We start from the raw sequence: 57,671 nt of genomic DNA on the forward strand, positions 1-57,671 counted from the left end.
ACGAATATCGGTTCTGTCACCTGGTCTCAGCTCGTTTTCGTCAAGGTATATGTGAACAAGCTTTGTTTCTTTCTTTTGCTCTACAAACACGTCTTTAAGGTCGAACCAATCCAGCATGTGTTCGGGCAAAAGACATTCTGCAAGGAGTCTATACTTTTCCATATTTATCCGTTCTTTGACTTTATAAACGGACAATATAGTGTTTTTATTGTACTACGATATCCACACACTTTTTCCAGTGGTCCTAAAACAGTTATTTGCATAAGGAAATGCAGATTGTTAAAAACACAACAATATTATTTGAGCCGAAACTTGTGAATTGCAGGTTAGCAATTAGCATAATACACAAAAAAAGAGGAACTTACTTGCGTAAATTCCTCTCTTCAGTTTATTCAACTTTGTGACTCCGGCAGGATTCAAACCTGCAACCTTCTGATCCGTAGTCAGATGCTCTATTCAGTTGAGCTACGGAGCCAAAAGCTTTTAAAGCGTTGCTTCTTGAAAGCGGATGCAAAGGTAAGAAATATTTTTGAATCTACAAAATTTAATTTGTATTTTTTTAAAACTTTCTTGCTTTACAACCTGTCGGGATGACTGGACTCGAACCAGCGACCTCACGCCCCCCAGACGCGTGCGCTAACCAACTGCGCTACATCCCGTTGTTCTTGTAAGCGGGTGCAAAGGTAGGGGTTTATATTGAAACCACCAAATTTATCAGCAACTTTTTTTCTTTTTCGTGCGTTTTTTATTGTTTTGCGGTGCGTTCTTGCCCAATAAGGAAACCAAACGGTTTGTTAACTAATGCGTAACTTTATTGTTTTTACTTACATTAATCTTGTTATTCAGGATTTTTGGTTAAATTTGCATAGTAATATAAGTAAACAGCAAACATGCAATATATACTCAACGCTCCTTCGCGGCTTGATGCCACCGTGAAGCTGCCAGCATCAAAGAGCATCAGTAACCGTGCCTTGATTATCCATGCCCTATCGAAAGGCAACATGCTGCCGGAGAACCTGTCTGTCTGCGACGACACGGAGGTGATTGTTAACGCCATGATGTACAGGCCCGACACCATAGACATCAAGGCTGCAGGAACCGCCATGCGTTTCATGACGGCTTATCTGGCTGTTACGCCGGGCGAGCACACCATCACGGGTACGGAGCGCATGAAGCAGCGTCCGATAAAGATATTGGTGGATGCGCTGCGTTATCTCGGTGCCGACATTGAGTATCTCGGCGAGGATGGCTTTCCGCCGCTGCGCATAAAGGGCAAGCCGCTCAACGGCGGATACATCGAAATACCTGCCAACGTCAGCTCGCAATACATTTCGGCGCTGCTGATGATTGGTCCGGTTCTGAAAAACGGGCTGGAGATAAAGATGACGGGCGGAATCGCCTCGCGTCCTTACATCGACCTTACGTTGTGGATGATGAGGGAGTTCGGAGCTGACGCCGACTGGAGCGACTCAGAGACGCTGAAGGTGAACCCGCACCCTTACGAGCAGCACAAATATATCATCGAGAGCGACTGGAGTGCTTCGTCATACTGGTATGAGATGATGACCTTGGCGGAGGACCCGGAGTCGACGGTAATGTTCGACGGTCTGTTTGACGCATCGAAGCAGGGCGACTCCATCGTGAAGTATATCTTCTCGCTTATGGGCGTGAAAACCCGCTTCCTATCCAACGGCACGGAGGCTGCTCCAACGGTAAGACTGAAGAAATGGCCCTGCCGTCTGCCACGACTCGACTATGACCTCCTTTCGGCACCCGACCTTGCACAGACCATCGTCGTGACCTGCGCCCTTATGGACATACCCTTCCGCCTCACTGGACTGGCAAGCCTCAGAATAAAGGAGACTGACCGCATAGAGGCGTTGAAGTGCGAGCTGAAGAAGCTGGGCTACGTGCTGCGCGACGAGAACGGCGACACGCTCATCTGGGACGGCACGCGCTGCGAGGCAAGCATGGAGCCCATCAACACCTATCAGGACCACCGCATGGCTATGGCGTTCGCGCCGGCTGCCATCAAGTTCCCCGGTCTGCGCATCAACGATCCGCAGGTGGTAACCAAGTCGTACCCGCAGTTCTGGGACGACCTCGAGATGGCAGGATGGAAGATAGAGAAGATAAAGGACTGACAAATACACATTATATAATATATAAAGAAAACCGCACAAGTGACAATACTGATACTGTCTATAGTAGCTCTCGGCATCCTTGCAGCGATAGGAACGATCATCGCCAACCGCGGCAAGGATGACGACACGCCCATACACGTAGAGCAGACCTGTGCCACCTGCGACGGCACCGCATCGACGAAGTGCGAGCAGGAGTGCATGATGGAGGCTTCCACGAAACCTATTGAATACTTCGATGACGAAGAACTGGACGCCTTCAAGGGCACACCTTCGGACGCATACACGGACGAGGAGGTGGAAGAGTTTGCCAACGTGCTCTACACCATGCGGCAGGACGAGGTGGCGGCTTGGTGTCGAAGCCTCAACTTGCGCGGCATCGAACTGCCCGACCAGCTGAAGGACGAAGTGTTCATCATGCTCAAGTAGGACATTCTCCTGCATACTGTATGCCCAGTATTTTCCCTAAACACACACTTATACACACAATATTTTGCATCTCCTAAAGACCCGACATATCATCCCAATGCTCCTCGCGGCTGTCCTTCTGGCTGCGACAGGATGTTCTACGCAGAAAAATACGGCGAAGACAAGATGGTGGCATTCATTCAAGGCTCGCTATAACACATATTATAATGGTACGCTTGCCTACATCGACGGTTCGCTCGAGAAAGAGAACGGCAACAAGGACAACTTCACGGAGATGCTGCCGCTCTACACCGTCGGCAACAAGCAGAGCCGCGAGATAGGCAAAGGCAACTTCGAGAAGGCCATAGAGAAATGTCAGAAGACCATCAAGCTGCACAGCATAAAGAAGCGTCCCGTCTGGGACAAGAAGCGACGCAAGACGGAAAAGGACATCGAGTGGCTGTCACGCCGCGAGTATAACCCGTTCCTGTGGAAGGCTTGGATGCTTATGGGAAGGTCGCAGTTCTATAAGGGCGCCTTTGACGAGGCTGCCTCCACATTCGCTTACATGGGTCGTCTGTATCAGACGCAGCCCGCCATATACGCCAAGTCGAGGGCTTGGCTCGCCAAATGCTACCTGGAGGAGGGCTGGCTCTACGACGCCGAAGACGTGGTGAGAAACATGGAGCGCGACTCCATCCACTGGTCTGCACGTAAGGAATGGGACTACACCTATGCCGACTACTACATCCACACGGGCGACTACGCCAAAGCCATACCCTATCTCAGAAAGGTGATAAAGCATGAGATGCGACGCAAGCAGCGTGCCCGCGAGTGGTATCTGATGGGACAGATGCAGGCGGCGCTCGGCAACAAGGCGGAGGCGATGCGCGCCTACAAGCGCGTGATAAGGCAGAATCCGCCTTACGAGGTGGAGTTCAACGCACGCATTGCCATGACGGAGGTGATGTCAGGCGGACAATGGAAGAAAATGGTGAGCCGACTGAAGAGAATGGCGGCTTCGGACAAGAACAAGGAATATCTGGATCAGGTGTATTATGCCATCGGCAATATTTATCTGGCTCAAAACGACACGGCTAAAGCCATCAGCGCATACGAGCGCGGTGCCGCCAAAGCCACAAGGTCGGGCATCGAGAAGGGCGTGCTCCTGCTCAAGTTGGGCGACATCTATTGGGAGATGGAGCGCTATAACGATGCCCAGAGATGCTATGGCGAGGCCATCGGACTGCTGGACAAGGAACGTAAGGACTACGAGGAACTGTCTCATCGCTCGAAGGTGCTCGACCAGCTGGTGCCATATACCGACGCCGTACACCTGCAGGACTCGCTGCAGACACTTGCCAAGATGGACGAGAAGGACCGCAACGCTGCCATCGACCGAACCATTGCCGAACTGAAGCGCAAGGAGAAGGAGGAACGTGACCGACTGGCTGAGCAGAATGCGCAGGAGACAATGCAGCAGAACGGTGCCGGCAACAACATGCAGCAGCAGAACAACCGACAGCAGAACAATACCAATCAACAAAACAACGGTCTGTGGTATTTCTATAACGCCACGGCTGTAAGCCAGGGTAAGGCTGCCTTCCAGAAAATGTGGGGCAAGCGCGAGAACGTGGACAACTGGCAGCGCGTCAACAAGACGGTGGTGAACTTCGGCGGCAATCAGGAGGAAACGGAGCTTAGCGAGGCTCAGCTCGACTCCATCGCACGTCAGGAAGCCATAGAGGACTCGCTGGCTCAGATAGCGGACAGCGCCCAGAACGACCCGCACAAGCGCGAGTATTATCTGGCGCAGATTCCGTTTACGGAGGATCAGATTGAGGCGAGCAACAAGATAATTGAGGACGGTCTGTTCAATGCAGGCGTAATCTTCAAGGACAAGCTCAACAACCTGCCGCTCTCAGAGAAGCAGCTCAAACGACTGACAAGCCAATATCCCGACTTCGAGAAGATGGCGGACGCATATTATCACATGTATCTGCTCTATATGAGGAAGGGCGAAACGGATGTGGCGGAAAGATATGTGGAACGCCTGAAGAAGGAATATCCCGAAAGCGAATGGACCACTCTCCTATCCGACCCTTACTTCGTGGAGAACGCCAAGCTCGGCGTACACATGGAAGACTCGCTGTATGCCTCGACGTACGATGCCTTCAAGGCGGCTCGTTACGCGGAGGTGAGTGGCAATGTGCGCATATCCGACAGCCGCTTCCCGCTCGGCGCCAACCGCGACAAGTTTGTCTTTATAGGCGGATTGTCGAAGCTTAACGAGGGCGACGCTGATGGTTGTCTTGAGGATATGAACACGGTGGTGAAGAAATGGCCACAAAGCGGAGTAGCTGAAATGGCGGGCATGATAGTGAAGGGCGTCAGCGAAGGAAAGCGTCTCAAGGGCGGAAAGTTCGACCTTGACAATGTTTGGGAAAGACGTTCGGAGGTGCTGACCGACAACGACTCTACCGCTGTACGCGAATTGTCGGACGAACGATTTGCCGCCTTCACATTCATGATAGCCTACAAGCCGGACTCTACGGACGAAAACCGACTGCTCTTCGAGCTTGCAAGGTATAACTTCACCAGCTTCCTCGTGCGCAATTTCGACATCGCCGTGGAGGATGCTGACGGCATTCATCGCATGAAGGTGAGCGGATTCCGCAACTATGACGAGGCTTTGCAGTACGTAAGACAGCTCTTCACCAACAAGACCATCACGTCATTGATAGGCAGAAACCGCACTATTATAATAAGCGAGCAGAACTTGCCGTTGCTCGGACGACAGTTCAGCTACGACGATTATGCACGCTTCTACGACAAACACTTCGCTCCGATAAAGATTAGCAACGAGCAACTGCTCAATGTTCCGGAGACCGTGACAACACCGAAGCCTAAGGACGACAAGAGGGAAATGCCGGAAGACGGCTCGTACGACCTCGACAATCCGAACGCTGGCAACGGTTCTACCGATACTTTCCTGGACTTGCAGGACAATCCGACGGAAGGAAAGCAGGAGGGCGAGACGCTCATAGAGGCTCCCGCAACGGGCAATACCGTGAAGGAGGAATCAGGAACGACCGTAACTATGGAGCCGACGACGACTGTTAAGGACGAACCGGGCGGCACCACAATAATAGAGGAGCCGACCGTCAAGGAGGAGCCGACAAAGCCAAACGTGGAGCAGAATCTGATTATAGAGGAGCCTATTACTGAACAGAAACCTGCTGTTAAGGAGCAGAAACCGACTGTTAACGAACAGAAACCTGCCGTTCAGGAGCAGAAACCTGCCGTTAAAGAGCAGCCGGTGCAGAAGGAGAAGCCTTCGTCAAAGTCGCTGGAGGACGAGTTCTACTTCGGTGACGACCAACAGCCTGCCACAAACAGCGGCTCAGGCTCGAATAAGAAGCAGAACAACAGCACGGATTTCGACGACGAATACTACGAGTTGGACGGATTCTAAGCAATGAGTCGGAAGGATTATTAGTAACATAATACATCATCATATAAAGGAAATTGACAATGAGCACAGGACACTTATTATGGGTGGATGACGAGATTGAACTCCTTAAAGCCCATATCATATTTCTTGAGAAGAAAGGCTACGATGTCACTACGGTAAGCAACGGCACGGACGCCATAGAGGAATGCCGACAGCAGACCTTCGACCTCATCTTGCTGGACGAGATGATGCCGGGCCTGACCGGACTGGAAACGCTGCAAGTGATAAAGGACATACAGCCCGCCACACCCGTTGTCATGGTGACAAAGAGTGAGGAGGAGAACATCATGGACCAAGCCATAGGTTCGAAGATAGCCGACTATCTCATCAAGCCTGTCAATCCAAGCCAGATATTGCTGACCCTGAAGAAGAACATTCACCAGCGTCAGATAGTCACGGAAGTGACGCAGACAGGATATCAGCAGAACTTCCAGAACATCACAATGCAGATTGGCGACAGCCGAACCGTGGATGAATGGAAGGACGTTTACCGTCGTCTTGTGCATTGGGAGCTTGAGCTTTCTGACACAGACTCGGGCATGACGGAGATGCTGCAGATGCAGAAGGAAGAGGCAAACAACGCTTTCGCCAAGTTCATCAAGAACAACTATCTCAGTTGGGTGGCTCCCGGACAGACTGACCGTCCGCTCATGAGCCCGGATATATTCAAGAGCAAGGTGTTTCCTGCCATCAACGGCGGCGACAAGGTATTCGTCATCGTAATAGATAACTTCCGCTACGACCAGTGGAAACTATTGGCGCAGGAAATCGGCGACATGTTTGACATTGAGGAAGACATGTATATGAGCATCCTGCCTACAGCCACACAGTACGCACGTAACGCCATCTTCTCCGGTCTTATGCCGAAGCAGATAGAGAAGATGTTCCCCGAACTGTGGATTGACGAGGACGAGGACGAGAGCAAGAACATCAACGAGGAGCCGCTGCTGAAGAAGCAGATAGAGAGGTTCCGTCGCCACGATACGTTCTCTTACCACAAGATTAACGATTCGGTCGGTGCCGACAAGCTGCTCGAACGTCTCAGCGATCTGATGAAGAACGACCTTAATGTGGTGGTGGTCAACTTCATTGACATGCTTTCGCACGCCCGAACAGAATCGAAGATGGTGCGCGAACTTGCCAACAACGAGTCGGCTTACCGCAGCATTACGCTCTCATGGTTCCGCCATTCGGTGATGGCTGACCTTCTGAAAGCGCTCTCACAGCGCGACTGTAAGATTATTCTCACCACCGACCACGGCAGTATCCGCGCCTCGAAGCCGGTGAAGATAGTGGGTGACCGCAACACCAACACCAACCTGAGGTATAAGCTCGGCAAGAATCTGAACTGCCAATCGAAGGAGGTATTCGTTATAAAGAATCCGCAAGAAGCTCAGTTGCCTGCGCCGAACATCTCCACTTCGTACGTCTTCGCTACGGGCAACACGTTCTTCGCTTACCCCAACAACTACAATTACTACGTATCTTACTATCGCGACACGTTCCAGCACGGTGGCATTTCGATGGAAGAGATGCTCATTCCGCTGATAACGCTGAGCCCGAGGAAGAAGTAAAACGACAATAAAAATAAAACCGTAAACGGATAATACATATATTTATGGAAATCAGAATCAATTCCCTGGCAGACATAAACGAGGCTGCCAAGCAGTTCATTGCCAATATGGGCAACGGCAAGGTGTTTGCTTTCTATGGCAAGATGGGAGCCGGAAAGACCACCTTCATCAAGGCTATATGTGAGGAAATGGGCGTGGAGGACGTAATAACGTCGCCCACTTTCGCCATCGTAAACGAATATACAAGCCAGAAGACAGGCGATACCATCTACCACTTCGACTTCTATCGCATCAAGAAACTGGAAGAAGTGTACGATATGGGCTATGAAGACTACTTCTATGGTGGCAGTATCTGCTTCCTTGAGTGGCCCGAACTCATAGAAGACCTGCTTCCTGAGGATGCCGTAAAGGTAAGCATAGAGGAAACGGAGGACGGCGGAAGAATCGTAAAGTTCTAACTGTCGTTACAAAAAAATCCGCAACGCTAACAGAATGGCGTTGCGGATTTTTTTTGTTATTCCCTTATAAGGCCATAAAAGACCATTGATAAGGTCATAAGAGATTATCTATAAGGTTATGAAAGCTTATTCGATGACAAGCTCCACGGGGCAATGGTCGCTGCCGAACACCTCGTTATGTATGGATGCTGCGGTCACACGGCTCATCAGTCGTTCCGATACGATGAAGTAATCGATGCGCCATCCGGCGTTCTTCTCGCGTGCCTTGAATCGGTAAGACCACCACGAATAGGTAGGATCGTCGGGGTGAAGCGTTCTGAACGTATCGACAAAGCCCTCTGAAAGAAACCTTGTCATCTTCGCACGCTCCTCGTCCGTGAATCCGGCGTTCTTGCGATTGGTCTTCGGATTCTTCAGGTCAATCTCCTCGTGCGCCACATTAAGGTCGCCACAGAGAATGACTGGCTTGCGGGCGTCAAGCGTCTTGATGTACGCAAGGAAGTCGTCCTCCCATGTCATGCGGTAGTCCAGACGGCGCAGACCGTCCTGCGAGTTGGGCGTATAGCACGTTACGAGGAAGAAATCGTCCATCTCCAACGTGATGACACGGCCCTCATGGTTGTGTTCGTCCTTCTCTTCTCCTATGCCATAGCTGACCGACAACGGCTTGAGACGCGTATAGATGGCAGTACCTGAATAGCCTTTCTTGTCGGCATAGTTCCAGTATGAGCTGTAGCCTTCAAACTGAAGGTCTAACTGTCCCGCCTGCATCTTCGTCTCCTGAAGGCAGAAGAAGTCGGCATCAAGCGTACGGAAAGACTCCTCAAAGCCCTTCTGCACACAGGCGCGCAGTCCGTTGACATTCCATGAGATAAACTTCATAATTACTTAGAAAGACAGGTGAATAAGAGATTGCGGAAGAACATTTTTGACACCTGATTGTTGAAGTCAACCGGAGCCTTGTCGAACGTAATCGAGTTGAGGTACATGTTGAACTCGAAGGTGCGTGTCGTGTAGTTGTAGTTGCCTCCGAAGTTGTTGGTAAGGAACACAAAGTAGACATCGTGCTTGCCACCGTCATACTCGAGAGTCTGCTTGAAGTAGATCGGATTGACGAAGAACGAGATGGCTGAACTGGTCACGAATGACGTTGTGGGCACATAATAGTAGCACTTGAGGTCAAGCTTTGTGTCCAGCTTACCGATTGCCTCCTTAAGGCTGCGAAGCTTCTGAACCTCCTGGTTGTTTGATCCTGCGTAAGGAGTGTTAAGGTTGATGCATGAGTCGAGCACGCTTACGGGGAAGTCAGACACGGTCAGCGTAGAGTCAGTACGCACGGTCCAGCGTGTCTGAACAGAGTCGTACTTCACGTACTGCTGCTTCTGAGCGTCGGCATAATAGACGCGCATCTTACCAGAATACATATTAGCCATAGTCGACTGATACTGCTTCTGGGTCTGATAGTCGATGGAATAGTCCGTCGAGTCAGTGTTGCACGATGTGAAGGAGATGGCGATGGCCATCATTCCGAATACAGACAATAGAATAGTCTTGAGATTTTTCATTGTTCTTTGTTTATTTTTTAGTTGTTAATCTATACATTAAATGCACGATTAACGTATATCTTGCCTGAGGGAGTCAAGTTTTTTTAGAATTTATGCGAGTTGGAATTGACCAGCTCCATAAACTCCTGTCTTGTCTTGGCCTGCTCGAAAGCGCCACAGAAGTCGGACGTAACGGTTATGGAGTTCTGCTTCTCCACGCCGCGCATCTGCATGCACATGTGCTTTGCCTCTATCACAACCATGACGCCGAGCGGATGGAGTGTCTCCTCGATGCACTCGCGAATCTGCTGCGTAAGGCGCTCCTGCACCTGCAGACGGTGTGAGAAAATGTCAACAACACGGGCTATCTTGCTTAGTCCGGTGATGTATCCGTTGGGGATGTAAGCCACGTGTGCCTTGCCATAGAAAGGCAGCATGTGATGCTCGCAAAGCGAGAAGAGGTCGATGTCCTTCACCACCACCATCTGATTGTAGTCTTCCTTGAAGAGCGCGTCCGTCAATACCTTTTTAGGGTCCTGCGTATATCCGCGTGTGAGCACCTGCATGGCCTTTGCCACGCGCATCGGTGTCTTCACAAGTCCTTCGCGTTCCACGTCTTCTCCAAGCAGCGTGAGAATGCTCTTATAGTGTGATGCAAGGTCGTCCAGACCTTCTCTGTATTCCGGATTATCCATATTTATATTTTTGAGTTTTGAGTTTTATATCAAGTTATTACGCGACTTAATACGCTACGTTTATTTTTCCGCTGACGATGCACGCCTGTCTATATCCGAGTTTCTTCACCTGCGTGAGCACACGGTTGGCCTCTTGGTATGAGCGGTAGTTGCCTACACGGCAAATCCATCGAGGTGAATAGAAATGCACGTACACCGGCTGGTCCGGCATGGCACGCTTTACGGCATTGCCAGCCTGCTGTGCTTTCTGCTTGTCAGCCCTTGAATTGCCGCCGGCAAACACCTGCACACGGTAACCATTCACCTTGTACGAGCGTCTCATCACCTTCTTGCTTGTGTCTACGTAAGGCTCCTCGGTCTTCGTTTCGGGCTGCGTCTGCTCATGCTTCTCCTTAGGAGGCTGTGCTTCATGATGCTCCTTGGCATCGTGATGCTTGGAGGAGTCGGCATCATGATGCTTGGCAGAGTCAGGCTCATGCTTAAGAGTTTCGTTCTTATGAGGTGTCTGTGCCTCATGACGAGTCTTTGAAGAGTCGGCATGCTCTGTCGGTTTCTTCGTCACGTGCTGCTGCTCCTGCTTCGCCGCGCTGACGTCAGCCTTATTCACAAGGTCTTCTATCTCTTTGCTCTGTGTCACGGTTACGCTTCCCTTCGCCTGCTTCTTTTCCTGCAGATGCTGGGTGAACGATTGCGCTCCGGCTGTAGTCGTGATGCAGAGTGCTAATGTCAGAGTGTAGAAGATGCGTCTGATGTTGGTTTTCATATCGTGCTTAATAAACGGAAAATCAGTGGGACGACGGAATCCTTGTCCGCTGTCCCACTGTTTTTGTTAAATTCAATGAAGTGATGATATGTTCATCCCTCTTCGCTGATTACTTCTTCCAAGCGTCGATGATGCCCTTGAAGTCAGCGCACTTCAGAGAAGCGCCACCGATCAAGCCACCGTCGATGTTGGGCTTAGAGAAGAGCTCAGGAGCGTTGCTTGCCTTGCAGCTGCCACCGTAGAGGATAGATGTCTCCTCAGCAGCCTCCTTGCCGTACTTCTCAGCAACGATAGAGCGGATGTATGCGAGCATTTCCTCAGCCTGATCAGATGTGGCAGTCTTGCCAGTACCGATAGCCCAGATCGGCTCGTAAGCGATGATGATGTTCTTCCAAGCCTCAGCGTCAAGGTGGAATACAGAGCCAACGAGCTCAGCCTTCACTACCTCGTTCTGCTTCTCAGCCTCACGCTCCTCGAGAGTCTCGCCGCAGCAGAAGATAACCTTCAGACCGTTAGCAAGAGCGAGGTCTACCTTCTCCTTCAGGATCTCAGCTGTCTCGCCGTAGTACTGGCGACGCTCTGAGTGACCGAGGATAACATACTGTGCACCTGTGCTCTTTACCATAGAGGCAGAAACCTCGCCTGTGTAAGCACCCTTCTCCTTATTGGCGCAGTTCTCAGCACCAAGACCTACTACTGAAGCGTCGAGCACCTGAGCTACAGAAGCGAGGTGAACGAACGGTGTGCAGATTACAACGTCACAGTTGGGCTTCTCAGCTGCGAGAGCCTCGTTGATTTCCTTTGCAAGTGCTACACCCTCCTGCAGGTTAAGATTCATCTTCCAGTTACCTGCTACAATTTTCTTTCTCATTTTCCTATTGTTTTTAAAGAATTGATATAATTTGTTTGACTTTTCCTTGTTTCTTACCCACTTGCTCCATGCCCACATTCTGTCGGCTATGGTCAGCAAAAGCAGCGGCAGCACGAAGGTCATGAGCACCTTCAGTATGCGCGACGCTGTGTTGTCCTTCGGCATCTGCCCTATCTCAAGCTTGCCGAGCGGCGCGGTCAGCTCGTCGGTGGTGGGCAGCTGGTTGTGGCTCCACTTTCCTATTATCACTCCGTCCTTGAGGAGGAGCAGTCCCGGATTGCTTCTTATGACAGTCTTGAGCGTCCGTTCGTCGGTGGTGCAGAAGGGATATTCGGCTCCCGTCATGTCTATCCAACGCTGGATGTCCTTCTCCGTACTTGCCGTGAGGCAATAGAAGGGCACCTTATAGTCCGTGGCATACTCGTATATCTGGTCTATGTTGCCGAAGTTAGAGTCGTCGGCATAGCCGAGATGCGGCGATATAAGCAGGAAGGTGTAGCCCTTATGACTGAGCACCGCCTCCGTGATGTCCTCTCCCGTGCTGTTGAGCGTTATGGAGAAGTCGTGGATGGGCGGCTCATATCCTGCCTTTGTCTGCACGGTCTTCGAGTCGACGAACTCCCATGTAGAGTCAGGATAATTCTCAAGTGTGAAATCCTTCGTCTGTCCGTCCTTCTTCATGATGAAGGTGGTGACAAACTCAGGTTGTTCTGCTCCCTCCGGTATCTCCATACCTTTCTTTATGTCCGTGCCCACACGATAGGGACGGAAGTCGAATGTGGGGAGGGCATAGAGGCAATATAGGCTTGTGAGCACGATGTAGATGACCGTATAGTTCAGCACTATCCACTGGTTGCTCTTCGATATGAGCCTCTTCATGTCCTTGCGCCACCTTGCCACAACTATGGCACAGACGAGCAGCACGATGTTCTTCGCCAATGTCTCGCCATTGGTAAGCTTTATGGCATCGCCGAAGCATCCGCAGTCTTTCACCGGGTCGGCGGCGTAAATCCATACCGTCAGCGCTGTCATAAACACCATCATCGCCAGTATCAGGCGCGGCACTATGCGTCGTCGTACTGAGAAGAGCAGGAAGATGCCGAGCGAAAACTCGAGGGCGGCAAGCCCGACGGCACCACCAAGCGTAACAAAGTCCGGCACATAGTCAGACAGCGACATCGCAATCAGATAGTCGTCCAGCTTGTATTGCGTGCCAAGCGGGTCGACTGCCTTCACGTATCCTGACAGTATGAACGTCAGCGCGAGCAAGAGCCGGCATATATTCACGATTATGATACGCAGCTTCTTCATGTCCTTACGTTTTTCGTTTTACTGACCGTCCACGGTCTTTATGGCTCCGAAGCAGGCATAATTGATGATGTCCATGTAGTTGGAGTCGATGCCTTCGGAGACGAGCGTGCCTTCCTGAAGATCTTCCATCTCCTTTACACGCTGTATCTTGGTGAGTATGAAGTCGGTATAGCTGCTCACACGCATGTCTCGCCACGCCTCGTTATAGTCGTGGTTCTTGCGGAGCATCAGTTCAAGGCATTCCTTGGCGTGGCGGTCATACATCTCCATAGCCTGTGCAGGATTGATGTCCACGGTGTCCACGAAGCCATGCTCGAGCTGAATCAGCCCGATTATACCATAATTAATAAGTGCGATAAATTCTGGGCGTATGCCCTCTCCGACGAGCGATGTGCCCGTCGTTTCAAGTGAGCGGATGCGCTTTGCCTTGATAAAAAGTTGGTCTGTGAGGGACGACGGACGCAATATGCGCCACGAAGCTCCATAATCATGAAGTTTCTTCTCGAAGAGCGTACGACACTCCTGCATCACGGCTCTGAATTGTTCCTCTGTTTTAGTTGTATCCATAATTCGGCGCAAAAATACGAAATTCTCTCGATATGAGCAAGAAAAGGCTGATTTTTACTGCTGTTTCTGCCTCATTCGTATCATTCTTACCACTCCGCACATCGCCTCATAACGTGCCTGTAGCGAATCTCGCTTGGCTCCGAGCAATGCGCGTTTCAGTCTATCCGTCTCGTTTTCCGCCATGCTGATGGCCTCCTGCAGCTTTATGTCAGTCTCAGCCACGTCCTTCTGCGCCATCTTCAGCGAAGCGTCCTGCCATATCTTCAACGCCTTCTTACGTGCCTCCACCGCCATAGGGAAGCGTTCGCGCAGCGACGTTATGGAGTCGAGCGTCGCAGCATACTTGCCCTCAGCATACAACTTTTCTATGTTATCGAGCGTAGGCTGAGCCTTCTCGTCTTCAGTCGGAGCGCAAGCCACAAGCGCCGTTCCGACCATGAATGTAAGCAATATTCTTTTCATTACGTCGACAAAAGTACAACAATATCACGCAAACGACAAGAAAATTCCATTTTTTAACTATCATTTATAGCCCAAGAAATTCATAGTAATCATCGCGTGTGACAACCTTGAATGTAGCGTCGGGATAGCTGCGAGCGAATGATGACGGGACGTTAGCTGTCTTGCGTGGATTCCATTTGAACTCATAAGCAGCAAGCTGTCCGTCAGTTTCCTCAATAAAGTCGATTTCCTGTTTGGTGGAAGTACGCCAAAAGTAGGGACGGGTGTAGGCGCCTGCGTATGACAGCTTCTTAAGACGCTCGGATATTATGTAGTTCTCGAACAGCGCTCCAATGTCCTGACGCACTTCCGGCAACATGAAATTACCAATAACAGCATTGCGAATGCCGCAATCCCAGAAGTACACTTTCTTAGCGAACTTCAGCTCGTTACGCAGATTACGACTGTAAGACGGGAGACGGAACACCACAAATGCTTGCTCGAGCAATTGTACGTATGAGTCGACAGTCTTCGAATCGAGTCCGCAAATCTGTGCCAATTCGTTGTACGACACTTCCGAACCAATCTGAAAAGCAAGAGCTTGAAGGAGTTTCACAATCTTCTCGCTCTTCTTTATCTTGTCAAACATAAAAATGTCTTTGTAAAGATAGCTGTCTGTAAGCTCCTGAAGCACTTCGCGCTCTTCGCCCACACTGTTCACGACAGCAGGATAACTGCCGTAGACAAGGCGATGCTCAAGCATACGCTTTTCTTCCAAAAGCCCATGATGATCGGAAAGCTCGGCAAACGAGAGCGGGAACATCTGCATCTCATACTTCCTGCCAGTAAGTGGTTCGTTGATGATATTGGCAAGACCAAAGGAAGAACTGCCTGTGGCATAAACCTGGATGTCAGGATTGTTGTCGATAATAAGCTTCAGCACAATGCCTATATCGGGTATGCGTTGCGCTTCATCCACGAACACTATCTTCTTTGTGCCGATAATAGCTCGCAGACGTGTTGATGTGGCATCACTGAAAAGCATGCGAACATCAGCGTCATCACCGTTAAGGCATAGCGCATCGCTGTCTTTAAGCATATTTCGCAGGAGGGTTGTCTTACCCACTTGACGTGCACCGAATACGATGATTGCCCTACCCTTATTTATCCGCTCACGTATTCGCGACTCTAATATTCTTGTTATCATAACTTTACACATTTCTGATTATGATGCAAAGATACGAATTTACATTCGCTATTCCAAGAATATTTAAATATTTTCGGAATCAAATCCATAAATATTTAAATATTCTCGGAATACAATCCACAAATATCATAATATTCATGGAATAGCAGCCCAACGTGTCCTTCATGTCCACCATGCAAATATCGTACAAAGAGTAAAAACATGTTACAAAATAAAAATTGATTATAGAGTTCTGATTTGCTGTTTTTACGGTGTTTTGCTATGCAAACAGCACCCACGCCATACGATAGAGCCACTTTTACACTCCGAAAGTGCCACTATTAGACAGTAAAAGTGGCACTATTGCATGATAATAGTGGCACTATTGTAGTGTAAAAGTGGCGCTATTGCAGCAAAAAACGGCTCTTTTGCGAGTCTGATTTCATAACGTCTCGTCCAAAAACCGCATAACATACTGTGTATAAACATATTAGCTCAAACCGCTCAAAACTCAAGAATTTCGCACCAAAGATTTTGTTGTGCGCTCAACTGGGAGTATTGAGCGTTAGAAATGCAAATATTGTGTCGGACGGCAAGGCGTCCGAATTAGGAATTTTGAGTTTTGAATTAGGAATTATTCTCGGCTTCGCCTGCGATTTTGAATTATTCAGTTGTGAATTACAGCAGACAAGGCAAACATAGGAGGCTATGGCGTCTCGCCGTAGCCACGCAGCCTACCATAGCAGGGACACGCGGAACCCGCAACTCAATACTCAATCTGCTTGCATTTGTGGGTGCGTGGCTACGGCGAGACGCCATAGCCTCCTAAGTTTGTCACAATTGCATAAAGGAATATTCACACAACGCTCATATAGCTGATACCGATCAACAGGTGTATGCCTTATGCATTTTACCGTAGTTTAAACAACGATTTTATGCATTTTACCGAATTATAGAATGGATAAGTTGCTTATTATCAATTATTTGTATCAAACACAACAAAAAGGGTGTGCATTCCTTGTTATTCCTATAAGGAAAACAGAATGCACACCCTTTGATGTTGTATTCACTTAAGCCTATACCTATATAAATATATACTTCATCACGAAGAGGAAGGCGAGGATGTATAGGGTAAGGTTCAGCTTCTTCCAGTTTCCGCAGATTATGTTGATGGCAACGTAGGCGATGACGCCGCAGAGGATGCCGTCGGAGATGCTGTATGTGAGGGGCATCATCACGATGGTGATGAACGCCGGGATTGACTCGGCGTAGTTGTCAAGGTCGATGTCCTTAATCGGCGAAAGCATGAACAGTCCTACAATTACGAGCACGGGCGATGTGGCTGCCGAGGGGATGGAAAGGAATACGGGGGCGAAGAACAATGCTATGGCGAAGCAGCAGGCGGTGACGAGAGCCGTTACACCGGTGCGTCCTCCCTGTGCCACTCCCGAAGCGCTCTCCACGTACGTGGTGGTGGTGCTGGCGCCGAGGCACGAACCTGCAACCGTGGCGATGGCATCAGCCATGAACGCCTTGTTGAGTCCGGGGATTGATCCGTCCTTACGCATCATGCCTGCCTTGGTGCAGACGCCCACGAGCGTACCCATCGTGTCGAACATGTCGATGAAGAGGAACGTGAACACCACGATAACCATGTCGATGGTCATGATGTTGTGGAACTCGAACTGGCAGAATATCGGGGCGATGGAAGGCGGTGTGTCCACAAAGCCGCTGAACGATGTCAGTCCCATCGGCACTCCTATCAGGGCTGTGCCGATGATGCCGATAAGCAACGATCCGGGCACGTTCTTGATGACAAGTACGGAGGTGAGGATAATGCCGATAACGCCGAGCAGAGCCGATCCGCTTGTGAGATGTCCGATGCTAACAAAGGTGGCGTCGTTAGAGATGATGATGCCGGCGTTCTTAAGGCCGATGAAGGCTATGAAGAGTCCGATGCCGGCTCCGATGGCTCGCTTCAGCGTAGCGGGGATGGCGTCCACGATGAGCGTACGTATCTTCGTCACGGTCATGAGGATGAAGAGGATGCCTTCGATGAGGATGGCGGTCAGCGCAAACTGCCACGAATAGCCCATCGTAAGGCAGACAGTGAATACGAAGAAGGCGTTCAGACCCATGCCGGGGGCAAGTCCGAAAGGCTTCTTGGCATAAAAAGCCATGACGAGCGTGCCGACGATGGCAGCCAATGCCGTGGATGTGAAGACGGCGTTGGTGTCCATGCCCTGCGAAGCAAGGTTGGAGAAGATGTTAGGGTTGACGGCGAGGATGTACGCCATCGTAAGGAACGTGGTTATGCCTGCCATTATCTCCGTCTTGAGATTGTTCTTGGCAGGATCGAATCCTAAGAGTTTTAAGAACATAACTTATAATATTGTGTTAAAGGGGTTTGATGTTATTATTATGTCCGCAGATTAGAAATCCCACTTGACACCGAGGCACGGACGACACTTAAAGCCACCCGTCGAACCGAAGTTGTTGGAAAGCTCCACCTCACCACCAAGGCTGAGGTTGTCGCATCCGAAGTGCTGACCCACGTTATACCAGAGCTGCGGCTCCGTGATGAATACGGTCTTCTTTGTGTCGCATGTGCCGTCCTCACGGAAGTCCACGGCGTGTGTCTCCCACCAGAAGTCGGCGAAACCGTCAAACTTCAAGCCCTTCACACCGAAGAGGTCGTTCATAGCCCACACGGCGGTCAGCTGCATTGGCACGTCAGAGTCCTTCTCCTGAATGTTCTTATAGAGTGCCTTGAGGTTGAGCGTGTTCTTGAAGTCCTTGCTGTGGATGAAATAGTCCACACCCACGAGCCAAGCGTTGTTGATAGGGTACGACTTTGTTATACCGCCGTTATACTCCACCTGAAGCGAAAGGTTCTTGATGGCTGAGTTCTGCCAGAAGTTGAGGCAGCGTGCAATCTCGAAGTACGATCCGCCGGGAGCGAGATTCGGACCCTCTACGTGCTGGTCATAGTTGAAGTCATGGTCGACAAAGAAGTACGTGTTACCCCACTTGTCCTGCTTGAACATCTCAAGCGTAAGGGTTACGAACTCGCGGTCGCTGCCGAAATCGTAGAGCACCTGAGCGTTTACCTGCGCCTTTGCCTTCGGCGTGGCGAAAAAGAGAGCCGCCAAAAGTATGGCAATGGCTGTAAGTTTGTTAGCTTTCATTATTTTAAAAAGAGTTGTTTGTGAATGATTTTGCAAAATTATATAAAATTTTCATAACAATAACTATATAGCTATCACTTTCGTACTCTGTCAGGTCCGTTTTTATATTCTATTGTGATTTATCAACTATTCCCCCACAATTCATCACAATTATTACAAAATACAACTTTTTATCAAAAAAAACAACAATATGTTTATCAAAAACAAGCAGAATGCTTATCTTTGCAACGAATAACAACCAAAAACCTTTTGCGTATGAAGAAACATTTACGCGTATTATTATTAGCCGCAATGGCTACCGTTTCGGTAGGCGCATTCGCCACAGACGGTAACCCACTATCACACCAAGTAACCATCGGAACGGCAGCTGCTGATTCCGGTCCGCTCCGCGCATGGATAAACGGCACAATGCCTTGTCCTGCAAACACGGTACACGCCGAACCTTTCGACCTTTCGGTTAAGGGCAACAAGTGATTCGGACGCTCTGACATGTCGCTTTGCATCGACAACAAGGGCAACTACATCCGTGCCAAGGCTTTCATGGCTTTCGACGGCAACGCCAATCCCATCGACGGCATCAAGGTGTACGGCGTGTTTATGAACACCAGCTACACGTGCGACAGCGTTTCGTGCCTCAGCCGTCTGGCTCTTGACAATTACGTGCCTACCAAGCCGCTGAGGATGGGTGTGGAGTTCTATACCAACAACAACGGACAGCCCGGCGACCTTGTCTACTCCGAGGAGATGGACGTATACGGCGAGAAATCGAAGGGTACGGCAGGTGACGAGACGCACGGCGAGGAAGTGGTGCCCATCTACGGATTCCTGCTCAAGACGAAGGAATATGTAAGAATGGAGAACGGATTTGTCTGCGTTTATGCTGCAGACACCGACGAGAAGCAGAGCTATGCTTTCTGTCTCGCACATGACGCTAACGTCACGCACAGCGGCATACTCAGAATGTATACGCCAGGATCGCCTGTTACCACAGACTATGCAGGATGCTTCAATTACTGTATGACGGGAGACGCCTCGCAGACGCTTGCAAAGAAGGGACTCAAGTTTACGCGCATCCTTGCTCCAGAGACCACGGAGCGCGGCAAGTACGCCAAGGTGCAGGTAGAACTGTCAAACTACGGTTCGTCAAACATCAGCGACGCCACGCTTCGCCTTACGCAGGACGACAAGATAATAGCTCAGGAAACCATCGGCGAAACCATTTATGCCGGCACTGTATATAAGTATACGTTCCGCACACGCCCCGACTGCTCGGAAGTGGGCACGCACCGCTTCACCATCGAGAACGTCACGCCGGGCGACGACCACTACGCTGAACGCACCATCAGCTTCAACACCACCAACAATCTCGGTTCGTGTACGTCGCGAAGCACATACACGGCACAGTATAAGTATATCAAGTCTGTGGACCTCGGCGACATTCACAACGAGAGCGACTGGGGACAATACTCTGACTACCGCAACCTCAAGACCGACATAAAGCCCGGCCAGACACTTACTCTCAACGTGGAGAAACTCGCCAACAAGGGCGACTTCCTCAAGGTATGGGTAGACTGGAACGGCAACGGCGTCTTTGACGATGCAGGAGAGTTTATGGGTTACGTGCCGCGCAGCACTCTCTCCATAAAGATTCCGGACAACGCTTACGCCACAGCTGGCGAGAAGACCATGCGCATCATTGTCAGCGACAAGGACGTTTCGCCTTGCGAGACTTACACGTTCGGCGAGACTGAGGACTACACCATCAACGTGGTTCGTCCCGACAACACACCTGCCCTGACGCTCGACCGCATGGAGATAGACGTGACAAGCGACAATGCTGCACAGAAGCACGAGCTGCTCGTGAGCAACGAAGGCAACGCTGACCTCAACGTCGACTACACCATCGACTATCGTCTGCCCCTCTCTCCTGACGTTTCGCCCATTTACAAGTCGCCGAAAGCCATGGGAGCCGAACCGCCTGTCGTAAGATATGCAAAGGCGGAAGCCAAGTATGCGGAGAGCGCATGGAAGGCAGAGGACAACAATGCATTGAGCCTTTCATACGCCAACGACTACACTGCCTACACAGGATCGGACAACATCTACGTAAATTACGCTCATTACTATCCCGGCAACGCCCTGAAGAGCATCGCTGGCATGAAGATTTCGTCCATCGACATCTACGTGGCAACTCCTGCACGCAAGTCGTTCGTGGCAGTATGGAAGGGAGCAGGAACGCAGTTTATGAGTGGCGCCAACGTCATGAAGCAGCAGTTCGAAGCTGTGGCTGACTCATGGAACCACATCGAGCTGGACTCTCCTGTAACCATCGGCGAGGAGGATCTCTTCATCGGATGTGCCCTTGAGGGATGTAAGAACATTGATTATCTGGTGGGCATTGACGGCGGTCCGACAGCCGTAGGCTTCGGCGACCTCATCTGCGTAGAAAACAACAACTACTGGTTCTCGCTTGCCGACCTTGGCTACGAGGGCAACGTGCTCATCCGCGCCAACGTAACCGGACAACGCACGCCTGCCGTCAGCTGGCTCAGCATCGACAAGGACAAGGCTTCCTTGGCAGCCGGCGAACAGCAGAAGCTCAGCGTCAGCACCAATGCAGCCAAGCTTGGAGGCGACGTTTATGACGCCGTAATACGCATGAAGACCAACGATCCGCTGGCATCATCGGTGAAGGTGCCAGTCTATCTGGACCTCAGCACACCCACATCAGTCAAGTTGCTCGAAGGCGACGCGCCGTCCGACTTCTATGTTTCGGCTGACCGCCGCATCGTGCTCAACACCTCCAGCCATGTGGCATACATAGCTCTCTACACCATCGACGGCAGACAGGTGGCCATCGACTTCGACACCAACGCCGTAAGCGCAGCCGCATTGCCCAACGGCATGTACGTGGCAAAGGCGGTGATGGACGACGAGACGGTCAAGACAGCCACAATAGCCGTAAGATAAACCCTAAACAACATAACTTTTTTCATAAAGAAAGGAGAACGCTTATGAAACTCAAGTCTATACTTTTAGGCGCAATGATGGCTATGACAGCCTCAACAGCAAGCGCACAGTTTATCATCATCAACGACCTGCCGGTTCCCGAATCGGAGGCTCCTTCGTCAATAAGCGAGTACGGATTCTATGCCAACTGGGTGCCGGTGGATGAGAATCCCGGCAACGCCATCGGCTATTATGTCCGTGCTTACGTAGTAAAGACAGGTACGGACAATCCGGAAGAATCAAAGTTCTATCTGCTCAATACAGACTTCAGCTACCTCAAGTCGGAGGGAACAGAGGAGAATCCCGTCAACAACGTCACACCGGACAACAGCTTCGTGCAGCAGCCATTGGGCGATCCGAAGCGTTGCGGATGGCAGACGCTCAATCAGGCGGGTGTCGACGGCGAGCTTTGCCTTAACGGAGCATTCAACTTTACGAGTGCCAACGCAGCCCTCTTCATGAACATCTCTGACCTGAGAAACGGCGACGGCGATGTGCATTTCAAGTTCAGAATAAAGGGTGACGGTCAGACAAAGAAGATGAGAGTGATGCTTCGCAACACCGACACGATGCCTAACGAAATCCTTGACATGAAGGAAATAGACGTTACGACGGAATGGCAGGACATGGAGTTCACGCTTAAAGGCGGCGTTGAGAACAGCGACATTCTCTTCTCCGGCTACGAAATGGGCAACCAGACCGCCATGTACTATTACATTGACGACCTCCAGATTTGGCAGGTGCTGAAGAAGAACGAAACAGCGAAGGCGCTTTATCACCACGAGTTCGTGAAGGACGACCTCGAATGCTACCACCTCTACATCTCCACAACGGACCTTGACGAGGGTGAGGACTATGCTTACACAGTCTCTTCGTACAGCTATGAGGGTGTCAGTCCTGAGTCGCGCATACAGTATCTCAGACCGGAAGACCATCCTACCGGCATCAACACACTCTCTGCCGAAACGGAAAACCTCAGCTCTGACACACCTGTCATCGTCTATGACATGAAGGGTGCGGTGGTTTCGAAGGGCACCGTAGGCAACGCACCGAAGCTGAACGAGCGAGGTGCATACATCGTAAAGACCGGCGGAAACGCCAAGAAGATCATCGTAAGATAGTTTGAATATTGGAATTGAGAGTTGAAAGTTTAGAGTTGAGAGTTATGATTACCTATTAAAATACATGATTAACAAAACATATCATAACTTTCAACTCTCAATTCTCAACTCTCAACTTAAGCAACTTTCAACTCTCAACTCTCAACTTAAGCAACTCACAACTTAAGCAACTCTCAACTTAATATATAGTTTCTTGTGCAAAATGGCTATTTTTTGTAACTTTGCACCAAATTTTAGATTTTATATGAAGCTATATAGTGATGCCGAACTGGCAGAAATACTCGACAAAGACATATTCCATAAAATAGGCGAAGCGGCTGACGGGATGGGCGTGGAATGCTACCTCGTAGGCGGATACGTTCGCGACATATTCCTCGAACGTCCCACTAACGACATTGACGTCGTGGTGGTGGGAAGCGGAATAGAGGTGGCGAAGAAGCTGCAACAGCTGCTCGGCACCAACCCGAAGACGGGCCGCCCGCGTGCTCACCTTGCCGTTTACCGCAACTTCGGTACGGCGCAAGTGAAGTTTTACGACACGGAGGTGGAGTTCGTCGGTGCGAGAAAGGAAAGCTATAACCGTCTTTCACGCAAGCCAATCGTGGAGGACGGCACACTGGAAGACGACCAGAACCGTCGCGACTTCACCATCAACGCTATGGCGATATGCCTCAACAAAGACCGTTTCGGCGAACTCGTCGACCCCTTCGACGGCATCTACGACCTGGAGGACGGCATCATCCGAACACCACTCGACCCCGACATCACCTTCTCTGACGACCCGCTGCGCATGATGCGCTGCGTGAGATTCTCGGCACAGCTGCGCTTCTTCATCGAGGACGAGACCTTTGAGGCGCTCTCACGAAACGCGGAACGCATCAAGATAGTAAGCGGTGAGCGCATTGCCGACGAGCTTAACAAGATAATGAAGACGGCGCAACCCTCACGAGGACTTGCCGAACTGCAGCGCTGCGGACTCCTACAGCTCATCATTCCCGAGCTTGCGGCGCTCGACATCGTGGAGACACGAAACGGACGTGCGCACAAGAACAACTTCTATCATACGCTCGAGGTGGTGGACAACGTAGCCAAGCACAGCGACAACCTCTGGCTCAGATGGGCAGCTCTCTTCCATGACGTGGGCAAGACAAAGTCGAAAAGGTGGGAACCGGCACTCGGCTGGACCTTCCACAACCACAACTACATCGGAGCGAGGATGATTCCGTCCATATTCCGCCGCATGAAGCTGCCGATGGACGCCAAGATGAAGTACGTGGAGAAGCTCGTCGACCTGCACATGCGACCCATCGTAATAGCCGACGAGGTGGTGACCGACTCTGCCGTAAGACGACTCATGAACGACGCCGGCGACGACATCGACGACCTCATGACACTCTGCGAGGCTGACATCACGTCGAAGAACGAGGTGAGAAAGAAGCGCTTCCTCGAGAACTTCCGCATGGTGCGCGAGAAACTGACAGACCTTAAGGAGCGCGACTACAAGCGACTGCTCCAGCCGGTCATCGACGGCAACGAGATAATGGAGATGTTCTCGCTACAGCCCTGCCGCGAAGTGGGACAGCTGAAGCAATATCTCAAGGACGCCGTCCTCGACAACCGAGTGCCTAACGAACGCGAACCTCTCATGACATTGCTCTTGGAAAAGGCAAAGGAAATGGGACTTGCAAAAAACTAATAAAAACAAAATGAATCATAAAAAGACAAAGCAACAAAACTACTAACCTATTTATATGAAATCATTAGCAACAACAGCTCTCTGTCTTATGGCTGGCGTTATGCCCATGCATGCCGAAGAAGACAAACCAACAGTACACCTCAACCTCCAAACACGTGCAAGCTACATCAACGAGCGCATCGGAAGTGAAGTGCAGCACGACGCTTCAGGAATGAAGGGCGACTATCTGTTTCTCAGCCTTTACGGCAACATCAACGACCGTCTGTCTTACAGCTGGCGTCAGCGAGTGAACAGCAAGATTACGAGAAACGACATCTTTGAAGCCACGGACTGGATGTACATCGACTATAAACTGACGAAGAACTGGGCCATTTCTGCCGGTAAGCAGGTCATCATGGTGGGTAGCTGGGAGTACGACCGCAACCCTATAGACATCTACACTCCGTCAGAATACTGGAACAACGTGGCACCCTTCAAGTTCGGTGCAAGCATCGTATACACCACAACGAGCGGCAACGACCGCTTCCTCGCCCAGGCTTCGGAGAGTATGTACAACGAGCCGACGCATCACGACCTCATGGGATACAGCCTTTACTGGGCTGGCAAGCACGGCATTCTTAGCACGCAGTATTCCGTAAACCTCATGGAATACGCTCCCAGCCGTTACATCTCGTTCATCGGTCTGGGCAACCGTCTGGACGTAAACAACGCTTCCATGGAGCTTGACTTCATAAATCGCGCTGCCAGCCACCAGACCTATCTCTTCAAGGACTGCTCCGTAATAGCACGTCTCGACTATCGTATCATCCCCGAACTCGCCATCTACGGCAAATTAGCTTACGACGTAAACAAGAGCGGCGTGGAAGCTGACAAGAGCGTAACCAACGGCACAGAGCTTACAACATACGGCGGCGGACTGGAGTATTATCCCATGAAGGGAAAGCCAGATCTCCGCGTAAACCTCAGCATAGCACACACCACCGGCACCAACACCAATCCTGCCGGCATCAACGTGGACAACAAGACAATGGTGAAAGTCGGCATTGCAGCTAAACTCCACCTTCTTTAAAAACTATCAAAAAAAACTATCCCTATGAAAAAAATCCCAAGCGGAATCTGGTGTATCACATCAGTAGTGGTGCTCTTCGGCTATCTGGCAGCCATAATGGGGCTGCCCAACATGCTCAACACCATCATGAAGACAGCACACGACCTGCTGCTCAACACCGTCTTTTACCTTATGAGTATATGCGTCATCACGGGTGCCATAGGCAGAGTGTTCGTTGAGTTCGGCGTCGTGACGCTTCTTGAGCGCACCCTGCGCCCACTGATGCGACCCATATTCAATCTTCCCGGCGTTACGTCGCTCGGAGCCGTGATGACATTCCTCTCCGATAACCCCGCCATCATCTCGCTTGCCAACGACAAGCGCTTCGCCAGCTACTTCAAGAAATACCAGTTCATATCGCTTACCAACTTCGGTACGGCGTTCGGTATGGGCTTGCTCGTAATGGTTTTCATGGCAAGTCAGGGCTATTACGCCGCTCCCTGCATCGGCCTCATCGGTGCGTGCATCGGCTGCGTATGCTCAACACGCCTCATGCAGCGCTTCGTCCTCAAGGCTTACCCGCAGTATGCCGAGGAAAACGCAGTGTCTGACGAGGACCTTGCAAAGGAGGAAGCGAAGGAGGAAGGCAATCAAAAAGAGAAGACCGTGTTTATCCGTCTGCTCAACGCAATGCTTGACGGCGGACGTAGCGGTGTGGACGTAGGCATAGCCATCATCCCCGGCGTGCTCATCATCTCCACCTTCGTGATGATGTTCACCTTCGGAGCAGGAGCGGAAGGAGCATACGACGGATCGGCATATCAGGGCGTGGAACTTCTGCCGTGGCTTGCAAACAAGATTGGCTTCGTGTTCGACTGGCTGTTCGGTTTCCAAGATCCGCACCTCGTGGCGTTCCCCATCACCGCTCTCGGAGCCGTAGGAGCCGCATTGAGCCTCATCCCCGGTTTCATACAGCACGGCTGGATAGACGGCAACGCCATCGCTGTGTTCACTGCCATCGGTATGTGCTGGAGCGGATTCCTCAGCACCCACACCGCCATGCTCGACTCTCTCGGTTATCGCGACCTCACACCGAAAGCCATCCTCGCCCACACCTGTGGCGGCATAGTTGCAGCAATAGCCGCCCACTGGATGTTCACATTGTTTACGCTGGTAGCAGGATAAAAAGAAGCAGAAAAAGAAAACAAACCGTAAGTTATCGGTGGGTTCAGAGTCAGGCAGGGCTTATACAAAAACCTCATACCTTGTGTTTCGAAAGGTTTTTGTATAAGCCCTGCCTAATAACTCTCAACTCCCAACCCTCAACTCTCAACTAAAACTACGCCTTAAGCGTAAACTCGAAGCAGAGTCCGCCACCGTCGTTGTTATGGACGCTGATGGTTCCGCCGTGGAGTATGACGGCGTTCTTTACGATGGCGAGGCCCAGTCCGGTGCCACCCATCTTGCGCGAGCGACCCTTGTCCACCCGATAGAAGCGCTCGAAGAGGCGCTGCAGGTGTTCGGGAGCCACCCCCACTCCATTGTCGGAGAAGCAGAAATGCCACTTGCCGTTGTCCTCTATGTTGGTCTGGACGAACTGTGCCGTGAGCGTTATGGTGGTACCTATACCGGCGTATGCTATGGCGTTGTCCGTGAGATTGCGGAAGATGCTGTAGACAAGGCTGCCGTTGCCGCAGATGACGAGGTCGGCAGGCAGACGGTTTACGAAGGTCATGTGCTTCTCCTGCAGCTGGAGCGCTGTCTCCTTCTGGATGTTCGCCACCATATTAGCGATGTCCACATGCTCCTGTGTGGTTATCTCGGGAGCGTCGTCCATGCGGTTGAGCGTGGATATGTCCTGCAGGAGCGACGTCAGACGCTGGCTCTGTGCATAGCTGCGCTCGAGAAACTGCTGACGCATCGTGTCGTTGATGTTAGGATTCTCCAGAATGGTCTCGAGGTATCCCTGAATGCTCGCCACCGGCGTCTTCAGCTCATGCGCGATGTTCTGCGTGAGCTGACGCTTGAGGATGTCCTGTTCGCGGCGTGTGGTCTGCAGTCGCTTGTAAATCTTGATGATGCGCTCCGCTATCTCGCCCAGCTCGTCACTCGGAAAGACAGCTAGGTCTTCCACGTCGAGCGACTCGTTATGGTCAGCACGCGTGGCAAAGGTGCGCAGCTTCATGATGTTGTGTCCGAGGCGGTGCGTAAAGCGATAGAGGATGACGGTGAGCAGCAGAATGGCGCAGAGAGCGAACCATATATAATGCTGGTCAGCCTGAAGCGACTTCGTAAGGTCGTTGTTGTAAGGCAGGGCGGAGCGGATGAGGAAGGAGTCGCGCGGAAAGTAAGTGGCAGAATAGAAGTAGTCGCCGCTCAATGTCTCGCTGTTACGGTCGACAGTTGATCCGGTTCCGTCCTTCAATGCGCTGGCAATCTCTGGTCTTGTGATGTGGTTAGACAAGTGGGAATAGTCCTTCAAGCGGCTGTCGTACGTCACCTTTCCGTCCGTGCGTATGATGGTAACGCGCAGATTTGGGAAGTTGTGCGAGTCCACATAATGGTCGAGCTGCGCTTCGGTCCTGAGATTCAAGAGACGCACCGATTCCTCCATGTGCTTGTTATAGTCCTGCAGCTTCAGGTTGAGCGTGTCAATCTTATACTGCTTTTCGCGTTCCTGCTGGAATACAATGAACGAAACGGCGAAAATCAGGAAAACGGAAAGCACGCTCAGATAGAGCTTGGTTCCTACAGAATTTTTCATAGCTTTTATTCGTCAAAATAATATCCGAAGCCAAGTCTTGTGACGATACACTTGGCGAAACGTCCAACCTTCTTGCGCAATCGCGTTATGTTTACATCCACAGTACGGTCGAGCACGAGCACGTCCTTGGGCCATATACGCTCTATGAGCTCCTGGCGTGAGAACACACGACCGCGCTCGTCGAGGAGCAGATGGAGCAGCTCGAACTCCGTCTTCGTGAACGCCACTTCCTCTCCGTCGATGCTAACCGTCTTCTTGTCAAGGTTCATGACGATGCCCTGATATGACAATATCTGCGGTTCGGCGGAGTCGTCCACAGCGGCAGTACGGCGGAGCACAGCCCTCACCCTGACCATCACCTCACGGATGGAGAAGGGCTTCGAGATATAGTCGTCCGCTCCGAGATTAAATCCTGTTACGGTGTCGTTCTCCGTGTCGCGTGCCGTGAGGAAGATGATGGGCACACCTGCAGTCTGAGGATTGTCCTTCAGCTTCTTAGCCATCGCAAATCCCGACATTCCGCCCATCATCACATCGAGGAGAATAAGGTCAAATGAGGTGATGTCCGTCTCAAGAGCCTCTTCAGCGGATGTTGCCGTGGTGACCTCATAACCTTCGGTCTCAAGATTGAACTTAAGGATTTCGAGCAAGTCCTGTTCGTCATCCACAACAAGGATTTTCTGGTTCTGTTTCATCTTTATATATATGTATGTTTCGTTTCACCATTGTTTTACGTTTGCAAAGATAGCGCAAATACTATTCACATGTATTTCCAAGGCGTTACATTTTCGTTACACGGATAATTTTTTACATTATTGACCGATGTCAATCATAAATAGTCAATAAGTAAACGACAATGGACCATAACTCCCAACGAGGAATAAAAGTTGTTAAATGTTAGGGAAAATATTATCATAATAGTATTAATCTAAGTAACTTTGCAGCCGAAAACTTAAATGGCGATTTTAGTTTTCCAAATGAATCATTGAGTTCTACATTCATAGAATATATACATATATATATAACAACAGACAAAATTAATAAAGAATAAAGAATAAAAAATAGGTATGAAGAAAACAAAGATTTTATTGGTTGCAGCCTTTGCTGCAGTACTCGCCTCTTGTGGAGGCGGAAAGAGTGGCGGAAAGCCTAACTTCGGCGACAACGAGTACGCCGTACGTACGGTTCAGGGCCAGGACGCTGCTCTCCAGACCACTTATCCCGCTACCATCAAGGGTGTGCAGGACGTTGAGATTCGTCCGAAAGTTTCAGGTTTCATCACAAAGCTTTGCGTTAAGGAAGGTCAGCAGGTAAAGGCTGGTCAGCTCCTCTTCGTCATCGACAACGTCACTTACGCTGCCGCCGTGCGTCAGGCGAGGGCATCGGTGAACGCTGCAAAGGCTCAGCTCAACACTGCACGTCTTACATACAAAAACTCTGAGAAGCTCTTCAAGAACAATGTTATCGGTTCGTACGAGCTGCAGTCATCAAAGAATGCCATGGAAAGCGCTGCCGCACAGCTGGCACAGGCTGAGGCCGCTTACATTTCTGCCAAGCAGAACCTTAACTTCTGCTTCGTGACAAGCCCTGCCAACGGCGTCATCGGCGATCTGCCTTATCGTGTAGGTGCTCTCGTCAGCGCGTCTTCACAGCAGGCTCTCACCACCGTTTCAAACAACTCTACCATGCAGGTGTACTTCTCAATGACTGAGAAGGACCTCCTCGACATGAGCAAGACAGCAGGTGGCGTACACGCTGCCATCGCCAGCTATCCGGCAGTGAAGCTGCAGCTGGCTGACGGCACCATCTACGAGCACCCGGGTAAGGTGGCTACTGTAAGCGGCGTTATCGACCCGACCACCGGTACAGTGTCAATGCGTGCCGACTTCCCCAACCCTGACCGCGTGCTCAAGACCGGTGCTTCAGGCTCTATCGTCGTGCCTCACACAGCTTCAAACGCTGTTATCGTACCGCAGGACGCTGTAGTGGAGGTTCAGGACAAGCACTTCGTTTACGTCGTAGGCAAGGACAACAAGGTGAAGTATACTCCTGTTACCCTCAACACCCAGAACGACGGCAAGAACTATATCATCACTTCTGGTCTGAAGGTGGGCGACCGCTTCGTTGTAAACGGCGTGACATCTCTGCAGGACGGCATGGAAATCAAGCCCGTCACAGAGGCTCAGTATGCTGAGAAGCTGAAGAAGACAGAGCAGCTGGGTGAAGCTCAGGGCGACATCAAGAAGCTGAAGAAGGCATTCGGTAAGTAAAAGAATGCAGTAGTTACGAATTGATAAGTAGTAATAAAACGAAAACAGATGAAATTAGATAGATTTATCACACGCCCGGTGCTCTCCACGGTGATCTCCATCCTCGTGGTCATATTGGGTGTACTCGGTCTGGTGTCGCTGCCTATCGAGCAGTATCCGAACATGGCACCTCCTACCGTTATGGTGCGTGCCGCCTACTCTGGTGCCAACTCACAGACCGTGCTCAACTCGGTGCTTGCACCGTTGGAGGAGCAGATCAACGGTGTTGAGGGCATGACCTACATGACCTCATCAGCCACCAACGACGGTTCGGCTTCCATCACCGTCTTCTTCAAGCAGGGTATGGATCCTGACATGTGTCAGGTGAACGTTCAGAACCGTGTGTCGCAGGCTTCTGCCTTGCTGCCGGCTGAGGTAACAAAGGCTGGTGTGACAGTGATGAAGCGTCAGTCGTCAACGGTTATCCTCTTCGGTCTTACAGCCGACGACGACCGCTACGACGACAAGTTCCTCACCAACTACGCAAACATCAACGTCGTTCCTGCCATCAAGCGTGTGAACGGTGTGGGTGAGTGTCAGTGCTTCTCGCAGAAGGACTACACCATGCGTCTCTGGATTGACCCCGTGAAGATGAAGAGCTACGGCTTGATTCCTTCTGACCTCACTGGCGTTCTTGCACAGCAGAACATCGAGGCAGCCCCTGGTTCTGTGGGCGAACAGTCGGACAACCAGTATCAGTATACATTCCGCTATAGAGGTCGTCTGCAGACTCCTGAGGAGTTCGGCGACATGATTATCAAGTCAACGCAGGACGGTCAGACCATCCGCGTAAAGGACGTGGCACGCGTAGAGATGGGTGCCCTCTCGTATACAGTAGAGTCAAAGAACAACGGCAAACCTTCTGTTACCATGATGGTAACACAGACTGCCGGCTCTAACGCAACTGAGATTGCCACCAACGTCAAGAAGCTCCTCAAGGAGCAGGAGGCAACAATGCCGCCGGGAATCCACTTCGACATCATGCAGGACGTAACGGAGTTCCTCTTCGCTTCTATCGAGGACCTTATCAAGACTCTCTGCGAGGCGTTCATCCTCGTGTTCATCGTGGTTTACATCTTCCTTCAGGACTGGCGCTCAACACTTATCCCGTTGATTGCCGTGCCTGTATCGTTGGTAGGTACGTTCTTCTTCCTCTATGCGTTCGGCTTCTCGCTCAACTTGCTGACACTCGCCGCCCTCGTGCTTGCCATCGCCATCGTGGTGGACGATGCCATTGTGGTGGTGGAGGCCGTGCACGCCAAGCTCGACCTCGGATATAAGTCGGCAAAGCTGGCTTCCATCGACGCCATGAACGAGATTTCGGGCGCCATCATCTCCATCACCCTCGTTATGGCATCGGTGTTCATCCCCGTGTCGTTCATGGGTGGTACGTCAGGTGCCTTCTATCGTGAGTTCGGTATCACCATGGCCATTTCAATTATCATCTCGGCTCTTAACGCCTTGACACTTTCTCCGGCTCTCTGCGCCATCTTGCTGAAGCCGAAGGACAAGGAGGGCAAGGAGCGCAAGATGACCATGATTGACCGCTTCCACGCATCGTTCAACGCCGCTTATGGCAAGGTTCAGGAGAAGTATACCAAGGGTGTGCGTCGCATCGTGGAGCGCCCCGTCATCGCCATCGTTACAGTAATCATCGCCATCGTTGGTATGGGCGTGCTTATGAGCACCACAAAGACCGGTCTTGTGCCTGACGAGGATACGGGTACCGTATTCTGTACAGTATCTACACCTCCGGGAACTTCTATGAAGAAGACCAATGAGGTGATGGACGAGGTGGACCGCATGCTTGCCACCAACCCCGCCATCGCCAGCCGTATGCGTATCACCGGATATAACTTCATCGCAGGTCAGGGCTCTAACCAGGGTACGTTCATCATCAAGCTCAAGAGCTTCGAGGATCGTCAGAAAGAGGAAGGCCCGCTGAAGTATATCGGCGTGCACAACCTCGGTTCTACAATGGTGCTCGGTATGATATACAAGCAGACCGCAGCCATCAAGGGTGCGCAGATTCTTGCCTTCCAGCCGCCTATGGTGCAGGGCTTCTCTGCCACCAACGGTATGACATTCTCAATGCAGGACCGCACCGGTGGCGACGTCAACAAGTTCTTTGATATAACACAGAACTTCATCGCAGAGCTTAACAAGCGTCCGGAGATTTCGAACGCCATGACCTCATACAACACCAAGTATCCGCAGTATAAGATTGATGTGGACGTATCGAAGTGTAAGCAGAGCGGCATCGACCCCTCTACTGTCCTCACCACCATGCAGGGCTATTACGGAGGTATGTATGCTTCTAACTTCAACGCATACGGTAAGCTCTATCGTGTATACATCCAGTCAGCACCTGAGAATCGTGCCGACCTGAAGAGTCTGGACAACATCTACGTCCGCACAAGCGCAGGCGAGATGGCTCCTATCAACGAGTACGTAAACCTGAGCCGCGTATACGGTCCGCAGGAGATCGACCGTTTCAACCTCTTCACATCCATCAACGTGAACGCTTCGGCTGCTGAGGGCTACTCAACGGGTGATGCCATCAAGGCCATGGACGAGGTGGCAAAGACATCTCTGCCCGCAGGATACACATACGAGTTCTCTGGTCTGACACGTACCGAGCAGGAGTCGAGCAACTCTACAGCCATCGTCTTCGTGCTCTGTCTGACCTTCGTTTACCTGATTCTGTCGGCACAGTACGAGTCGTACATCCTGCCGCTGTCAGTAATCCTCTCCATTCCGTTCGGTCTTGCAGGTGCGTTTATCTTTACCAACATGTTCGGTAAGAACAACGACATCTACATGCAGATTGCGCTCATCATGCTTATGGGTCTTCTTGCCAAGAACGCCATCCTTATCGTACAGTTCGCCCTCGAACGTCGTCAGACAGGTATGGCCATTTCATGGTCGGCAGTTCTCGGTGCGTCAGCTCGTCTGCGTCCTATCCTTATGACCTCACTGGCTATGATTATCGGTCTTCTCCCATTGCTCATGCCTTGGGGCGTAGGCTACAACGGTAACATGACTCTTGGTGCAGCAGCCGTAGGCGGTATGCTCATCGGTATGCTCTGCCAGATTATGATTGTGCCTGCCCTGTTCTATATCTTCCAGACTCTGCAGGAGAAGATCAAGCCTATCGAGTTCGAGAACGACCATGCCGACGTGGACAGCGAGGTACGCCAGTACACTAACCCGTATGTGGCTGGAGCACTGAACGAGCAGATTGACAAGAATACGAAGTAAGCTCTTAAGAAATTAAAAGACGAAACAATGAAATTGAACAAGATAATACTTTTCGCATCGGCATCGCTTCTGATGACCAGCTGCGGAATATACAACAAGTACGAGCGTCCTGAGGTGGACACCAAAGGACTCGTACGCGACGTTGTGAGCAACACTGACACGCTCGCCGTCACCGACACCGCAAGCTTCGGCAATCTGCCTTGGCGCCAGGTGTTCACCGACCCGCAGCTGCAGTCGCTTATCGAGAAGGGCATCGCCAACAACACCAACATGCTGAATGCCGCACTCAACGTCAAGATGGTGGAGGACCAGCTCATGGTGGCTAAGCTGGCATTCGTGCCCGGCTTCACCTTCACACCGCAGGGAACCATCGCTTCATGGGACGGCAACAAGGCCACAAAGACCTATCAGCTGCCAATCACAGCATCGTGGAGCATCGACCTCTTCGGCAATCTGCTCAACGTAAAGCGTTCGGCTCAGATGTCTCTGCTCGCCACGAAGGACTATCAGCTGGTGGTGCAGACCAAGATCATATCCAACATCGCCAACATGTATTACACTCTGCTCATGCTCGACAAGCAGCTGCAGGTGGTAACGGACATGACAAAGCTGACTGAAGAGACATGGAACATCATGAAGATTCAGAAGGAACTGGGACGTGTTAAGGAGACCAGCGTGCAGAGTGCAGAGGCTAATATGTACTCCGTGAAGGCTCAGGCAGCCGACCTCAAGCGTCAGATTCGCGAGACAGAGAATTCGCTCTCGCTGCTTCTCGGTCAGCAGGCACAGACCATCCAGCGCGGAACCTTCGAGGGACAGTCGCTCCCCGCTGAGTTCTCAACGGGCGTAGGCATCCAGCTTCTCGCCAACCGTCCCGACGTTCACTACGCTGAAATGTCGCTCGCACAGTGCTTCTACGACGTAAACACAGCACGCTCACGTTTCTATCCGAGCATCACAATCTCAGGAACGGGCGCCTTCACCAACTCCGGTGGCATGGGCATCACCAACCCTGGCAAGTGGCTTCTCTCTGCTGTTGGCTCACTCGTGCAGCCAATCTTCGCTCACGGACAGCTCGTTGCTGGTCTGAAGGTGGCTAAGGCAAAGCAGGAGCAGGCTTTCAATACATGGCAGAACGCCGTGCTTTCAGCAGGATCTGAGGTAAGCAACGCCCTCGTGCTCTACAACTCTTCCAAGGAGAAGAGCGAGCTGGAGGCAAAGCAGGTGGAGAGTCTGAAGAAGAACGTCGAGTACAACAAGATGTTGTTCAACGACGGCTCAGCCACATACCTCGAGATTATCACCGCTCAGCAGAGTCTCCTCAACGCAGAACTCTCTAAGGTGGCAGACGACTTCTACAAGATGCAAGCCGTCGTAAACCTCTACTATGCTTTGGGAGGAGGAAGATTTTAGGAATTAGGAGTTTTTATAACTCGTAACTTGTAAATAGATTAATTATGATTAGTGATAAAGCATACATAGCCCCGGGCGCAAAGATTGGCAAGAATGTCACAATCTACCCGTTCGCATACATAGAGGACGACGTGGTTATCGGCGATGACTGCATCATCTTCCCCTACGTGAGCATCATGAAGGGCACCGTTATGGGTCGTGGCAACAAGGTGTATCAGAACACCGTGCTCGGTGCGGAGCCGCAGGACTTCAACTACAAGGGCGACGAGACACGCCTCGTCATCGGCGACGAGAACATATTCCGTGAGAATGTGGTGGTAAACCGTGCTACATTCAAGGACGGTGAGACACGCATCGGCAACCGCAACTTCTTCATGGAGGGCGTTCATATATCGCATGACACAAAGATTGACGACTACGTGACGTTCGGTTACGGTACGAAGGTGGCTGGCGACTGCGAGATTCACAGCGCTGCAATCTTCTCATCTGGTGTCATCATCAACTCAAACGTTCGCATCGGCGGCGCTTCAATGGTGACCAGCGGTGTACGTATCTCGAAGGACGTGCCCCCGTTTATCGTCGCAACCGACAACCCGGTACGCTACGCTGGCGTTAACGAGACTCTCCTCCAGTCGTCAGGAACAACCGAGAAGGTCATCAGCCACATCGCCAACGCATACCGTCTGGTGTTCCACGGACAGACAAGCGTCTTTGATGCCATCAACCAGATTAAGGAGCAGGTTCCTCCAGGAAAGGAAATCAACAGCATCGTGAAGTTCCTCGAGGCATCCAAGCTCGGCATCATCAGCAAGATCTAACCAAAGATCTTAAGCAACAGCTATTATAATAAAGCACATTTCATACCTTTTATATATTAGTGTTGTTATTTCAATCGAAGCGGCAAGGTAGACGTGAGTCTATACCTTGCCGCTATATTTTTACGCTAAAACTTGTGACTTAAAGCAATTTTCAGTAACTTTGCATAAAACAAACTAACCCCGGTAATACCTTTATATATAATAGGAGAATAAACCTTATGCTTAATACTTTTAACCTTGACGGCGACAAGAAGAATGTTTGCTTTAAAAAGAAAATCCTGAAATATTTCGTAACCAACGGTAATTCCACCATCCAAGAACTTGCGAAAGAAATAAACCTCAGCATCCCGACCATCACTAAAGCAGTGGGAGAGTTGCAGAATATGGGCTACGTAAACGAATACGGAAAGCAGGAAACAGGAGAAGGACGCAGACCTATACTCTACGGACTCAACCCCGACTCGGGATTCTTCGTCGGCGTGGAGATAAAGGAGAATTTCGTTAACCTCGGACTTATGAACTTCCGAGGCGACCTTATAGAACTGGACGACAACGTGCCTTGTCTGATCAACAACACGATGGAGTCCATTGACGAACTGTGCACGCTCGTGAAGAACTTCATCGAAAAGACGGAAGTGAAGCACGACAAGATTCTTAACGTCACATTCTGCATCTCCGGACGCGTCAATTCAGAGAGCGGCTATTCACACACATTATACAACTTCCTCGAAAGTCCTCTCACCAACACTCTCTCGGAAAAGATAAACATCAACGTAAGCATTGAGAACGACACCCGTGCCTTCGCTTACGGAGAGTATATGAAGGGAATGGTGAGCGGAGAGAAGGACGTGCTCTTCATCAACGACAGTTGGGGGCTCGGACTGGGCATCATCATCGACGGCGAACTCTACAGAGGTCGTTCGGGATTTGCCGGCGAGATCGGACACATGCACGTCTTCAACAACGACATCCTTTGCCATTGCGGCAAGAAGGGTTGTCTGGAGACGGAAGCTTCGGGAAGCGCTCTTCAGCGCATCGTCAAGCAGCGCATCGAGGCTGGCGAATCGTCAATTCTCACAAAGAAAGAAGGCGACATCTTCACGCTCGACAACATAATTGACGCCATCAACGATGAAGACCCGCTCTGCATAGATGTCATAGAGAAGATAGGACGCAACCTTGGCGAGACCGTCGCCAACCTCATCAACATCTTCAACCCCGAACTCGTGGTAATCGGTGGCGTGATGGCACGCACCGGCGACTTCCTCCTCCAGTCCGTTCTGACTTCAGTAAGAAAGTATTCGCTCAACCTTGTCAACAAGGACACACGTCTCTGCCTCTCCAAGCTACGCGAGCGTGGCGGCATAACCGGAGCCTGTCTGCTGGCAAGAAAGGTTGTGTTGGAGTAGAGAAACTCACAACTCCTAAATAGAAAACGCCCTGCAAAGGTTATGATTTACCTTTGCAGGGCGTTTTTGTTTTATATAAATGTATTTCTGATATATTCTTTATTCTTCCACAAAGTCAACGTATTCGCCTTCGTCCTTTGCGAAAATCTTGCGATTAGCCTCACGAGGCGAACGCGAATCGTAGATATCGCCCGATACCGGTCTGCTGCTTCCTGCTGCATTACCGTTGCTGCCAGTATTGTTTGCAGAAGAAGACGTAGATGATGACGACGAAGAAGCCGAGCCGTACGTACCGTTATTGGCGGCAGAAGAACGTCCGCCTCCCATTCCGCCGTTGGCGAAGCGTCGTGCAGCATTACGTACACGATGGAGGAAATACGCCACCACTCCTATTACGAAGAAGGCGACGAGGATGAAGACGATGAACAGATATTTTATTAGTAGTGCAAATACCGACATAATATTCGTTTTTGATTATACAAATGATTTGATTAATACTTCCGAATATCTTAAATCAAATACCATGCCATAACGTTAAAGCACATGAGCAATAAACGTTAGGCTTGCGCTTTCTTTGTCATCATGTTCGAACACAACGAAACGATGAAGTACCACGCCACTATCATCCAGAAGCTTTGGATAATACCGAAGAAAAAAATCATAACAGCGGAGAAGACGATAAACGTGTAACGCAACTCGTTTTCTTTCCATCCCCAATGCTTGAACTTCAGAGCGAACATCGGAATCTCAGCCACCAAGAGCCAGCTGCTGAAGCAAATCATCACCAGAAGCACGGGCACCATAAGCGGAGACGACTCGAACCAGTCGGCACGCGATACCAGCAATGAGCCCCAGAACAGGGCGTTGGCTGGCGTCGGCAGACCGATGAACGATGTGGTCTGGCGTGTGTCAAGATTAAACTTGGCAAGGCGCAAGGCAGAGAAAGCCGCCATAACGAAAGCGAAATAGGGCAAGTATTCTGCCACAGGCGCAAGAAAGTCAGGACATTCCAGCGTCTGAAGCTCACGGAAGATGATGGCTGCCGGAGCCACACCGAAGGTCACGTCATCGGCAAGCGAGTCAAGCTCCTTGCCTATAGGCGAACTGACATTCAGAAGGCGTGCGCTCATACCGTCGAAGAAGTCAAACACGGCTCCTGCGATAATCCACAACAATGCCATGCGAGCGTCGCCTGAGAGGGCAAAGACTGTAGCAATGCAGCCCGATACGAGGTTGCCACAAGTTAGGGTGTTGGGGATAATGCGTGTGATTATGTTTGCCATAATTCGAAGTTTGTTGTATTGAATTTATTAAAAGTCAGTCTGCTTTCAGCTAAGCTTTGCGATAATTGTCTGGTCGCCTGTTGTGGCCTGGCCCATCTTTACGCAAATCTCCGTTCCGAGCGGCAGGAACACGTCCACACGTGAGCCGAACTTGATGAAACCGAGGTGCTCGTCGATGTAGCATTCCTCTCCCTCCTTTGCGTAGGTGACGATGCGTCGAGCCACGGCGCCGGCTATCTGTCGGCAGAGGATGTCCGTTCCTTCGGGAGTGGTGATCACCACGTCAGCGTGTTCGTTTTCCTCGCTTGCCTTCGGAAGCCAAGCCTTATGGAAGTTGCCGTTGTGATGTTCCACCTTCGTCACCTTTCCGTCTACGGGGAACCAGTTGGCGTGTACATTGAACAGACTCATAAAGATACTCACCATAATACGGCGGTCGTGGAAGTACGTATTCTCCTCCACTTCCTCAATAACCACCACGCGTCCGTCAGCCGGAGCCACAACTATTTTCTCAGTGTTCTCCTCCGGGAAGTAACGGATGGGGCAGCGGAAGAAGTTAATCACTATACCATACACCGTGCCCATTATGGCGAGGAAGCACCAGAAAGGAGCCTTCACGTCCACAAAACGCCACAGCAACAGCGCCACTGCGGCAATGAAAATGAAGCCATAAATGAGCGTGTCCGTTCCTTCACGATGAAGTCGTATCTTCTTAAGTTTCTTTATCTTTATATTTTTTATCATAGTAGCGGGGAATGTATAAGGATGCTATTTTTATAATAGATGTGAGTAAATAGAGGTTTCGATAGTTAAGGATGCGGCGCATACGGAAAAACATATGAGCAAGAAGCGCCCTTTTTATCTTTGCAAAGGTAAGTTTTTTTTACGGAAATGACAAATTTTTCTACTATTCTTTTGGTTGTCTCAGCAATAAGGGCTAACTTTGATTTCCAATTTATACAAAATCACACACCACACATGGAAGACTTCATACATCTGCACGTCCACACGTACTACTCTCTCCTCGACGGCCAGTCGCCCGTTGAGAAGCTCGTCGACAAGGCCATTGCCAACGGCATGCGCGGTATGGCGATAACCGATCATGGCAATATGTTCGGCGTGAAAGAGCTGTTCAATTACTGCAACAAGGTGAACGGTAAGCTGAAGAAGGAGGGCAAGGAGCCGTTCAAGCCCATCTTCGGATGCGAGATGTACGTGGCACACCGCAAGAAGTCGGACCGTGTGAAGGAGAAAGGCGACATGGGAGGCTATCACCTCATCGTCCTCGCCAAGAACTACAACGGATACAAGAACCTCATCAAGCTGGTGTCTCGCGCATGGGTGGACGGCTATTACATGCGTCCGCGTACTGACCGCGAGGACCTGGAGAAGTATCATGAGGACCTTATCGTCTGTTCGGCCTGTATAGCAGGCGAAGTGCCGGCGAAGATTCTGAAGAACGACATAGCCGGAGCAAGGGAAGCCATCGAATGGTATAAGAATCTGTTCGGCGAAGACTATTATCTGGAGCTTCAGCGCCACGAGGTGCGCGACCCGCATCAGCGTGCCAACCGCGAGACTTTCCCGCTGCAGCAGCAAGCCAACAAGGTGTTGATGGAGCTGGCTAAGGAATACGGCATAAAGCTGGTCTGCACCAACGACTGCCACTTTGTCAATCAGGACAACGCCGAAGCCCATGACCACCTGCTCTGCCTTGCCACAGGAAAGGACCTCGACGACCCCAACCGCATGCTCTATACGAAGCAGGAATGGTTTAAGACGCGCGAGGAGATGAACGAAGTGTTCGCAGACGTGCCCGAAGCTCTCTCCAACACGCTTGAGATTCTTGACAAGGTGGAGTTCTACTCCATCGACCACTCCCCCATCATGCCATTCTTCCCCATCCCTAAAGAGTTCGGCACGGAGGAAGACACACGCAAGCGCATCACGCCGGAGGAGCTTTTCCGCGAGTTCACCACGGACGAAAACGGCAATGACATAATGTCACAGGAGGAAGCCGAGAGCAAGATAAAGAAGCTCGGAGGCATCGACAAGCTTTACCGAATAAAGTTCGAGGCTGACTATCTGGCAAAGCTTGCCTACGACGGAGCCAAGCGACTCTACGGCGACCCGCTGCCCGAAGAGGTGTCGGAGCGCGTCAAGTTTGAGCTGCACATCATGAAGACCATGGGTTTCCCGGGATACTTCCTCATCGTGCAGGACTTCATCAATTCCGCTCAAGACGAACTGGGCGTGATGGTAGGTCCGGGACGTGGTTCGGCTGCCGGATCCGTTGTGGCTTACTGCCTCGGCATCACCAAGATTGACCCTATAAAATACGACCTTCTGTTCGAGCGATTCCTCAATCCTGACCGTATCTCGCTCCCTGATATCGACACCGACTTCGACGACGACGGACGCGGAAAGGTGCTCGAATGGGTGGAGGACAAGTACGGACACGACAAAGTGGCGCACATCATCACCTACGGCACGATGGCCACAAAGAACTCCATCAAGGACGTGGCACGTGTGGAGAAGCTGCCTCTCGACGTATCTAACCGCCTGTGCAAGGCCATACCTGATAAGCTGAAGGACGGCAAGAAGATGAATCTGCCCAACGCCATCAGCGAAGTGCCGGAGCTGCAGGAGGCGGAGGCAAGCGCCGACCCGCGACTTGCCAACACCATAAAGTACGCAAAGATGCTGGAGGGCACCGTCCGCGGAACGGGCATCCACGCCTGCGGCACCATCATCTGCCGCGACGCCATCAGCGACTGGGTGCCGGTGTCGACGGCTGAGGACAAGTCTGACCCCGGACACAAGCTCCTCGCCACGCAGTATGACGGACACGTCATCGAGGAGACGGGCCTCATCAAGATGGACTTCCTCGGACTTTCCACGCTCTCCATCATGAAGGAAACGGTGGAGAACATACGCCTCACACACGGATTTACGCTCAATCTCGACACGATCCCCATCGACGACGAGCTGACATACAAGCTCTATCAGGAAGGACGGACCATCGGTACGTTCCAGTTCGAGTCTGCCGGTATGCAGAAATACCTGCGCGAGCTGAAGCCTACCGTCTTCGAGGACCTCATCGCCATGAACGCCCTCTACCGTCCGGGACCTATGGACTACATCCCATCCTTCATCGCACGTAAGAACGGCAAGGAGGAGATAAAGTACGACATCCCCTGCATGGAGAAGTATCTGAAGGACACGTACGGCATCACAGTATATCAGGAGCAGGTGATGCTCCTCTCCCGACAGCTTGCCAACTTCACCCGAGGCGAGTCAGACGCCCTGCGTAAGGCGATGGGTAAGAAGAAGAAAGCCATCGTAGACGCCATGAAACCTAAGTTCATCGAGGGCGGAAAGAAGAACGGACATGACCCGAAGGTGCTGGAGAAGATCTGGGCAGACTGGGAGAAATTCGCGTCATACGCCTTCAACAAGTCGCATGCCACGTGCTATTCGTGGGTGGCATACCAGACGGCTTACCTCAAGGCGCACTATCCTGCCGAGTTCATGGCGGGCAACATGAGCCGATGCATCAGCGACATCACCAAGATCACGAAGCTCATGTCAGAATGTCAGGCGATGGGCATACCCTGCCTCGGACCCGACGTCAACGAGAGTCAGCGCAAGTTCTCAGCCAACAAGAAGGGCGAGATACGCTTCGGACTTTCTGCCATAAAGGGCATGGGCGACGCCGCTGCCATCAACATCATCGAGGAACGCGAGAAGAACGGACCTTACAAGGACATCTACGACTTCGTGCAGCGCGTGAATCTCTCTGCCGTAAACCGCAAGGCGCTCGAGTCACTCGCTCTGAGCGGAGGACTTGACAACTTCGGAATACGTCGCGAGAGCTACTTCGGCGAGACTCCGAAAGGCACGTTCATCGAGATACTGCTACGCTACGGACAGACCTATCAGCAGGAGCAAAACCAGATGCAGAACTCGCTCTTCGGCGACATGGGAGGAGTGGAGATAGCCACACCGAAGCCGCCTGAGGCAGAACAGTGGAGCACCATAGAGTTGCTGAAGAAGGAACGCGACCTCGTGGGCATCTATCTCTCCGCGCATCCGCTGGACGAATACAGCGTGGTGCTCAATTCGATGTGCAACCTGCGCTGCGACCAGCTAACACGCGACATGGACAAGCAGGAAATGGCAAAGACGGCGGAGCTGACCTTCGGAGGCATCGTCTCGTCCGTGACGTCACGATTCACGAAGAACAACAAGCCGTTCGGCATCGTCACCATCGAAGACTTCAACGGTCAGGGCGAGCTGGCGCTCTTCGGCGACGAATGGACAAAGTGGCAGCACATGCTGAAGGAGGAATACATCGTATACATCACAGCCACCATGCGACAGCGATTCGCCAACGCGCCAAACAGCCTGGAGCTGGTCATCAAGAGCGTGGAGTTTATGAACGACGTGAAGGACAAGCGCATAGAGAGGTTCACCATCTACATCGACTCCACCCTGCTCCACAACTCGCGCATGAACGACCTGGAGGTGCTGCTCAAGAGCAATCCCGGCAACGTGCCGCTCTACTTCAACATCCACGACTCTGAGCACAACACGGACCTCACGCTTCTGAGCCATAACACCACCATCAACCCGAGCAAGAAGCTCCTCAACTTCCTTGACGACCTCAACAACGAGACGGAGGAACACGAGACTGTCAGGTATGCCATCAACTGACGCGCCGACGCTTGGCATAATATTTGATGACAAATAATATATATTGGTAATAATCGAGTCTATAATAACATAACAAAACTAAAAATTACAAGAAAATGGAAGTACAGATTACAACAGAGAATCTCGAGCAGTACAAGAGTGGCGAACTGCCATTGGTAGTTGACCTTTGGGCAACATGGTGCGGTCCCTGCCGCATGATCGCTCCTATCGTATCAAAGCTCGCTGAGGAGTACGACGGCAAGATCGTTGTAGGCAAGTGCGACGTAGAGGCTAACGATGACGTAACCATCGAGTATCGCGTCCGCAACATCCCCACACTCCTCTTCTTCAAGGGTGGTGAGCTCGTTGACAAGCACGTAGGTGCCATCACAGAAGGCGACCTCAGAAAGAAGTTCGACGCTCTGCTCTAATACAGACAGACTGTAATAAACGGACAACTTCCGTAGAAACTGACAACCAAACCAGGGAGTCAGTTTCTACGGAAGTTTTTTTTGTATATATTACATCTACATAACATCGCAGCAGTAGGCAGGGCTTTAACCCAAATACTATAATGTAATTCACCACTATACTATAGCGATTCGTTCCATCAACTATTTTGCGGATAAAACCTCCAGTTGTGAATGGATTGCTTTGTTATTGTTGAACTGGTTCAGCATGAACGTAATAGTAATCATTCTTGGAGTCAGCATCGTCGCGATTGAGAACAAGTGCAATTCTTGTATCAGCAGTTGCCCAATATGTAATAATATGCGCTTTTTCAGGAAGAGCCTTGAATAAGGTGCGGTAATGCTCCACCTGCTTACCCACTTCGGTTCCCTTGCCATAATGGTTAATCATAAGTTCCGTCAGTTCACTGATTTCCTTTTCCAGGATGGCAATATCGTTGCCCTTGCCTTTTTCTTCGGAATTGTAGCGCAGTTCGGCATACACCTTGTTCATATCATTGTTGTATGTCCTTGGTTCGTAAACGGTGAAACTCCGGCTTTTGTCAAGCAAACATGTAGCAGTAAACTCTCTTGGCTTGCTCATCGAAAACTTTCCCCAATCGAAGCACAAGAATTTGTCGAAGTAGATGTCGTGGTGCATCGTGTATGTATAGACGATGCGACCTTTCTTGTAACCCTCAAAGTATGTGGTCAGGTTTGGGTTCGTATAGAAGAAACGGGTAGTCCATGTCAGGACAGTCTGCGCCTTGCTCTGATTGTTGCGGTGTATGACATATCTGTCTGGAACAATTCTGTCGTTGGCTCTCCAAACGATGGAGTCGAAATATTCCAATGCTGGGTTTGGAAGCATTGCCGTGCCGAGATGGTCGGTTAGTGAGAATTCTACATTTCCAAAAGCGACGATGACACTTCCGTTGGTTCCTTCTTCAAAATCGTCGGGGTTGTAGTATCTTGCACTTACACGGAACTTGCAGTCGTCAGGAACGGCACCGGTAAAATCAAAGTTTGCATCATAATCGTATGCTTTCTTCATTTTGGCAAGTTCATTGTCGGTCATGCGTTGATAGACAACCATGCAATAAAAAGGTTTCTGATTACCGTGCTCGTCGTATTTGACACCAATATTTTGCATGGTGTACATATAGAATTCCTTTCCTTGGAGAGTGGCCAAAGCCAGCACTTGCATATAGCGGTTTTGCAAACTTTCGCTTTCTGTGCCACGCATGATGAAACCCTTTGTAGCATCGTAGCGCCACGTTGTCTTATTATAGAATTTGCCTGCGATGTCACTATGGAGGAAACCGACAAGCCGACTGTCTGACTCAAACCAGTAATCTTCATATCCTCCACCACAAACTGTTTCGCGATAATCTTTCTGTGAAAGCCTGCCGTCATTCTGAACTTCATACATGCCTATGACTTTCCAACCATACCCTTTTACCTCATCCTCAATAACTGTAGCTCTTGTGGGCTCGCAACTTTCAAGCACACAGCAGCCATCGTCGTTAATAGTATAAGTCCTATCGAACAGATTGTCATAGTCAATAACCGGTCCGTTAGGTTCCTCCGTCTTATCACAACCTGTAAAAGAAACGATGCTGAGCATCGCCATCAGAAAAATCCAAATCCTTTTCATTATATTTATGTATTAAGTTCTTTTTCTTGAAATTTTCGTATGTATTACCCTCTATTGATTCGTTCTACCAATTCGTCTGGTGTAAGTATCTCCATCTTGGAGAAACCAAACCACTTTTTGCCTAAGTCCTTAATGGATGCACCTATGTGATATACATCATCGTCTATACAAAGGAAGCGGTCATGTGATAAACGGAATGTTTCAACATCAATCGGTGCATATTGAGCATTATGACGGTCTATGTCGAGTTGGAACTGACGGTTTATCTGCTGAGTGTAGATGATTGCAGACACGTTATTATCTCTTTTATCGAGCAATGTCAGTACAGTCTCGTCAACATAGTTGTCGATAAGGACAATACGCTTCTTCGCACTCTTAATCAAGTCGGACACGAAAGTATAGGCATCATAAACTTGCCCATTGTAGAACACACCTTGTTTCGGCTTTGCATTGCCCTCGTCCAATCTGCGGAATACTTCGTCTATGCGCTTATTGGTTGCTTCAATGTGCTTATCGGTATCTTGTTGATGTTGCAGGATTTCCAACTGATGATATTCCATCGTTTCCAAACGACTAAAAACAGAAGCATTGTTTACCATAAAGTGACGCATTGAAACAAATGCTCGCATGATTTGTATATTGACCTCAATGGCTGTTTTTGAACGGAGAACACTACTAAGCATTGCCACGCCTTGTTCAGTAAAAGCATACGGCATATATTTGAGGTGTTGACCTTGTTTTTCGTTTAAGGTCACAATTTGTGACCTTAAACATTCTTCCTTTGTCAATTGAAACCGAAAGTCATTAGGAAAGCGTTCAACATTGCGTTTAACAGCCTGATTCAGAACTTTAGCTTCTACCCCATATAGCATTGCTAAATCTTTATCAAGCATAACTTGTTGCCCTCTAATTACTTTTATTAGAGGTTCAATATTACCTGCGAGTTCATGGTTATCGCATTTTGTAACATCTATTTTGGACTGGTCGCAAATTGCGACTGGTTCTTTTTTATCTATGTTGTTTGCCATGTTTCTATCTTTATTTTTGAGATCACAAATTGTGACCTTAAACGTATTGTTGTTATAATGCGTACAAAGGTAGTGCTTTTAGCCTTTAAACTACTATCACACAAACCCTTTCTTTGAAAAGAACGTAAAATCAATAGTATTATTGCGGTGATTGCATTTTTAGTAATCTTCTTGTCAAAAACCTCTTCATGTCCGTCATGCAAATATCGTACAAAGAGTAAAAAGCTGTTACAAAATAAAAATCAATTCTAGAGAATCAAAAAGCTGTTTTTATGGTGTTTTGCTGTGCAAACAGCACCCGCGCATAACGATAGAGCCACTTTTACACTCCAATAGTGCCACTATTAGACAGTAAAAGTGGCGCTATTGCATGATAAAAGTGGCACTATTAGAGTGTAAAAGTGGCGCTATTGCAGCAAAAAGTGGCTTTTGGGCGCTTTCATTTTTTGCACATTCCGCTCACCAACCACATAATCCACTGTGTTTAAACCGTTTATCCCTGCACGCTCAAAACTCAAGAATTTCGCACCAAAGATTTTGTTGTGCGCTCAACTGGGAGTATTGAGCGTTAGAAATGCAAATATTGTCTTCGGAACCGCCGAAGAATTAGAAAAGAACCCGCTATATGAGCTGTTTAAAATAGCCCGCACCATCATAACCAAAGCAGCGCTTTATAAAAACAAAAGAGGCTTTAATGCATGAAACAAGAGAAACTATTCTCTGACCTGCATTAAAGCCTTTTTTAAAACTCAAAACTCCATTACAGCGGAGTAGTGAAGATGTATGTACGGAGCACGTAATAGCTGATGATGCCGGCTATGTAGCCAACGAAAGCTATCCATGTGATCTTCTTCATATACCATCCGAAGGTGATCTTCTCCAGACCCATTACCACAACGCCAGCGGCGCTACCGATGATGAGCATTGAGCCGCCCACACCGGCGCAGTAAGCGAGGAGCTGCCAGAAGATGCCGTCCACTGCCATGTCGCCTGTAGCGGCAACCGGATACATGCCCATGCAGCCTGCAACAAGCGGTACGTTGTCGACGATGCTCGAGAGGACACCGATGATGCCGGTGACGAGGTAGTGATTGCCGTCGAAGAAGACGTTCAGACCCTCGCCGAGAGCTGTGAGCACACCCACCTCAGAGAGGCAAGAGACAGCCATTAGGATGCCGAGGAAGAAGAGGATGGTGGACATATCCACGCGTGAGAGCAAGTTGGTGACGCGCTTCTGTGTGCCCTCTGCGTCATGTCCGCGATGGAGATGACGATAGAACACCTCTGTGGTGGTCCAGAGAACGCCGAGCACAAGGAGGATGCCTACGAACGGAGGCAGATGTGTGATGCTCTTGAAGATGGGCACGAAAATCAGACCGCCCACACCGATTACGAAGACAGCCTTACGCTGTGTCTCGGTGAAGTCACCAGAGTCCTCGTCTGCACCAGCCTTCACCTCCGGCATATGGAGCTCGCCCTTGAGGCTGTACTGCAGGATGAACGCAGGAATAAGCATCGAAACGATGGACGGAATGAGAATCTCGCTGATGACGCCAAGAGCTGTGATAAGGCCCTTGTTCCAGAGCATGATGGTGGTGACGTCGCCGATGGGCGAGAAGGCACCGCCTGAGTTGGCTGCGATAATGACAAGCGAAGCGTAGATGAGGCGGTCGTTGCGGTCAGCGACGAGCTTGCGCAGAATCATAATCATCACGATACTTGTCGTAAGGTTGTCGAGGATGGCTGAAAGGATGAAGGTAAGGAAGGCGATGCGCCATAGCAGGGCACGCTTCGAGTGTGTCTTCATTACCTTGCGCACCCAATTGAATCCGCCGTTTTGGTCGACAATCTCCACGATTGTCATAGCACCCATCAGGAAGAAAAGCGTCGTAGAGGTGTCGCCGAGATGCTCCTGTATGATGGAGGTGACCTTCTCCGCCATTCCCTCAATGCCACCGGCATAGTCGGGGTGCATCATTGTAAGAAACTGCAGCGGGTCGCACATATATAGCGTCCAGCAAGCCACAAACATCAGCAGCGCCACGGCTGCCTTGTTCACCTTTGTCAGACTTTCCATGGCGATGCAAGCATAGCCTATAACGAAAGCCACGACAATCATGATTGTCAATGTTGTCATAATTCTTTTTCTTGGATATTGTTTTTTAAAGTTATTCTATATTGTCATCAGATTATACGAGGATGTAATAATTGCCTACAAAATTAGTAAATAAAACCATATAAAAAGAATTGATAACGCTATATTAATATATGTGTAAACAAAAAAAACGCAGACAACGGGGTTTGATGCCGTTGTCTGCGTCTTATGGTGACGTCATGTCTGATTATTGTCTTATACAAGCCTTCTTACACGTATGTCTCGAGGAACTTGATGGTGCCTTCCACCTTCAGAGTCTCTGTTGTTGCGGGAACGAGGATGCTCTCGCCTGCCTGCAGAGTGAAGGTGTTGCCCTCGTTGTCGGTGATGGTGCCTTCGCCCTTGAGTCCGATAAGGATGACGAAGCTATCTAGCTCAGAATAGTCGAGCGTCATCGGCTCGTCGAGGTCGTAAACGGCTGTATTGAAGTAAGGGCACTGCACGAGGCTCACACCCTGATTCTTCACCGGTGTGTAGTCTGTACGGTAGTTGCTCTCTACGTTATAGTTGATGCACTCGGCAGCCTGCTTTGTGTGGAGCTCACGGTAATTGCCGTTCTTGTCCTTACGCTTGAAGTCGTAGATGCGGTATGTAACGTCGCTGGTCTGCTGAATTTCGGCGAGGAAGCAGCCTGTGCCGATGGCGTGGATGCGTCCTGCGGGGAGGAAGAAGCAGTCGCCTTCCTTCACGTCATAGCGTGAGATGGCGTCGCAGATGGTGTCGTTCTCCACCATTGCTGTATATTCCTCCGGTGTGATCTGCTTCTTGAGACCGCAGAGCAGAGTGGCGTCCTTGTCAGAGTCGAGGAGATACCACATCTCTGTCTTGCCGCGCTCCTTGCCCTGACGCTTTGCAATTTCGTCTGTCGGGTGCACCTGGATGGAAAGATCCTGACGTGCGTCAATGAACTTGATGAGGAGGGGGAACTCATCGCCGAAGCGCTTGTAGTTGTCAGCGCCCACGAGCTTGTCCTTAAGCTCAGCCACTACTTCGTTGAGTTTCTTGCCTGCGTACGGTCCGTTGGCTACGACTGTCTCGTTGCCCGGCACGCCTGAGATTTCCCAGCTCTCGCCGACATTCTCCTGCTCTACGTTAAGGTGCTTGAAAGGGATGATCTTCTCGCCGCCCCAGATGGTGGACTTGAGAAGTGCGTTAAACTTAATTGGTTCCATAAATGATTTTATTTAGTAAGTTAATTTTCTTTCCAGAACTGGGGTGAGAAGATTACGAGGACGGAGAATATCTCCAGACGGCCTATCAGCATCAGCACGGAGCATATCCACTTGGCTGTGTCGGGAAGGATGCTCCATGACATTGTGGGGCCTATCTCCAGACCAAGCGTCGGACCTACGTTGCCTAAGCAGCTGAGCGTGATGGTGATGGCGTTGGTGTTGTCGATGCCCATCGCTATCATTGAGAACGAACAGAAGAGGCACAGGACAAGATAGGTGGCGAGGAACGCCAAGAGCGTCACGCGCTTTGAGGACGGAACGTTGGTGCCGTCTATCTTCATGGGCAGGATGGCGTTGGGATGGAGCATCTGACGAAACTCGTTCTTGATGACCTTGAGCACCATAACCGCTCTGATGCACTTGAAGCCGCCGCTCGTCGATCCGGAGCAGGCGCCGAAGAACATGCAGACAGCGAGCACCACCCACGTCACATGAGGCCACTTGCCTGGGTCGTCGGCAAGAAAGCCGGTGGTGGTAATGAAGGACACCACGTGGAAGAGACTGCTGCGGATGGCTGGTTCCAGACTGTATCCGTTCTTCCACATCAGCTCTACGACGATGAACGCCGAGAATGCCAAGACCACGAAGAAATAGAACTTGAACTCCGAACTGCGCAGCAATGTGGAGATGCGACGCTGCGAGGCGGTCATATACAGCAACGTAAAGTTGGCGCCTGCTATGAAGCAGAAGAACGTCAGGATGTACTGGATGGCTGGCGTGAACAACGAGTAGTCGCTGTCTACGGCGAATCCTCCGGTGGCTGCCGACGTAAACGCATAGTTGATGCTGCGGAATACGTCCATTCCTGCCAACATCAATGATCCTATACAGAAAATGGTGATGAGCAGATAAACCACCCATATCCACTTGGCTGTGGTGCTGAGACGGGGATGGAGCTTGGTCTTTATTGGTCCGGTGGCCTCCGCCGCGAACACCTTTACGCTTCCTCCGACAAGGGAGGGAAGGATGGCAATGGTGAAGAACACGATGCCGAGACCGCCTATCCACTGTATCAGCGAGCGCCAGAACAGAATGCCGTGAGGCAGGACGCTGACATCGTCAATGATGGTGGCGCCGGTGGTGGTAAATCCGGACATTGTCTCGAAGAAGGCGTCCGTAAACGAGGGCAGATAGCCTCCAATGACGAAGGGCATCGTTCCCACAAGGGAGAACACCACCCACGTGAGCGCCACGACAAGGTAAGCGTCACGGCGTGAGAGCGAGTTGTCGCAGCCATGACCGAGATAGCGCAGGACGAAGCCTGAGGCTATGGAGACGGCGATGGACGTTCCGAACGCCAGGACGTCATCCTCATGATAATAGAAAGCCACGCCAAGACACATGAGCAGCATCACTGTCTCAATGAAGAGCAGCGAGCCTAATATCTTGTATATCAACTTCAGGTTTATCATACGAACAGTTTCTCTATCTTCTTCATGTTGATATTATGACAGAACACCATAACGGAGTCGCCGGGCTGTATCATTGTGTTACCGGATACGAGGTAGCCCTGTCCGTCGCGGACGAGTCCGCCAATGGTCATACCCTGCGGCATACCCAAGTCCTTTACGGGCTTGCGGGTTATCTTGGCTCCCTCGCAGGGAATGAATTCCGCTACGTCGGCATTGGCAGTCATAAGGAAGCGCACGTTGTGTACGTTGGCGTCAAGCATCATCTGATAGATGTGGCTGGCAGCAATCGACTTCTTGTTGATGATTGTTCCGATGTCAAGGCTCTCCGCCATGCTGATATAGTCGATATTCTCTACCATTGCAACGGTCTTGCGCACACCGAGTCGCTTGGCTGTGAGGCAGGCGAGGATGTTGGTTTCGGCATTGCCGGTAAGCGCAACGAACGCCTGTGTGTTCTTTATTCCTTCTTCGATGAGAAGCGAGAGGTCGCGTCCGTCACCGTTGATGACGAGAGCGTCTTCGTCTTCAAGGAGCGAATTGAGTCGCTCGCAACGCTGTTCGTCAATGTCAATGATCTTTACGTCCATGTAGCTGGGCATGGTCTTGACGGTACGCACGGCAGTGGCGCCGCCTCCCATTATCATCACGTTCTTCACGTCAACGTAATGCTCCTTGCCCACAATCTTCCTTATATAAGGTATATACTGTCTGGTGGTCATGAAGTAGGCGAGGTCGTAGAGTTGGAGGCAGTCGTTACCGCCCGGTATGATGGTCTCGCCGTCGCGCTTGATGGCCACGATATGATAAGGATCCTCAGGTCCGCAGAGATTTCGCAGCGGCTGGTCGAGGATGGTGCATGACTGGCGCAGCTTCACGGCGAGCATCACCAGCGCTCCTCCGTGAACGTCCCAGCGCTGTCTTACCCACGACATCTTCAGTCCGTTATTGATGTCGGTGGCAGCAAGCATCTCCGGATAGATGATGGAGCTGACGCCCAGTCGTCCGAAGAAAGCCTGGAGGTCAGGCTCGATGTATTCAGAGTTGTCTATTTTAGCCACCGTCTTCTTGGTGCCGAGTCCGTTGGCAAGCACGCATGACGCCATGTTCTGGCTCTCGTCCGGCGTTACGGCAATGAAGAGGTCGGCATGTTCAGCCCCAGCCCTTCGCAGCGCCTTCACGCTGGTGGGCGACGCCTCCATGGTGAGGATGTCCACGTCAGACCCGATCCGTGCGAGTCGTTCCTCGTCAGAGTCGATAACGACGATGTCGTCATGCTCTCGTGAGAGAAGGCGCGCTAAGTGTGTACCTATGGCATAGGCACCGGCTATGATGATTTTCATAATGTCTTAAGAATGTATATTAGATGTATTGGTAATGGCATCTACGATGGCGTCAATGTCAGTACCGGCAATATGGCGTAACTGTTCCACCGTGCCATGCTCGATGAAGCGGTCGGGCAGACCTATGCGCTTGACAGTAACGTCCTTGTCGTGGTCGCTCATCCATTCCAGTATGGCAGAGCCAAATCCGCCAGCTCGCTGTGCGTCCTCTACGGTAACGATGCGGCGGAATGTGGAGGCGATGCTCTCAAGGAGTTCTTCGTCAAGCGGCTTGCAGAAGCGCATGTCGTAATGGGCTACGCTTAACTGCTGTCCGCCCTGCTCAATGCGGTCGATGGCTTTTACCACGTCGTTGCCAATCGGTCCGTAACTGAGGACAGCTACGTCCGTGCCTTGGCGCAGACAGCGGCCCTTTCCGACGGGTATCTCCTCGAACGGGCATTCCCAGTCGGCTCCCATAACTCCCCTACCCCTTGGATAGCGTATCACGACAGTGCCCTTGTCAGGCAGCTGCGCCGTGTACATCATGCGACGAAGCTCAGCCTCGTTCATCGGTGAGCAGAGCGTAAGGTTGGGCACGCAGCGCAGGGCAGCGATGTCGAAGACACCGTGATGTGTGGGTCCGTCCTCTCCCACCAGTCCCGATCTGTCAAAGCAGAACACCACGGGGAGGTTTAGCACGGCAGCGTCATGTATGATATTGTCGTAAGCACGTTGTGCGAACGCGCTGTAAATATTACAGAAAGGCATCAGTCCGTCCTTCGCCATACCGCACGAGAATGTGGCGGCATGTCCTTCAGCGATGCCCACATCAAACACGCGGTCAGGCATTTCCTTCATCATGATGTCCATGGAGCAGCCCGTCGGCATGGCTGGCGTAACGCCGACGATGCGCGGATTCTGACGTGCAAGCTCAAGAAGAGTCTTGCCGAACACGGTCTGGAATTTAAGCGGATAAGGACTGTCCTCCTTCTTGATGCGCTCTCCAGTCTCGGCATCGAAGAGTCCGGGGGCGTGCCAGATGGTAGCCTCCTTCTCCGCCGGGGCATATCCCTTGCCTTTCACGGTGTGGAGATGCAGGAGCTTGGGGCCGCGCATGTCCTTGAGCTGTTCCAGTATGCGCACCACCTCGCTGACATTGTTGCCGTCGAACGGTCCGAAGTAGCGTATATTCATGCCCTCGAAGATGTTCTGCTGATGGGCAAGCGCCGACTTCAGGGCATTGTTGAGGCGGATGAGTCCTTTCCTGCGGTTTTCATTAAGGTAGCCTTTGGAATGGAGCCATTGCGAAGCCTTGAAGCGCAGGCGGTTGTATGTGGCATTGGTATCAAGATTGAGCAGATACTTCTCCATGCCGCCCACGGCACGGTCAATACTCATATCATTGTCATTAAGAATGATAAGGAGGTCGTTTGGCGACGACGACACATTGTTAAGGCCCTCGAAAGCCAGTCCTCCAGACATCGCACCGTCACCGATTACGGCAACGACATGGCGTGAGTCGTTGCCGGTCTTGCGTGCCGCCACAGCCATACCGAGCGCCGCCGAAATAGAATTAGAGGCGTGTCCGCACGTGAAAGTGTCGTACTCGCTCTCCATCGGGCTCGGGAAAGGCCTAATGCCGTGCAACTTACGGTTGGTGGAGAAACATCCGCGACGGCCTGTGAGCATCTTATGCCCATAGGCCTGGTGTCCCACGTCCCACACAATACGGTCAAACGGGGTATTGAAGACATAGTGTAAGGCCACTGTCAACTCCACCACACCAAGCGAAGAGGCCAGATGTCCGGGGTTGACGGCAAGCTCCTCCACAATGACGTGGCGGAGTTCGGAGCACACTTCTTCAAGCTGCTCCACCCTTAACTTGCGAAGGTCGTCGGGATATTCAATCTTTCCTAATAATCCTAAGTTGTCGTTGTTCATGAGGTTTGTGATGTAAATGCTACGGAAGGCTTTATCGTCTCAATAGTACAGCTTTTGCTGACCTAAAGCATTGGTTTTCGCCCTTTCCAACTTGCAAAGATAATGTAAATGGCTGAAAGGACAAAAATTTTTTGGCTATTACATATAATTTGATTATTTTTGCAAAGTTTTTGAGAGGCAAATGCTTGCCGATACTGAACAATCACGATAACACAGATTTAAAATACGATAAACAATTAAACATTTTTGCTTGTGAAAAAATGAGTAGCCCCACTAATTTCAACTACCACAGCGACCGTATGCTCATTGGTGCTGTATTAATCGGAGACATTATCATTGCCATCCTGACATTCCTGCTTTTCTGCAGACACATGCCAGGCATCTATCACGATGATGCAATACGCCAGACCATCACGGTCAGCATCATGCTCTACTTCGCCTGTACGTACCGTAACGGCGTAGTGCTTCATCGCCGCCGCGCGAGCACGCATCTCATTGTGATGCGCGTAATGAGCAACATGTTCAAGTTTACAATCCTCAGCGTACTGCTGTTCACCATCGGCGACTTCTGGCATATGGAGCCATCAAGGTATGCGCTATGCATGCTTACGATGACCGTACTGATATCCATCTATCGTGTTTTGGTGAGAAGAATAGTAGTAGCATGGCGCCGTAAGCCCAATCACGTCCACAACGTAGTGATTGTCGGAAGTTCGGAGAACGCTGCCGAGCTCTACAAGGAGGTAATGGAAACCGCCACATTGGGATACAATGTCAACGGTTACTTCGACGACGAACGCAACCCGCTGTTCCCCGAAAAGGCAACATACCTCGGCAAACCGGAGGACGTGCTGGAGTATCTCAAGAAGCATCCGGAGGTGCATGAGGTGTATTGCTGTCTGCCTTCGAAGCGCAGCGCAGAGATTCTGCCAATCATACATTATTGTATGCAGAACTTCCTCCACTTCTTCAGTATGCCTAACGTACGCAACTATGTGCACCACCGTATGCACTTCACCATGTTCGGCAACGTGGCATGCATGAGCCTCTACAACGAACCGCTGTCACGCGTGGAGAACCGCTTCATCAAGCGTGCCTTCGACATCATCGTTTCGCTTATCTTCCTCTGCACACTCTTCCCGTTCATTCTGCTCCTCGTTGGCATCGTGACGAAGATAACAATGCCTGGACCGATATTCTTCAGACAGAAGCGTACGGGTCTTGACGGCAAGGACTTCTACTGTCTGAAGTTCCGAAGCATGAAGGTGAACAAGGATGCCGACACCGTGCAGGCTACGCTCAACGACCCACGTAAGACAAAGTGGGGCAACATCATGCGTAAGACCAATCTTGACGAGATGCCACAGTTCATCAATGTGCTCCTCGGACAGATGAGTATCGTGGGTCCACGTCCGCACATGGTGAAGCAGACTAACGACTATTCGAAGATAATCGACTATTATATGGTGCGCCACCTCATCAAGCCGGGCATCACCGGATGGAGCCAGGTGACGGGCTTCCGTGGCGAGACAAAGGAAATATACCAAATGGAAGGTCGCGTAAGAGGCGACATCTGGTATATGGAGCACTGGACTGTCTGGCTCGACATATATATTATGTATAAGACAGTGGCAAACGTAGTGCAGGGCGACAAGAACGCCTACTAAACGCAGAAGCACATAAAGAAGATTATATCAATCTTCAAGCAATTATATAACAGCAAGATAACCAAAACTCGGACAGGCGGCGCATAGATTGCGCTGCCTGTCTTTTTTTGTGCTTAAGAGAGCGATACACGCTTTCTGTTATTGCCTTATTAGCCTTAAATAAAAAAAAGCAGCGGTCCGCCCAAGAGCGAACCGCTGCCAATATTTTAACAACTTACCAAATTTTCTTTCCTCGAAAGAAGAAGGGTAGTTTGTGTCTGACTAACCGAAGTTATCCTTACTTCATGTCAATCTTCTTACCCATACTTACGGCCTGTGCAATTGTTATTGCTACGATGGCCAAAATCAACATTGTTACCATAATCTTTTTACCTTTCTTTTAATTAATTTGTAAATCCGTTATCTGAGCCAAAACCTTCACAAGCTTAAGAGGCTCCGTTATGTTATCCTGTGTATTTATGTTTCTTTTTACGCTGCAAAGATACTATTTGCAGATTGTGTACGCAAACATATTAACAAAAAAGTATACCTTTACAGCCTTTTGTTGACACAAGTCAAAAAAGAATGGAGGTATACTTTGTATGTTTTACTGATATCTTTCGGGCACTTTCGTCACGCTTCCCGTGAACACAAAGGGATTTTCGATGATGAACCAGGAGTGGTCGTTGCCGCGTTCAAAGTCGACAAAGAGGCGGTTAATGGTGATGGTGAAGGTGTCGCCGTAACGCTCTATCATGAGGTCGCTGTTGGGTTTGTCGCCCGCCTCAGCCAGATAATATTCGCTTTCGCCATTGCCTTTTGGCATATTGATGGCGCCCTGCATGCTCCATTCGCCGCCTTTAACGGTCATAGACGTCAGCTCCTCCAGCTTTACATCTGACTTGAAGGAGATAACCATAAAGGAGAACCTGGATGGCATGTGGCTCTTGCCCGTAGCAATAGTGCGATAATAGTCGAAGGAGAAGAATTCCAGTTCGCAGTCGTACAGACTGTCTCCGTCATTGCGACTGCCGTCTTTCTTGCATGCCCAATAGGCATTGCCGAATGAGTAAGAATTGCGTCCCACTTCAAGGACGGCTTTCACCTCATCCTGTTTGTTACTGATTTCATCCTCTGCACTACACGAACCGAGAAGTACGGAAGAGAAAATGCTACATAATAATAGCATGAATAATTTAATCGTCTTCATAAGCTAAGAATTTAGAATACATTATAAGTTTAGAAAATATACTATAAAAGCAGTAGTTGATTATTTCTGTATCAGATTAGTATTGGGGCTTATTATTCCCATATTTTCATTATAAGTCTGATGCAAATGTAC

General features: G+C 50.5%; 43 protein-coding genes, 2 tRNA genes and 1 pseudogene. 21 read left to right on the forward strand and 25 right to left on the reverse strand.

Translation table 11 applies throughout. The features are described from left to right. Positions 1-401: 401 nt before the first annotated feature. Positions 402-475 (reverse strand) — tRNA-Arg (locus CHL74_RS06445). Positions 476-585: 110 nt separating this feature from the next. Then, positions 586-659: transfer RNA gene (locus CHL74_RS06450), tRNA-Pro, on the reverse strand. Positions 660-890: 231 nt separating this feature from the next. Here CHL74_RS06450 and CHL74_RS06455 point away from each other — a divergent pair. The 5 genes from CHL74_RS06455 to tsaE all read left to right on the forward strand — a co-directional run bounded on the left by CHL74_RS06455 (position 891) and on the right by tsaE (position 8,095). Next, positions 891-2,144, forward strand: a complete 1,254-nt coding sequence (locus CHL74_RS06455; RefSeq protein WP_094880346.1) for a 3-phosphoshikimate 1-carboxyvinyltransferase — start codon at positions 891-893, stop codon at positions 2,142-2,144. A gap of 39 nt (positions 2,145-2,183) precedes the next feature. Continuing rightward, the gene (locus CHL74_RS06460) at positions 2,184-2,570 is read left to right on the forward strand and encodes a hypothetical protein (protein WP_094880347.1); all 387 of its coding nucleotides are present in this window, start codon (positions 2,184-2,186) and stop codon (positions 2,568-2,570) included. A 64-nt stretch (positions 2,571-2,634) separates the two neighbouring features. After that, entirely contained in the window at positions 2,635-6,024 is a 3,390-nt protein-coding gene (gene porW / locus CHL74_RS06465; RefSeq protein ID WP_441339042.1) for a type IX secretion system periplasmic lipoprotein PorW/SprE, read from the forward strand. 59 nt (positions 6,025-6,083) lie between these two features. Beyond that, on the forward strand, positions 6,084-7,637 hold the full coding sequence (locus CHL74_RS06470; RefSeq protein WP_094880349.1) for a bifunctional response regulator/alkaline phosphatase family protein: 1,554 nt from the start codon (positions 6,084-6,086) through the stop codon (positions 7,635-7,637). A gap of 44 nt (positions 7,638-7,681) precedes the next feature. Beyond that, positions 7,682-8,095 (forward strand): tRNA (adenosine(37)-N6)-threonylcarbamoyltransferase complex ATPase subunit type 1 TsaE, encoded by a 414-nt coding sequence (gene tsaE, locus CHL74_RS06475; protein WP_094880350.1) that lies wholly within the window; start codon positions 7,682-7,684, stop codon positions 8,093-8,095. 126 nt (positions 8,096-8,221) lie between these two features. Here the strand turns inward: tsaE and CHL74_RS06480 are convergent, their stop codons facing one another. From CHL74_RS06480 to CHL74_RS06515, 8 genes are all read right to left on the reverse strand, one after another. Then, entirely contained in the window at positions 8,222-8,977 is a 756-nt protein-coding gene (locus CHL74_RS06480; protein WP_094880351.1) for an exodeoxyribonuclease III, read from the reverse strand. Positions 8,978-8,979: 2 nt separating this feature from the next. After that, the gene (locus tag CHL74_RS06485; RefSeq protein ID WP_094880352.1) at positions 8,980-9,660 is read right to left on the reverse strand and encodes a DUF4840 domain-containing protein; all 681 of its coding nucleotides are present in this window, start codon (positions 9,658-9,660) and stop codon (positions 8,980-8,982) included. An 83-nt stretch (positions 9,661-9,743) separates the two neighbouring features. After that, positions 9,744-10,334: a GTP cyclohydrolase I FolE gene (folE, locus tag CHL74_RS06490; protein WP_094880353.1), complete on the reverse strand. Its 591-nt coding sequence runs from the start codon at positions 10,332-10,334 to the stop codon at positions 9,744-9,746. A gap of 46 nt (positions 10,335-10,380) precedes the next feature. Then, positions 10,381-11,097, reverse strand: a complete 717-nt coding sequence (locus CHL74_RS06495; protein ID WP_094880354.1) for an SPOR domain-containing protein — start codon at positions 11,095-11,097, stop codon at positions 10,381-10,383. 109 nt (positions 11,098-11,206) lie between these two features. Continuing rightward, positions 11,207-13,279 carry a BT_3928 family protein gene (locus CHL74_RS06500; protein ID WP_094880355.1) on the reverse strand — a complete coding sequence of 691 codons (2,073 nt, stop codon included), beginning with the start codon at positions 13,277-13,279 and terminating at the stop codon, positions 11,207-11,209. An 18-nt stretch (positions 13,280-13,297) separates the two neighbouring features. Continuing rightward, complete coding sequence (locus CHL74_RS06505) at positions 13,298-13,846, reverse strand: DUF1599 domain-containing protein (RefSeq protein WP_094880356.1); 549 nt, start codon at positions 13,844-13,846, stop codon at positions 13,298-13,300. A gap of 54 nt (positions 13,847-13,900) precedes the next feature. Then, the gene (locus CHL74_RS06510; protein WP_094880357.1) at positions 13,901-14,308 is read right to left on the reverse strand and encodes a hypothetical protein; all 408 of its coding nucleotides are present in this window, start codon (positions 14,306-14,308) and stop codon (positions 13,901-13,903) included. 64 nt (positions 14,309-14,372) lie between these two features. Then, positions 14,373-15,494: an ATP-binding protein gene (locus tag CHL74_RS06515; protein WP_094880358.1), complete on the reverse strand. Its 1,122-nt coding sequence runs from the start codon at positions 15,492-15,494 to the stop codon at positions 14,373-14,375. 652 nt (positions 15,495-16,146) lie between these two features. Here CHL74_RS06515 and CHL74_RS15750 point away from each other — a divergent pair. Beyond that, positions 16,147-16,302, forward strand: a complete 156-nt coding sequence (locus tag CHL74_RS15750; RefSeq protein ID WP_176452187.1) for a hypothetical protein — start codon at positions 16,147-16,149, stop codon at positions 16,300-16,302. Between the two features lie 253 nt (positions 16,303-16,555). Here the strand turns inward: CHL74_RS15750 and CHL74_RS06520 are convergent, their stop codons facing one another. Together CHL74_RS06520 and CHL74_RS06525 are read right to left on the reverse strand one after the other, a co-directional pair. Beyond that, entirely contained in the window at positions 16,556-17,854 is a 1,299-nt protein-coding gene (locus CHL74_RS06520) for an NCS2 family permease (protein WP_094880359.1), read from the reverse strand. Positions 17,855-17,905: 51 nt separating this feature from the next. Next, positions 17,906-18,661, reverse strand: a complete 756-nt coding sequence (locus CHL74_RS06525; RefSeq protein ID WP_094880360.1) for a DUF5020 family protein — start codon at positions 18,659-18,661, stop codon at positions 17,906-17,908. 255 nt (positions 18,662-18,916) lie between these two features. Between CHL74_RS06525 and CHL74_RS06530 the strand changes: the two genes are divergently transcribed. From CHL74_RS06530 to CHL74_RS06555, 6 genes are all read left to right on the forward strand, one after another. Beyond that, positions 18,917-19,135 carry a hypothetical protein gene (locus tag CHL74_RS06530; RefSeq protein WP_141241257.1) on the forward strand — a complete coding sequence of 73 codons (219 nt, stop codon included), beginning with the start codon at positions 18,917-18,919 and terminating at the stop codon, positions 19,133-19,135. A 15-nt stretch (positions 19,136-19,150) separates the two neighbouring features. Next, a complete protein-coding gene (locus tag CHL74_RS06535; RefSeq protein WP_094880362.1) occupies positions 19,151-21,631 on the forward strand; it encodes a GEVED domain-containing protein in 2,481 nt (826 codons plus the stop codon). 44 nt (positions 21,632-21,675) lie between these two features. Continuing rightward, complete coding sequence (locus tag CHL74_RS06540) at positions 21,676-22,791, forward strand: hypothetical protein (RefSeq protein ID WP_141241258.1); 1,116 nt, start codon at positions 21,676-21,678, stop codon at positions 22,789-22,791. Positions 22,792-23,035: 244 nt separating this feature from the next. Further along, the gene (locus CHL74_RS06545; protein ID WP_094880364.1) at positions 23,036-24,487 is read left to right on the forward strand and encodes a CCA tRNA nucleotidyltransferase; all 1,452 of its coding nucleotides are present in this window, start codon (positions 23,036-23,038) and stop codon (positions 24,485-24,487) included. A gap of 55 nt (positions 24,488-24,542) precedes the next feature. Next, positions 24,543-25,556 (forward strand): porin, encoded by a 1,014-nt coding sequence (locus CHL74_RS06550; RefSeq protein ID WP_094880365.1) that lies wholly within the window; start codon positions 24,543-24,545, stop codon positions 25,554-25,556. Between the two features lie 24 nt (positions 25,557-25,580). Continuing rightward, positions 25,581-26,720 carry a CD0519/CD1768 family membrane protein gene (locus tag CHL74_RS06555; RefSeq protein WP_094880366.1) on the forward strand — a complete coding sequence of 380 codons (1,140 nt, stop codon included), beginning with the start codon at positions 25,581-25,583 and terminating at the stop codon, positions 26,718-26,720. A gap of 154 nt (positions 26,721-26,874) precedes the next feature. On the opposite strand, the gene CHL74_RS06560 is transcribed toward CHL74_RS06555, so the two are convergent. Both CHL74_RS06560 and CHL74_RS06565 read right to left on the reverse strand, forming a co-directional pair. Continuing rightward, complete coding sequence (locus tag CHL74_RS06560; protein WP_094880367.1) at positions 26,875-28,299, reverse strand: sensor histidine kinase; 1,425 nt, start codon at positions 28,297-28,299, stop codon at positions 26,875-26,877. 5 nt (positions 28,300-28,304) lie between these two features. Continuing rightward, positions 28,305-28,994, reverse strand: a complete 690-nt coding sequence (locus CHL74_RS06565; protein WP_094880368.1) for a response regulator transcription factor — start codon at positions 28,992-28,994, stop codon at positions 28,305-28,307. Between the two features lie 372 nt (positions 28,995-29,366). Here CHL74_RS06565 and CHL74_RS06570 point away from each other — a divergent pair, with 372 nt between their 5' ends. The 5 genes from CHL74_RS06570 (at position 29,367) to CHL74_RS06590 (ending at position 37,509) form a co-directional block, all read left to right on the forward strand. Further along, positions 29,367-30,569, forward strand: a complete 1,203-nt coding sequence (locus CHL74_RS06570; protein WP_094880369.1) for an efflux RND transporter periplasmic adaptor subunit — start codon at positions 29,367-29,369, stop codon at positions 30,567-30,569. 48 nt (positions 30,570-30,617) lie between these two features. Further along, positions 30,618-33,869, forward strand: coding sequence for an efflux RND transporter permease subunit (locus tag CHL74_RS06575; RefSeq protein ID WP_094880370.1), 3,252 nt, complete (start codon positions 30,618-30,620; stop codon positions 33,867-33,869). Positions 33,870-33,896: 27 nt separating this feature from the next. Then, entirely contained in the window at positions 33,897-35,282 is a 1,386-nt protein-coding gene (locus tag CHL74_RS06580; RefSeq protein WP_094880371.1) for an efflux transporter outer membrane subunit, read from the forward strand. A gap of 44 nt (positions 35,283-35,326) precedes the next feature. Next, positions 35,327-36,100 (forward strand): acyl-ACP--UDP-N-acetylglucosamine O-acyltransferase, encoded by a 774-nt coding sequence (lpxA, locus tag CHL74_RS06585; protein WP_094880372.1) that lies wholly within the window; start codon positions 35,327-35,329, stop codon positions 36,098-36,100. Between the two features lie 218 nt (positions 36,101-36,318). Beyond that, positions 36,319-37,509 (forward strand): ROK family transcriptional regulator, encoded by a 1,191-nt coding sequence (locus CHL74_RS06590; protein ID WP_094880373.1) that lies wholly within the window; start codon positions 36,319-36,321, stop codon positions 37,507-37,509. 99 nt (positions 37,510-37,608) lie between these two features. Here the strand turns inward: CHL74_RS06590 and CHL74_RS06595 are convergent, their stop codons facing one another. The 3 genes from CHL74_RS06595 to CHL74_RS06605 all read right to left on the reverse strand — a co-directional run bounded on the left by CHL74_RS06595 (position 37,609) and on the right by CHL74_RS06605 (position 39,536). Further along, positions 37,609-37,968 carry a DUF4834 family protein gene (locus tag CHL74_RS06595; protein WP_094880374.1) on the reverse strand — a complete coding sequence of 120 codons (360 nt, stop codon included), beginning with the start codon at positions 37,966-37,968 and terminating at the stop codon, positions 37,609-37,611. Positions 37,969-38,066: 98 nt separating this feature from the next. Beyond that, positions 38,067-38,792, reverse strand: a complete 726-nt coding sequence (pssA, locus tag CHL74_RS06600; RefSeq protein WP_094880375.1) for a CDP-diacylglycerol--serine O-phosphatidyltransferase — start codon at positions 38,790-38,792, stop codon at positions 38,067-38,069. 45 nt (positions 38,793-38,837) lie between these two features. Continuing rightward, complete coding sequence (locus tag CHL74_RS06605) at positions 38,838-39,536, reverse strand: phosphatidylserine decarboxylase family protein (protein WP_094880376.1); 699 nt, start codon at positions 39,534-39,536, stop codon at positions 38,838-38,840. Between the two features lie 234 nt (positions 39,537-39,770). Here CHL74_RS06605 and dnaE point away from each other — a divergent pair, with 234 nt between their 5' ends. Together dnaE and trxA are read left to right on the forward strand one after the other, a co-directional pair. After that, positions 39,771-43,508 carry a DNA polymerase III subunit alpha gene (dnaE, locus tag CHL74_RS06610; RefSeq protein ID WP_094880377.1) on the forward strand — a complete coding sequence of 1,246 codons (3,738 nt, stop codon included), beginning with the start codon at positions 39,771-39,773 and terminating at the stop codon, positions 43,506-43,508. Positions 43,509-43,600: 92 nt separating this feature from the next. Continuing rightward, positions 43,601-43,918 (forward strand): annotated as a pseudogene (gene trxA / locus CHL74_RS06615) (thioredoxin); the annotation flags it as partial. A gap of 226 nt (positions 43,919-44,144) precedes the next feature. Here the strand turns inward: trxA and CHL74_RS06620 are convergent. Together CHL74_RS06620 and CHL74_RS06625 are read right to left on the reverse strand one after the other, a co-directional pair. Beyond that, complete coding sequence (locus tag CHL74_RS06620) at positions 44,145-45,593, reverse strand: hypothetical protein (RefSeq protein WP_094880379.1); 1,449 nt, start codon at positions 45,591-45,593, stop codon at positions 44,145-44,147. A gap of 44 nt (positions 45,594-45,637) precedes the next feature. Continuing rightward, complete coding sequence (locus CHL74_RS06625) at positions 45,638-46,621, reverse strand: ORF6N domain-containing protein (protein WP_176452188.1); 984 nt, start codon at positions 46,619-46,621, stop codon at positions 45,638-45,640. Positions 46,622-47,101: 480 nt separating this feature from the next. Here CHL74_RS06625 and CHL74_RS15755 point away from each other — a divergent pair, with 480 nt between their 5' ends. Continuing rightward, the gene (locus tag CHL74_RS15755; protein WP_094880380.1) at positions 47,102-47,323 is read left to right on the forward strand and encodes a hypothetical protein; all 222 of its coding nucleotides are present in this window, start codon (positions 47,102-47,104) and stop codon (positions 47,321-47,323) included. A gap of 58 nt (positions 47,324-47,381) precedes the next feature. On the opposite strand, the gene nhaD is transcribed toward CHL74_RS15755, so the two are convergent. From nhaD to dxs, 5 genes are all read right to left on the reverse strand, one after another. Beyond that, positions 47,382-48,758, reverse strand: a complete 1,377-nt coding sequence (gene nhaD / locus CHL74_RS06635) for a sodium:proton antiporter NhaD (RefSeq protein ID WP_094880381.1) — start codon at positions 48,756-48,758, stop codon at positions 47,382-47,384. A gap of 227 nt (positions 48,759-48,985) precedes the next feature. Continuing rightward, entirely contained in the window at positions 48,986-49,948 is a 963-nt protein-coding gene (locus CHL74_RS06640; RefSeq protein ID WP_094880382.1) for a type I phosphomannose isomerase catalytic subunit, read from the reverse strand. Between the two features lie 20 nt (positions 49,949-49,968). Then, positions 49,969-51,420, reverse strand: a complete 1,452-nt coding sequence (locus CHL74_RS06645; RefSeq protein ID WP_094880383.1) for a TrkH family potassium uptake protein — start codon at positions 51,418-51,420, stop codon at positions 49,969-49,971. After that, on the reverse strand, positions 51,417-52,760 hold the full coding sequence (gene trkA / locus CHL74_RS06650; protein ID WP_094880384.1) for a Trk system potassium transporter TrkA: 1,344 nt from the start codon (positions 52,758-52,760) through the stop codon (positions 51,417-51,419). Before trkA ends, CHL74_RS06645 begins: the two co-directional genes overlap by 4 nt. Positions 52,761-52,766: 6 nt before the next feature. Then, positions 52,767-54,683, reverse strand: a complete 1,917-nt coding sequence (gene dxs, locus CHL74_RS06655; protein WP_094880385.1) for a 1-deoxy-D-xylulose-5-phosphate synthase — start codon at positions 54,681-54,683, stop codon at positions 52,767-52,769. A 260-nt stretch (positions 54,684-54,943) separates the two neighbouring features. Between dxs and CHL74_RS06660 the strand changes: the two genes are divergently transcribed. After that, positions 54,944-56,350 (forward strand): undecaprenyl-phosphate glucose phosphotransferase, encoded by a 1,407-nt coding sequence (locus CHL74_RS06660; protein WP_094880386.1) that lies wholly within the window; start codon positions 54,944-54,946, stop codon positions 56,348-56,350. 586 nt (positions 56,351-56,936) lie between these two features. Here the strand turns inward: CHL74_RS06660 and CHL74_RS06665 are convergent. Further along, positions 56,937-57,539, reverse strand: coding sequence for a hypothetical protein (locus CHL74_RS06665; protein ID WP_141241259.1), 603 nt, complete (start codon positions 57,537-57,539; stop codon positions 56,937-56,939). Between the last annotated feature and the right edge of the window lie 132 nt (positions 57,540-57,671).

The organism is Prevotella sp. 885 (assembly GCF_002265625.1).
GTDB lineage: Bacteria > Bacteroidota > Bacteroidia > Bacteroidales > Bacteroidaceae > Prevotella.

Bases quoted from the DNA above. Each gene is read 5' to 3' on its own strand.
- CHL74_RS06520 (WP_094880359.1), bottom strand. From the start codon at position 17,854: ATGTTCTTAAAACTCTTAGGATTCGATCCTGCCAAGAACAATCTCAAG.
- CHL74_RS06560 (WP_094880367.1), bottom strand. From the start codon at position 28,299: ATGAAAAATTCTGTAGGAACCAAGCTCTATCTGAGCGTGCTTTCCGTT.
- CHL74_RS06640 (WP_094880382.1), bottom strand. From the start codon at position 49,948: ATGGAACCAATTAAGTTTAACGCACTTCTCAAGTCCACCATCTGGGGC.
- nhaD (WP_094880381.1), bottom strand. From the start codon at position 48,758: ATGACAACATTGACAATCATGATTGTCGTGGCTTTCGTTATAGGCTAT.
- CHL74_RS06665 (WP_141241259.1), bottom strand. From the start codon at position 57,539: ATGAAGACGATTAAATTATTCATGCTATTATTATGTAGCATTTTCTCT.
- CHL74_RS06575 (WP_094880370.1), top strand. From the start codon at position 30,618: ATGAAATTAGATAGATTTATCACACGCCCGGTGCTCTCCACGGTGATC.
- CHL74_RS06455 (WP_094880346.1), top strand. From the start codon at position 891: ATGCAATATATACTCAACGCTCCTTCGCGGCTTGATGCCACCGTGAAG.
- CHL74_RS06545 (WP_094880364.1), top strand. From the start codon at position 23,036: ATGAAGCTATATAGTGATGCCGAACTGGCAGAAATACTCGACAAAGAC.
- CHL74_RS06530 (WP_141241257.1), top strand. From the start codon at position 18,917: ATGAAGAAACATTTACGCGTATTATTATTAGCCGCAATGGCTACCGTT.
- dxs (WP_094880385.1), bottom strand. From the start codon at position 54,683: ATGAACAACGACAACTTAGGATTATTAGGAAAGATTGAATATCCCGAC.
- CHL74_RS06660 (WP_094880386.1), top strand. From the start codon at position 54,944: ATGAGTAGCCCCACTAATTTCAACTACCACAGCGACCGTATGCTCATT.
- CHL74_RS06540 (WP_141241258.1), top strand. From the start codon at position 21,676: ATGAAACTCAAGTCTATACTTTTAGGCGCAATGATGGCTATGACAGCC.
- CHL74_RS06570 (WP_094880369.1), top strand. From the start codon at position 29,367: ATGAAGAAAACAAAGATTTTATTGGTTGCAGCCTTTGCTGCAGTACTC.
- CHL74_RS06550 (WP_094880365.1), top strand. From the start codon at position 24,543: ATGAAATCATTAGCAACAACAGCTCTCTGTCTTATGGCTGGCGTTATG.
- CHL74_RS06555 (WP_094880366.1), top strand. From the start codon at position 25,581: ATGAAAAAAATCCCAAGCGGAATCTGGTGTATCACATCAGTAGTGGTG.
- CHL74_RS06620 (WP_094880379.1), bottom strand. From the start codon at position 45,593: ATGAAAAGGATTTGGATTTTTCTGATGGCGATGCTCAGCATCGTTTCT.
- folE (WP_094880353.1), bottom strand. From the start codon at position 10,334: ATGGATAATCCGGAATACAGAGAAGGTCTGGACGACCTTGCATCACAC.
- CHL74_RS06595 (WP_094880374.1), bottom strand. From the start codon at position 37,968: ATGTCGGTATTTGCACTACTAATAAAATATCTGTTCATCGTCTTCATC.
- CHL74_RS06505 (WP_094880356.1), bottom strand. From the start codon at position 13,846: ATGGATACAACTAAAACAGAGGAACAATTCAGAGCCGTGATGCAGGAG.
- pssA (WP_094880375.1), bottom strand. From the start codon at position 38,792: ATGGCAAACATAATCACACGCATTATCCCCAACACCCTAACTTGTGGC.
- CHL74_RS06565 (WP_094880368.1), bottom strand. From the start codon at position 28,994: ATGAAACAGAACCAGAAAATCCTTGTTGTGGATGACGAACAGGACTTG.
- CHL74_RS06625 (WP_176452188.1), bottom strand. From the start codon at position 46,621: ATGGCAAACAACATAGATAAAAAAGAACCAGTCGCAATTTGCGACCAG.
- CHL74_RS06500 (WP_094880355.1), bottom strand. From the start codon at position 13,279: ATGAAGAAGCTGCGTATCATAATCGTGAATATATGCCGGCTCTTGCTC.
- CHL74_RS06605 (WP_094880376.1), bottom strand. From the start codon at position 39,536: ATGATAAAAAATATAAAGATAAAGAAACTTAAGAAGATACGACTTCAT.
- CHL74_RS06470 (WP_094880349.1), top strand. From the start codon at position 6,084: ATGAGCACAGGACACTTATTATGGGTGGATGACGAGATTGAACTCCTT.
- CHL74_RS06525 (WP_094880360.1), bottom strand. From the start codon at position 18,661: ATGAAAGCTAACAAACTTACAGCCATTGCCATACTTTTGGCGGCTCTC.
- CHL74_RS06535 (WP_094880362.1), top strand. From the start codon at position 19,151: ATGTCGCTTTGCATCGACAACAAGGGCAACTACATCCGTGCCAAGGCT.
- CHL74_RS06480 (WP_094880351.1), bottom strand. From the start codon at position 8,977: ATGAAGTTTATCTCATGGAATGTCAACGGACTGCGCGCCTGTGTGCAG.
- CHL74_RS06510 (WP_094880357.1), bottom strand. From the start codon at position 14,308: ATGAAAAGAATATTGCTTACATTCATGGTCGGAACGGCGCTTGTGGCT.
- CHL74_RS06485 (WP_094880352.1), bottom strand. From the start codon at position 9,660: ATGAAAAATCTCAAGACTATTCTATTGTCTGTATTCGGAATGATGGCC.
- tsaE (WP_094880350.1), top strand. From the start codon at position 7,682: ATGGAAATCAGAATCAATTCCCTGGCAGACATAAACGAGGCTGCCAAG.
- CHL74_RS06590 (WP_094880373.1), top strand. From the start codon at position 36,319: ATGCTTAATACTTTTAACCTTGACGGCGACAAGAAGAATGTTTGCTTT.
- dnaE (WP_094880377.1), top strand. From the start codon at position 39,771: ATGGAAGACTTCATACATCTGCACGTCCACACGTACTACTCTCTCCTC.
- CHL74_RS06580 (WP_094880371.1), top strand. From the start codon at position 33,897: ATGAAATTGAACAAGATAATACTTTTCGCATCGGCATCGCTTCTGATG.
- CHL74_RS06495 (WP_094880354.1), bottom strand. From the start codon at position 11,097: ATGAAAACCAACATCAGACGCATCTTCTACACTCTGACATTAGCACTC.
- trkA (WP_094880384.1), bottom strand. From the start codon at position 52,760: ATGAAAATCATCATAGCCGGTGCCTATGCCATAGGTACACACTTAGCG.
- CHL74_RS06515 (WP_094880358.1), bottom strand. From the start codon at position 15,494: ATGATAACAAGAATATTAGAGTCGCGAATACGTGAGCGGATAAATAAG.
- lpxA (WP_094880372.1), top strand. From the start codon at position 35,327: ATGATTAGTGATAAAGCATACATAGCCCCGGGCGCAAAGATTGGCAAG.
- CHL74_RS06645 (WP_094880383.1), bottom strand. From the start codon at position 51,420: ATGATAAACCTGAAGTTGATATACAAGATATTAGGCTCGCTGCTCTTC.